This window comes from Streptomyces sp. NPDC005820 (genome assembly GCF_040630255.1).
GTDB lineage: Bacteria > Actinomycetota > Actinomycetes > Streptomycetales > Streptomycetaceae > Streptomyces.
Genome location: NZ_JBEXXE010000023.1, coordinates 88,104 through 143,946 on the forward strand (window position 1 = coordinate 88,104; position 55,843 = coordinate 143,946).

50 protein-coding genes and 5 pseudogenes (2 of these 55 only partly in view) are annotated in these 55,843 nt (G+C 71.3%); 12 read left to right on the forward strand and 43 right to left on the reverse strand.

The features are described from left to right. Positions 1-1,480: the 5' portion of a 5'-nucleotidase C-terminal domain-containing protein gene (locus ABZ464_RS27360; RefSeq protein ID WP_359280611.1), read on the reverse strand. Its footprint begins 308 nt before the window's first position; the window shows 1,480 of its 1,788 coding nt (coding positions 1-1,480); the start codon lies at positions 1,478-1,480; its stop codon lies off the left edge, out of view. 181 nt (positions 1,481-1,661) lie between these two features. On the opposite strand from ABZ464_RS27360, the gene ABZ464_RS27365 reads away from it, so the two are divergent. Then, a complete protein-coding gene (locus ABZ464_RS27365) occupies positions 1,662-3,560 on the forward strand; it encodes a serine/threonine-protein kinase (RefSeq protein ID WP_359280613.1) in 1,899 nt (632 codons plus the stop codon). Between the two features lie 55 nt (positions 3,561-3,615). On the opposite strand, the gene ABZ464_RS27370 is transcribed toward ABZ464_RS27365, so the two are convergent. Then, the gene (locus ABZ464_RS27370; protein WP_359280615.1) at positions 3,616-4,899 is read right to left on the reverse strand and encodes an adenylosuccinate synthase; all 1,284 of its coding nucleotides are present in this window, start codon (positions 4,897-4,899) and stop codon (positions 3,616-3,618) included. 224 nt (positions 4,900-5,123) lie between these two features. Here ABZ464_RS27370 and ABZ464_RS27375 point away from each other — a divergent pair, with 224 nt between their 5' ends. Then, positions 5,124-6,005 carry a diacylglycerol kinase family protein gene (locus ABZ464_RS27375; protein ID WP_359280617.1) on the forward strand — a complete coding sequence of 294 codons (882 nt, stop codon included), beginning with the start codon at positions 5,124-5,126 and terminating at the stop codon, positions 6,003-6,005. A 124-nt stretch (positions 6,006-6,129) separates the two neighbouring features. Here the strand turns inward: ABZ464_RS27375 and ABZ464_RS27380 are convergent, their stop codons facing one another. The 3 genes from ABZ464_RS27380 to ABZ464_RS27390 all read right to left on the reverse strand — a co-directional run bounded on the left by ABZ464_RS27380 (position 6,130) and on the right by ABZ464_RS27390 (position 9,601). Next, positions 6,130-7,338 (reverse strand): S8 family serine peptidase, encoded by a 1,209-nt coding sequence (locus ABZ464_RS27380; RefSeq protein WP_359280618.1) that lies wholly within the window; start codon positions 7,336-7,338, stop codon positions 6,130-6,132. A 98-nt stretch (positions 7,339-7,436) separates the two neighbouring features. Beyond that, the gene (gene eutC / locus ABZ464_RS27385) at positions 7,437-8,195 is read right to left on the reverse strand and encodes an ethanolamine ammonia-lyase subunit EutC (protein ID WP_359280620.1); all 759 of its coding nucleotides are present in this window, start codon (positions 8,193-8,195) and stop codon (positions 7,437-7,439) included. Continuing rightward, positions 8,192-9,601, reverse strand: a complete 1,410-nt coding sequence (locus tag ABZ464_RS27390) for an ethanolamine ammonia-lyase subunit EutB (protein WP_359280622.1) — start codon at positions 9,599-9,601, stop codon at positions 8,192-8,194. Before ABZ464_RS27390 ends, eutC begins: the two co-directional genes overlap by 4 nt. Before the next feature lie 151 nt (positions 9,602-9,752). Between ABZ464_RS27390 and ABZ464_RS27395 the strand changes: the two genes are divergently transcribed. Next, positions 9,753-11,261, forward strand: coding sequence for an APC family permease (locus ABZ464_RS27395; RefSeq protein WP_359280623.1), 1,509 nt, complete (start codon positions 9,753-9,755; stop codon positions 11,259-11,261). A 6-nt stretch (positions 11,262-11,267) separates the two neighbouring features. Here the strand turns inward: ABZ464_RS27395 and ABZ464_RS27400 are convergent, their stop codons facing one another. After that, on the reverse strand, positions 11,268-11,753 hold the full coding sequence (locus tag ABZ464_RS27400) for a MarR family transcriptional regulator (RefSeq protein ID WP_359280625.1): 486 nt from the start codon (positions 11,751-11,753) through the stop codon (positions 11,268-11,270). Between the two features lie 74 nt (positions 11,754-11,827). On the opposite strand from ABZ464_RS27400, the gene ABZ464_RS27405 reads away from it, so the two are divergent. Next, positions 11,828-12,745, forward strand: coding sequence for an ABC transporter ATP-binding protein (locus tag ABZ464_RS27405; protein WP_359280627.1), 918 nt, complete (start codon positions 11,828-11,830; stop codon positions 12,743-12,745). Then, positions 12,742-14,310, forward strand: a complete 1,569-nt coding sequence (locus tag ABZ464_RS27410) for an ABC transporter permease (RefSeq protein WP_359280628.1) — start codon at positions 12,742-12,744, stop codon at positions 14,308-14,310. The genes ABZ464_RS27405 and ABZ464_RS27410 overlap by 4 nt, the downstream gene beginning before the upstream one ends. Before the next feature lie 40 nt (positions 14,311-14,350). Here the strand turns inward: ABZ464_RS27410 and ABZ464_RS27415 are convergent, their stop codons facing one another. The 15 genes and pseudogenes from ABZ464_RS27415 to ABZ464_RS27485 form a co-directional block, all read right to left on the reverse strand. Then, positions 14,351-15,568: a cytochrome P450 gene (locus ABZ464_RS27415; protein WP_359280630.1), complete on the reverse strand. Its 1,218-nt coding sequence runs from the start codon at positions 15,566-15,568 to the stop codon at positions 14,351-14,353. Positions 15,569-15,626: 58 nt separating this feature from the next. Next, complete coding sequence (locus ABZ464_RS27420) at positions 15,627-16,325, reverse strand: leucine-rich repeat domain-containing protein (RefSeq protein WP_359280632.1); 699 nt, start codon at positions 16,323-16,325, stop codon at positions 15,627-15,629. A 95-nt stretch (positions 16,326-16,420) separates the two neighbouring features. Then, positions 16,421-17,761, reverse strand: a complete 1,341-nt coding sequence (locus ABZ464_RS27425) for a DUF3500 domain-containing protein (RefSeq protein WP_359280633.1) — start codon at positions 17,759-17,761, stop codon at positions 16,421-16,423. A 167-nt stretch (positions 17,762-17,928) separates the two neighbouring features. Then, positions 17,929-19,476, reverse strand: coding sequence for an ATP-binding protein (locus ABZ464_RS27430; protein ID WP_359280634.1), 1,548 nt, complete (start codon positions 19,474-19,476; stop codon positions 17,929-17,931). Next, positions 19,473-20,198 (reverse strand): response regulator transcription factor, encoded by a 726-nt coding sequence (locus ABZ464_RS27435; RefSeq protein WP_359280635.1) that lies wholly within the window; start codon positions 20,196-20,198, stop codon positions 19,473-19,475. The genes ABZ464_RS27430 and ABZ464_RS27435 overlap by 4 nt, the downstream gene beginning before the upstream one ends. Before the next feature lie 86 nt (positions 20,199-20,284). Beyond that, positions 20,285-20,950, reverse strand: coding sequence for a response regulator transcription factor (locus ABZ464_RS27440; RefSeq protein ID WP_359280636.1), 666 nt, complete (start codon positions 20,948-20,950; stop codon positions 20,285-20,287). After that, a complete protein-coding gene (locus tag ABZ464_RS27445) occupies positions 20,947-22,299 on the reverse strand; it encodes a histidine kinase (protein ID WP_359280638.1) in 1,353 nt (450 codons plus the stop codon). The genes ABZ464_RS27440 and ABZ464_RS27445 overlap by 4 nt, the downstream gene beginning before the upstream one ends. 101 nt (positions 22,300-22,400) lie before the next feature. Further along, entirely contained in the window at positions 22,401-23,078 is a 678-nt protein-coding gene (locus ABZ464_RS27450) for a response regulator transcription factor (protein WP_359280640.1), read from the reverse strand. Next, on the reverse strand, positions 23,075-24,517 hold the full coding sequence (locus tag ABZ464_RS27455; protein WP_359280641.1) for a sensor histidine kinase: 1,443 nt from the start codon (positions 24,515-24,517) through the stop codon (positions 23,075-23,077). The genes ABZ464_RS27450 and ABZ464_RS27455 overlap by 4 nt, the downstream gene beginning before the upstream one ends. Positions 24,518-24,536: 19 nt before the next feature. Next, positions 24,537-25,760: an acyltransferase gene (locus ABZ464_RS27460; RefSeq protein WP_359280643.1), complete on the reverse strand. Its 1,224-nt coding sequence runs from the start codon at positions 25,758-25,760 to the stop codon at positions 24,537-24,539. Next, complete coding sequence (locus ABZ464_RS27465) at positions 25,753-26,712, reverse strand: alpha/beta hydrolase (protein WP_359280644.1); 960 nt, start codon at positions 26,710-26,712, stop codon at positions 25,753-25,755. Before ABZ464_RS27465 ends, ABZ464_RS27460 begins: the two co-directional genes overlap by 8 nt. A gap of 211 nt (positions 26,713-26,923) precedes the next feature. Next, positions 26,924-27,808, reverse strand: a complete 885-nt coding sequence (locus ABZ464_RS27470) for an alpha/beta hydrolase (RefSeq protein WP_359280646.1) — start codon at positions 27,806-27,808, stop codon at positions 26,924-26,926. A gap of 234 nt (positions 27,809-28,042) precedes the next feature. Beyond that, the gene (gene kynU / locus ABZ464_RS27475; RefSeq protein ID WP_359280648.1) at positions 28,043-29,227 is read right to left on the reverse strand and encodes a kynureninase; all 1,185 of its coding nucleotides are present in this window, start codon (positions 29,225-29,227) and stop codon (positions 28,043-28,045) included. Continuing rightward, positions 29,220-30,059: a tryptophan 2,3-dioxygenase family protein gene (locus ABZ464_RS27480; protein WP_359280649.1), complete on the reverse strand. Its 840-nt coding sequence runs from the start codon at positions 30,057-30,059 to the stop codon at positions 29,220-29,222. The genes kynU and ABZ464_RS27480 overlap by 8 nt, the downstream gene beginning before the upstream one ends. A gap of 267 nt (positions 30,060-30,326) precedes the next feature. Continuing rightward, positions 30,327-30,473 (reverse strand): annotated as a pseudogene (locus tag ABZ464_RS27485) (DUF3151 family protein); the annotation flags it as partial. A 45-nt stretch (positions 30,474-30,518) separates the two neighbouring features. Here ABZ464_RS27485 and ABZ464_RS27490 point away from each other — a divergent pair. Next, complete coding sequence (locus ABZ464_RS27490) at positions 30,519-30,752, forward strand: hypothetical protein (protein WP_359280651.1); 234 nt, start codon at positions 30,519-30,521, stop codon at positions 30,750-30,752. A gap of 678 nt (positions 30,753-31,430) precedes the next feature. Here the strand turns inward: ABZ464_RS27490 and ABZ464_RS27495 are convergent. Together ABZ464_RS27495 and ABZ464_RS27500 are read right to left on the reverse strand one after the other, a co-directional pair. After that, positions 31,431-31,685 carry a hypothetical protein gene (locus ABZ464_RS27495; RefSeq protein WP_359280653.1) on the reverse strand — a complete coding sequence of 85 codons (255 nt, stop codon included), beginning with the start codon at positions 31,683-31,685 and terminating at the stop codon, positions 31,431-31,433. Between the two features lie 2 nt (positions 31,686-31,687). Beyond that, entirely contained in the window at positions 31,688-31,978 is a 291-nt protein-coding gene (locus ABZ464_RS27500) for a hypothetical protein (protein WP_359280654.1), read from the reverse strand. A 500-nt stretch (positions 31,979-32,478) separates the two neighbouring features. Between ABZ464_RS27500 and ABZ464_RS27505 the strand changes: the two genes are divergently transcribed. After that, positions 32,479-33,024, forward strand: coding sequence for a winged helix-turn-helix domain-containing protein (locus ABZ464_RS27505; protein WP_359280655.1), 546 nt, complete (start codon positions 32,479-32,481; stop codon positions 33,022-33,024). Continuing rightward, complete coding sequence (locus tag ABZ464_RS27510; protein ID WP_359280656.1) at positions 32,949-33,554, forward strand: transposase; 606 nt, start codon at positions 32,949-32,951, stop codon at positions 33,552-33,554. The genes ABZ464_RS27505 and ABZ464_RS27510 overlap by 76 nt, the downstream gene beginning before the upstream one ends. Before the next feature lie 149 nt (positions 33,555-33,703). On the opposite strand, the pseudogene ABZ464_RS27515 reads toward ABZ464_RS27510, so the two are convergent. From ABZ464_RS27515 to ABZ464_RS27525, 3 genes and pseudogenes are all read right to left on the reverse strand, one after another. Further along, a pseudogene (locus tag ABZ464_RS27515) lies at positions 33,704-34,198 on the reverse strand (RHS repeat-associated core domain-containing protein); the annotation flags it as partial. A gap of 65 nt (positions 34,199-34,263) precedes the next feature. Further along, positions 34,264-34,344 (reverse strand): annotated as a pseudogene (locus tag ABZ464_RS27520) (hypothetical protein); the annotation flags it as partial. A gap of 356 nt (positions 34,345-34,700) precedes the next feature. After that, positions 34,701-36,149, reverse strand: a complete 1,449-nt coding sequence (locus ABZ464_RS27525; RefSeq protein ID WP_359280658.1) for a recombinase family protein — start codon at positions 36,147-36,149, stop codon at positions 34,701-34,703. A 122-nt stretch (positions 36,150-36,271) separates the two neighbouring features. Here ABZ464_RS27525 and ABZ464_RS27530 point away from each other — a divergent pair, with 122 nt between their 5' ends. After that, the gene (locus ABZ464_RS27530) at positions 36,272-36,691 is read left to right on the forward strand and encodes a DUF3151 domain-containing protein (RefSeq protein WP_359280659.1); all 420 of its coding nucleotides are present in this window, start codon (positions 36,272-36,274) and stop codon (positions 36,689-36,691) included. A gap of 33 nt (positions 36,692-36,724) precedes the next feature. On the opposite strand, the gene ABZ464_RS27535 is transcribed toward ABZ464_RS27530, so the two are convergent. From ABZ464_RS27535 to ABZ464_RS27575, 9 genes are all read right to left on the reverse strand, one after another. Beyond that, positions 36,725-37,054 (reverse strand): DUF3151 domain-containing protein, encoded by a 330-nt coding sequence (locus ABZ464_RS27535; protein WP_359280661.1) that lies wholly within the window; start codon positions 37,052-37,054, stop codon positions 36,725-36,727. Positions 37,055-37,068: 14 nt separating this feature from the next. After that, positions 37,069-38,538 carry an MFS transporter gene (locus tag ABZ464_RS27540; RefSeq protein WP_359280663.1) on the reverse strand — a complete coding sequence of 490 codons (1,470 nt, stop codon included), beginning with the start codon at positions 38,536-38,538 and terminating at the stop codon, positions 37,069-37,071. A gap of 59 nt (positions 38,539-38,597) precedes the next feature. After that, positions 38,598-39,620, reverse strand: a complete 1,023-nt coding sequence (gene fbaA / locus ABZ464_RS27545; protein ID WP_359280666.1) for a class II fructose-bisphosphate aldolase — start codon at positions 39,618-39,620, stop codon at positions 38,598-38,600. A 151-nt stretch (positions 39,621-39,771) separates the two neighbouring features. Beyond that, positions 39,772-40,326, reverse strand: a complete 555-nt coding sequence (pyrE, locus tag ABZ464_RS27550; RefSeq protein WP_359280669.1) for an orotate phosphoribosyltransferase — start codon at positions 40,324-40,326, stop codon at positions 39,772-39,774. Between the two features lie 10 nt (positions 40,327-40,336). Then, entirely contained in the window at positions 40,337-41,125 is a 789-nt protein-coding gene (locus ABZ464_RS27555) for an aldose 1-epimerase (RefSeq protein WP_359280672.1), read from the reverse strand. 59 nt (positions 41,126-41,184) lie between these two features. Then, entirely contained in the window at positions 41,185-41,979 is a 795-nt protein-coding gene (locus ABZ464_RS27560; protein WP_359280675.1) for an SRPBCC domain-containing protein, read from the reverse strand. 58 nt (positions 41,980-42,037) lie between these two features. Further along, complete coding sequence (locus ABZ464_RS27565; protein ID WP_359280678.1) at positions 42,038-43,642, reverse strand: polyamine aminopropyltransferase; 1,605 nt, start codon at positions 43,640-43,642, stop codon at positions 42,038-42,040. A gap of 61 nt (positions 43,643-43,703) precedes the next feature. Next, on the reverse strand, positions 43,704-44,261 hold the full coding sequence (locus tag ABZ464_RS27570; RefSeq protein ID WP_359280681.1) for a DUF2617 family protein: 558 nt from the start codon (positions 44,259-44,261) through the stop codon (positions 43,704-43,706). Between the two features lie 359 nt (positions 44,262-44,620). After that, positions 44,621-45,007 carry a hypothetical protein gene (locus tag ABZ464_RS27575; protein ID WP_359280683.1) on the reverse strand — a complete coding sequence of 129 codons (387 nt, stop codon included), beginning with the start codon at positions 45,005-45,007 and terminating at the stop codon, positions 44,621-44,623. 141 nt (positions 45,008-45,148) lie between these two features. Between ABZ464_RS27575 and ABZ464_RS27580 the strand changes: the two genes are divergently transcribed. Next, positions 45,149-46,348 (forward strand): pyridoxal phosphate-dependent aminotransferase, encoded by a 1,200-nt coding sequence (locus ABZ464_RS27580; protein WP_359280686.1) that lies wholly within the window; start codon positions 45,149-45,151, stop codon positions 46,346-46,348. Positions 46,349-46,364: 16 nt separating this feature from the next. On the opposite strand, the gene ABZ464_RS27585 is transcribed toward ABZ464_RS27580, so the two are convergent. After that, positions 46,365-46,628: a type II toxin-antitoxin system RelE/ParE family toxin gene (locus tag ABZ464_RS27585; protein ID WP_359280688.1), complete on the reverse strand. Its 264-nt coding sequence runs from the start codon at positions 46,626-46,628 to the stop codon at positions 46,365-46,367. Next, positions 46,621-46,890: a type II toxin-antitoxin system Phd/YefM family antitoxin gene (locus ABZ464_RS27590; protein ID WP_005483715.1), complete on the reverse strand. Its 270-nt coding sequence runs from the start codon at positions 46,888-46,890 to the stop codon at positions 46,621-46,623. Before ABZ464_RS27590 ends, ABZ464_RS27585 begins: the two co-directional genes overlap by 8 nt. 100 nt (positions 46,891-46,990) lie before the next feature. Between ABZ464_RS27590 and ABZ464_RS27595 the strand changes: the two are divergent. Next, positions 46,991-47,428: pseudogene (locus tag ABZ464_RS27595) on the forward strand (aminotransferase class I/II-fold pyridoxal phosphate-dependent enzyme); the annotation flags it as partial. On the opposite strand, the gene ABZ464_RS27600 reads toward ABZ464_RS27595, so the two are convergent. From ABZ464_RS27600 to ABZ464_RS27610, 3 genes are all read right to left on the reverse strand, one after another. After that, a complete protein-coding gene (locus ABZ464_RS27600; RefSeq protein WP_359280691.1) occupies positions 47,409-48,173 on the reverse strand; it encodes a UPF0158 family protein in 765 nt (254 codons plus the stop codon). The pseudogene ABZ464_RS27595 and the gene ABZ464_RS27600 sit on opposite strands and share 20 nt — an antisense overlap. Before the next feature lie 118 nt (positions 48,174-48,291). Beyond that, positions 48,292-50,370, reverse strand: coding sequence for a hypothetical protein (locus tag ABZ464_RS27605; RefSeq protein ID WP_359280692.1), 2,079 nt, complete (start codon positions 50,368-50,370; stop codon positions 48,292-48,294). 239 nt (positions 50,371-50,609) lie between these two features. After that, positions 50,610-51,164, reverse strand: a complete 555-nt coding sequence (locus ABZ464_RS27610) for a Uma2 family endonuclease (protein WP_359280694.1) — start codon at positions 51,162-51,164, stop codon at positions 50,610-50,612. A 173-nt stretch (positions 51,165-51,337) separates the two neighbouring features. Here ABZ464_RS27610 and ABZ464_RS27615 point away from each other — a divergent pair. Further along, positions 51,338-51,775, forward strand: a pseudogene (locus ABZ464_RS27615) (aminotransferase class I/II-fold pyridoxal phosphate-dependent enzyme); the annotation flags it as partial. Positions 51,776-51,847: 72 nt separating this feature from the next. Here ABZ464_RS27615 and ABZ464_RS27620 read toward each other — a convergent pair. The 3 genes from ABZ464_RS27620 to ABZ464_RS27630 form a co-directional block, all read right to left on the reverse strand. After that, positions 51,848-52,384, reverse strand: a complete 537-nt coding sequence (locus ABZ464_RS27620) for a YbjN domain-containing protein (RefSeq protein ID WP_359280697.1) — start codon at positions 52,382-52,384, stop codon at positions 51,848-51,850. A gap of 311 nt (positions 52,385-52,695) precedes the next feature. Beyond that, positions 52,696-55,293, reverse strand: coding sequence for an ATP-dependent chaperone ClpB (clpB, locus tag ABZ464_RS27625; protein WP_359280699.1), 2,598 nt, complete (start codon positions 55,291-55,293; stop codon positions 52,696-52,698). A gap of 369 nt (positions 55,294-55,662) precedes the next feature. Beyond that, positions 55,663-55,843, reverse strand: the 3' portion of a protein-coding gene (locus tag ABZ464_RS27630; RefSeq protein WP_359280702.1) for a hypothetical protein. Its footprint extends 158 nt past the window's final position; only the last 181 of its 339 coding nucleotides appear in the window; its start codon lies off the right edge, out of view; the stop codon is at positions 55,663-55,665.

A 55,843-nucleotide genomic window follows, 5' to 3' on the forward strand; every position in this document is an offset into this window, starting at 1 on the left:
ACATGTAGTCCCAGAAGTTGTTGGCGTTGGTGAGGGTGGCGGTGTCCACGGCCGTGCCCGCCGGCACCTGGTGGTAGTACTTCGCCGCGTACTCCAGGTAGTCCTTGAGCTGGGCGCCGGTGAGCTTCTTGCCGTAGAGCGTGTTGTCGTAGATGTAGAGCCCGGCGACGTCCTTGATGGTGACGGCCCCCGCCGGGATGTCGGCCGTGCGGGAGAAGGGCGCGGCGACGGAGATGAGCGGAAGGGCCGCGTCCGCCGTCGAGAGACCCGCCTTCACCGTCTGCATCTGGACCTCGTGGATGAAGTCCATGATCGGGACGTCCTTCCAGCAGGACTCCGCCGCCGAGAGGTCGGCCGTGCAGGTGCCGACGGCGGTGTTGACGTACTTGACGACGAGTTCGTGGTCGGCCTCCAGGAGCTTCTTGATCTCCGGGTCCTCGTCGACGGTGTTGGGGTTGAGGGTCTGCGCGGTCTTGCCGACGACCTTCCAGCGGCCGTGCTCCAGCTCGACCTCGAAGTCGAAGACGCTGAGCCGGTAGCCCCAGCAGTACGGCTCGGACAGCAGCACCTCCTCGCCCGTCTCCGCGTTCTTCACGGTGTACGAGGGGACCTCGACGTGGGTGTGGCCGACGAGGATCGCGTCGATGCCGGGGACCTGCTCGGCGACCAGGTTGGAGGCGTTCTCGACGTACGGGAGCTCGTCGCCGTACGACGACGAACCGTCGAGCCCCGAGTGGTCGGTCAGGAAGACCACGTCACAGCCCAGCGCCCGCAGTCGCGGCACGTACTTCTTCGCCTGCTCGACCAGGCCGGGGAAGACCATCTTCCCGCTGACGTTGTCCTTGTCCCAGATCGCGATGCCGGGGTTGGTGAGGCCGAGGATGCCGACCTTGATGTCGGGGGCGCCGGGGACGCGGATCTTCTTCACGGTGTACGGCGGGAACGCCGGCCGCAGGGTCTTCGCGTCCAGCGCGTTCGCGCCGAGCAGCGGGAAACGGCACTGCTTCTCGAACTTGCGCAGCACCTCGATGCCGTAGTTGAACTCGTGGTTGCCGAGGGCGGCAGCGTCGTAGCGCATGTGGTTCATGGCGACGGCCATCGGGTGCTTGACGCCGTTCGTGATCGGCTCCACCCGGGCGAAGTAGTACGCCAGTGAGGTGCCCTGGATGATGTCGCCGGCGTCGACGAGGAGGACGTGGTCCTCGCCCTTCGCCTGCCGCTGCTGCTTGACGAGCGTGGCGACGCGCGCGACGCCGACGGAGTTGCCCTTGCTGTCGCTGTACGCGGCGTCCTTGTAGTAGTCCCAGTCGAAGACATGGCTGTGCAGGTCGGTGGTGCCCAGGATGGAGAAGGTCCAGGTGCGGGGCGCTTTGGGAGGCTTGCGGTCGGCGGCTTCGGCGCTACCGGCGCCGACCGTCCCGACGACGGCCACCGCCGCACCGGTCACGGCCGACTTCTGCACGAACTCACGACGCTTCATGGAGGCTCCTGAGACAGGTGGGACTGAGGGCACTACCCGCGTAGATGCTTGCCGCCGGCCACGCCGGCACGGAACCAGGAACCGGCCATGTCCGGGTCAAGTTCGGGGCCGCGCATCGGAAAGCTCCGGTCAACACGGATCCCCCACGCCCCGTACGCGGCCTGTGGGAGGATCTCGGGCCATGCAGCCCCTGGCCCTTGACGATCCGTCACACATAGGCCCCTACCGTCTGCTGTCCCGACTGGGTGCCGGAGGCATGGGCCGGGTCTACCTCGCGCGGGTGACGGACGCCGCGCCGGACGCGCCGACCGTGGCCCTCAAGCTGATCCGCCCGGACGCCGCCGAACAGGACGCGTTCCGCCGCCGCTTCACCCGCGAAGTGGCGGCCGCCCGCCGGGTCAACGGCCGGTGGACGGCCCGGGTCCTCGACGCGGACACCGAGTCCGAAGTGCCCTGGGTGGCCACGGAGTACATCCCGGGACCGACGCTGCGTGCGGTCGTCCGGGGCGACTTCGGCCCCCTGCCGTCCGCGTCCGCGCACATCCTCGCCCACCGGCTGGGGCAGGCCCTGGGCGCCATCCACGCGTCGGGCCTCGTGCACCGGGACCTCAAGCCGTCCAACATCCTGCTCACCGTGGGCGGCCCACGCGTGATCGACTTCGGCATCGCGCACACGCTGGACGCGTCCCTGGAATCCACCATCTCCCGGACCGGATCCATTGTCGGGACCCCGGAGTTCATGTCCCCGGAGCAGGTGAGAGGCGAACGGATCACCCCGGCCGGTGATGTGTTCTCCCTCGGGAGCGTGCTGGTGTACGCGGCCACGGGGCGCTCTCCCTTCCGGAAGGCACAGGGGGAGGACACCGGTGCGCACGCGCTGATGTTCCGCATCGCCTACGAGGAACCGGAGCTGAGCGAGGTACCCGAGGCGATCGCCGATCTCGTACGACGGTGTCTGGCGAAGGCCCCGGGACAGCGGCCGACGGTCGCCGAGATCGTGGACCTGACCCGGCGCGCCCCCGACGCCGCGTGGCTGCCGGCCCGCCTCCTGGAACGGCTGGACCGGGTGGCGGCTCGGCCGCTGCCGCGGTCCCCGCAACGGGAGCGGCGGGAGCGGCCGGCCGAACCGGGGATCCCCGACTTCCCGGACTTTCCCGATCCCGCCGAGGTCACCCGGGATCCCCTGGACGCGCCGGAAGCGGGCATCCTGCCACCGCGTGTCGTAGCGGCACCGTCGGCCCCGGCGCCCCGGCACGGCCGAAGGCACGTCACCCTCGCACTCGTCGCGGCGGCCGGCGTGCTGTCGCTGACCGCCTGGGGTACGACCGCCCTGTGGACGGAGGCCATCGGATCCCGGCCGGCGGACACGACGGTCGAGGAGCTGCCCGACGTCGAGCTCGTCGATGACCTGTCCGGTATGTGGCGCGCGACCTTGGACGAGGGGGATCCCCTGCTCAGCTTCGTGCTGGACGTCCCCCCTGGGGCGGCGACCGACACCCACAGCACCGAGATCTTCGTGGCCACGGCCGACGCGATCTGCAAGGGCAGGGCGACGCTGCTGTCCCGGACCGAGAGGACCGCGGTCGTGGGTCGGTTCGACCTCCGCCGGATCGACACGGAGGGAGCCGGGACGAGCGCGTGCGGGCTGCCGTGGACCATCAAGCTCGTGGCGGATCAGGACGGCGACGTCGTGTGGGAACGGAAACCCGGCTACAGCGTGGCGACCGAGCCGGTCTCGGAGCCGTGGCTCAAGGTGTCCTCCGCGTTCGCCCACGACTGGTACGACACCACAGGGCGGCTGTGGGTCGCGATCCGCACAGGGCGCGTGGGCGACCTCGCCGTCCACGGGGTCGACACCCGCCACGGCCGGCACTGCGAATGGGAGGCGTCTCTGCTGGACGTACAGGAGAGGCGGATCGTGACTTCGGGCGCCCGCGTCATCCCCTCCCGGTCGAGCCCCGGCTGCGCCTCGGGCCAGTTCGCCCGTCGCTACGTGCTGGAGGACACCGGTGAGGACGTCACGCTCACCCAGGACTCGGAGACCACGACCGACACGCTGCGACCGCGCCGCCCCGGCTGAGGCGGACCGACGCCCCTGTCCGGCCGTCACCGGAAAGGGGCATCAGTCCGGTGCCCTACAGGAACGAGTTGATCTCGATCGTCTCGTCGCGGCCCGGGCCCACGCCGATCGCGGAGATCGGGGCGCCGGACATCTCCTCCAGGGCCTTGACGTAGGCCTGTGCGTTCTTCGGGAGGTCGGAGAACGACTTGGCCTTGGTGATGTCCTCGGACCAGCCGGGGAGGGTCTCGTAGATGGGCTTCGCGTGGTGGAAGTCCGACTGCGAGTACGGGAGTTCCTCGACGCGCTTGCCGTCGATCTCGTACGCCACGCAGACCGGGATCTGCTCCCAGCCCGTCAGGACGTCGAGCTTGGTGAGGAAGAAGTCGGTCAGGCCGTTCACGCGGGTCGCGTAGCGGGCGATGACCGCGTCGAACCAGCCGCAGCGGCGGTCACGGCCGGTGGTGACGCCCCGCTCGCCGCCGATCCGGCGCAGCGCCTCGCCGTCCTCGTCGAAGAGCTCGGTGGGGAAGGGGCCGGAGCCGACGCGGGTCGTGTACGCCTTGAGGATGCCGATGACCCGGCTGATCTTCGTCGGGCCCACACCGGCGCCGGTGCAGGCGCCGCCCGCGGTCGGGTTGGAGGAGGTGACGAAGGGGTACGTGCCGTGGTCGATGTCGAGGAGGGTGCCCTGACCGCCCTCGAACAGGACGACCTTGTTGTCCTCCAGGGCCTGGTTCAGCACCAGGACCGTGTCGGTGACGTACGGAGCGAGCTTCTCCGCGTAGCCCAGCAGTTCCTCGACGACCTGGTCGACGGCGATCGCGCGGCGGTTGTACAGCTTGGTGAGGAGCTGGTTCTTGGCGTCGAGCGCCGCCTCGACCTTCTGGGTGAGGATCGACTCGTCGTAGAGGTCCTGGACCCGGATGCCCACCCGGTTGATCTTGTCCGCATATGTCGGACCGATCCCGCGCCCGGTCGTGCCGATCTTGCGCTTTCCGAGGAAGCGTTCCGTCACCTTGTCGACAGTGACGTTGTACGGGGTGATGATGTGCGCGTTGCCGCTGATCAGGAGCTTCGACGTGTCGACGCCGCGCTCGTTCAGACCGCTCAGCTCGGAGAGCAGGACCGACGGGTCGACGACGACGCCGTTTCCGATGACCGGCGTACAGCCGGGGGACAGGATTCCGGAAGGGAGGAGGTGGAGTGCGTACTTCTGGTCACCCACGACGACCGTGTGGCCGGCGTTGTTGCCGCCCTGGTAGCGCACTACGTAGTCCACCGAGCCGCCGAGTAGATCGGTGGCCTTTCCCTTGCCTTCGTCACCCCACTGAGCACCGAGCAGCACAAGTGCGGGCACGCGCGTACACCCCTTCCGGGTGGGGCATGTCCAAGGTCAGGGGCGTACGCGGAGGCTTTTTCCACCACCGCGTGCACCGCGACCGTCGTTGGCCGCAGTTCCGCGACCGTCGTAGGTCGCACACCGTCGGACCCGGATGCCCCGGAATAGACGAAGCCCCTGGCGCAATAGCGCAAGGGGCTCTTGCACAAAGATGCTACCCGAGGAAGCGAGGCAGGACCGAGGTGGCGACTTTCGCGACGCCGGACCAGCTGCTGGTGATCATCGATCCGACCGCCCTGAGGGCCGACGGGGAGTCCGTACGGATCGCGAAAGACGTGCTCAGCGCGGGTGCGGCGAGTACGAAGGTGTGTCTTCCGGAGGGCCCGGAGGAATTTGCCCGGGTGCTGGCGCGACGGGGTTCACGGCGGCCGGTTGTGATCGGTGACGACCGTGCGCTGACCCGGACGGTGTCGCTGCTGCACCGGCAGCGGGAGCTGGCCGGATGTGTGCTGTCGATGGTGCCGGTGGGGACGGTGCTGGGCGTGGCGCACGCCCTGGGGATCCCCACGGGGGCCGTCGCGGCGGCGCGGGCGGTGCTCGACGGGGCCGAGCGGCGGCTGGACCTGCTGGTGGACGACAGCGACGGGGTGGTGCTGGGGGCGCTGCGGATCCCGCCGCTCCAGCAGCTCACCCCGCAGGAGGAGACCGCGGAGGCCGCCTCGGGGGCGGCCGCCGGTGGCGCCGGGCGGCCCTGGCTGCAGTCGCTCGTCCGCACGCTGGTGCACTCCCGTCCACCGCGCCCCGTCTCCGCCCCGGTGCCGCCGACCGGTCCGGCCCGGCTGCGGGTCGAGGTGGACGGGGTGACGCTGGTCGACCTCGACCAGCCGGTGGAGGCGGTGTCGGTGATCCCGGGTGCGGTGTCCGGGGCGGCCGAGGTGGTCGTCCGCCCGCTGTCGGTGGGCGCGGAGGCGGCGCCGCTGGAGGCCAGGGGGCGCACGGTGACCGTCTCCGGCTCCGATTTCCGCTACCGCGCGGACGCCTCGGTGACGGGACCGGTGCGCAGGCGGACGTGGACGGTGCGGGAGGGGGCGCTGGGGCTGGTGTTGCCGACGGGGCGGGGGTAGGAGCCCTGCACGGGGTCGACGGCGTCCCGTTGCGCCGACGGGCCCGGCCAGGGCGAACCCCCCGGCCGGGCCCACGTCGTACGGTCAGTGCGGCCGGTCACGGCGAGCGGTCACGGGCGACCGGTCAGGGAACGACTCTGAGGAGCCTGTTGGGCGAGCCGAGGCCGACGCTGTGCAGGACCCCGTTCGTCGCTCCGGCGACGAGGGCGTTCCGGACGTCCGCCGGGCCGGCGGCGGGATGGGCGGTGAGGTAGACGGCTGCGGCGCCCGCGACATGCGGAGCCGCCATCGAGGTGCCGGACAGGGTGGCTGTGGCGGTGTCGCTGGTGTACCAGCCGGCCGTGATCGACGATCCGGGGGCGAACAGGTCCAGGACCGACCCGTAGTTGGAGTAACTGGCCCGGTAGTCGGTGTTGGTGGTGGCGCCGACGGTGATCGCGGCGCTCACGCGGGCGGGTGAGCTCCCGGCGGCGTTCGCGTTCGAGTTGCCGGCGGCGACGGTGTACGTGACGCCGGAGGCGATGGAGTTGTTCACCGCGGTGTCCAGCGCGGTGCTGGCGCCGCCGCCGAGCGACATGTTGGCGACCGCGGGGCGGACACGGTGCGCGGTGACCCAGTCCACGCCCGCGATGACACCCGAAGTCGTACCGGAGCCGTCGTTGCCGAGCACGCGCACCGCCACGATCTTGGTGGCCTTCGCCGCTCCGTACGTGGTGCCGGCGATCGTCGTGGCCACATGGGTGCCGTGGCCGTGGCCGTCGGCGGCGATGCCGTCCCCGTCGACCGCGTCGTAGCCGTAGACTGCGCGCCCGGCGATCTGCTGGTGCGTGATGCGCACCCCGGTGTCGATGACGTACACCGTGGCGCCGTTGCCCGCCGTGTCCGGGTAGGTGTACGTCCTGCTGAGCGGAAGCGCCGCCTGGTCGATCCGGTCCAGCCCCCAGGGCGGGTCGGCCTGGGTCCCGTCGAGGGCGAGTCTCTGGTTCTTCTCGACGAACGCGACGGACGGGTCCTCCGCGAAGCTCCTCGCCCCGGCCGCGCTGACACTGACGGCATAGCCGTTCACCGCCGAGTTGTAGGCCTTGTCCACCCTGGCGCCGTACTTGGCGGCCAGTTGGGTGCCCTTCGGAGAGGCCGCCTTGAACCGGACCGACGGCTTCAGGACGATGAGGTAACTGTTGTCGATGCCGGTGGGAGAGTCCTCTCGCAGAACCCTTCCCTTGACCGGAACCGCTTCGGCGGGGAGGGCGGCACCGCCTCCCACCACGGCAACCGCGACGAACGCGGCGACGGCTGCGCCGAACCGGCGCCGGATCGTGAAGATGTCTCGCATGCCGAAGAACGTTCCTCGGCCGGACCGAAAGGTCCCGTCACACGAAACTGTTCGCCCTTTTGTGGTGACGGGTTGCTGCGTATGACCGCCGTCCCGGCTCAGCGCAGCGCGTGCCCCCTGTCCGCGGAGTCGGTCTCGTCCTTCAGCCCCACCCCCGAGATCCCCAGCTCCCGCGCCCTCCCCAATAGCGCCGCCAGCTTCTCCGCCGCCACCTCGTACGACAGTCCCAGCGGTGGCCGGATGTTGGACAGGCAGTTGCGGTCGGCGTCCGTGGTCGCGCCCGGCACCGGTCGGTGGGTCAGGTACGCGCCCAGGGAGTCGGCCGCCGACATGCCGGGGCGTTCGCCGATGAGGACGACCACCGCCGTCGCGCCCATCGCCGCCGCCAGGTCGTCGCCGAGGGCCACGCGGGCCTGTTCGGCGAGGACGACCGGGGCGACGCTCCAGCCGGGGAGCCGGGCCGTCGTCGCCCGGATCATCGCCGCCGCGTGCTCGTGCACCGCCCGGCTGGAGAGCCCGTCCGCGACGACGAAGACGACGTCCCAGTCGCCGACCGGGAGATGCGCGCGGTCCACGGCCTCCAGCCGGCGGCCCAGGTCGGGGCGCTGGAGGTAGGTGAGCCGGTCGGGGGCGGTGCTGCGGACCCGTACCGTCGGCAGACCCGGCAGCGCGGCGGCCACCGTGTCCGGGACGAACGGCGAGTGCACCGCGTCCCGGGCGGCGGCGTGCGCGGCCTGGAGTTCCAGCCGGTGCCGGGTGGGCAGCGCGGTGCCGACCCGGCCGAGGCCGATACGGGCCTGGGTGCGGCGGCGCAGGGCGGACCACAGCTCACCGTCGACCGGGGATACGTCCGTCATGCCGCGAGCTCCCGTCCGATCGCCGTCGATCCGATCGCCGTCAGGGGGTGGGCCGTACCGGAGATCTCGCGGATGCCGCCGCGGTCGTCCAGCAGCCCGATCGAGTCCAGCCAGGTCTCGAACTCCGGCGCCGGGCGCAGCCCCAGCACCTCCCGCAGGTAGAGCGCGTCGTGATACGAGGCCGACTGGTAGTTGAGCATGATGTCGTCGCCGCCGGGCGTGCAGATCACGAAGGACGCCCCGGCCACGCCGAGCATCGTGAGCATGGTGGCGATGTCGTCGTCATCCGCGTCGGCGTGGTTGGTGTAACAGATGTCCAGGCCCATGGGCAGGCCGAGGAGCTTGCCGCAGAAGTGGTCCTCCAGGGCGGCGCGGAGGATCTGCCGGCCGTCGTAGAGGTACTCGGGGCCGATGAAGCCGACGACCGTGTTCACCAGGAGCGGGTCGTAGCGGCGGGCGACCGCGTACGCCCGTGCTTCGACCGTCTGCTGGTCGACCGCGTGGTGCGCGTCGGCGGAGAGGGCGCTGCCCTGGCCGGTCTCGAAGTACATGACGTTGCGGCCCACCGTGCCCCGGCCCAGGGCGAGGGCGGCCTCGTACGCCTCGTCGAGCAGGCCCAGGGTGACACCGAAGGAGGCGTTGGCGGCCTGGGTGCCCGCGATGGACTGGAAGACGAGGTCGACGGGCGCCCCGCGCTCCATCAGCTCGACGGTCGTCGTGACATGGCTCAGGACGCAGGACTGGGTGGGGATGGCGTAGCGGCCGATCACCCCGTCGAGCAGCTCCAGCAGGTCGCGTACGGCCTTCGGGCTGTCGGTCGCCGGGTTGACGCCGATCACCGCGTCGCCGGAACCCAGCAGCAGACCGTCCAGGAGCGCGGCCGCGACGCCCGCGGGGTCGTCCGTCGGGTGGTTGGGCTGGAGGCGGGTCGCGAGACGGCCCGGCAGCCCGATCGTGGAGCGGAAGGCGGTCACCACCCGCACCTTCCGCGCGACCGCGACCAGGTCCGCGTTCCCCATCAGCTTCGACACCGCGGCGGCCATCTCCGGGGTGAGACCGGGCGCCAGCGCGGTGAGCGCGGCCGTGTCCGCGGCCTCGGACAGCAGCCATTCCCGCAGTTCCCCGACGGTCATGGACGCGACCGGCGTGAAGGCGGCCCGCTGGTGGGTGTCGAGGATGAGCCGGGTGACGTCGTCGTCCTCGTACGGGATCAGGGGCTCGGTGAGGAAGTCGGTCAGGGGGACGTCCGCGAGCGCCCAGCGCGCCGCGACCCGCTCCCTGGCCGTACGGGCCGCGAGGCCGGCCAGACGGTCGCCGGAGCGTTCGGGGCTCGCGGCGGCGAGGAGGCGGGCGAGGGAGCCGAAGCGGTGCCGCTCGCCGCCGAGGACGGTCGTGTAGACGCTCATGGCGGCGACCGTACGAGCCCGGTGTTTCCCTCAGATTTCTAAAGGTCTGGTTGACATATATTTAACGCCCCGACTCCCCTACTCGACTCATTCGGACTGAAGAGTTCCGGTCCAGCACACCTAGGCACGACTTCAGGAGAGGGGCCACCCGATGGCAGTGGACGAGGGCGTCGCCCCGGCGGCGCAGACGAGTGACACGGGCACCGTTCACCGGCTCAAGCCCAACGCCGTGGGCCTGCTGGGCGTGGTCTTCATGGCCGTCGCGACAGCCGCGCCGATCACCGCGATGACGGGCAACGTGCCCTTCATGGTGTCCGCCGGGAACGGCATCGGCGCCCCGGCGAGCTATCTCGTCGCAATGGTCGTCCTGGCAATCTTTTCCGTCGGCTTCACCTCGATGGCGAAGCACATCACCTCCACAGGCGCCTTCTACGGCTTCATCTCCTACGGTCTCGGCCGCACGGTCGGCCTCGCCTCCGGGCTGCTCGCGACCTTCGCGTACGTCGTGTTCGAGCCGGCGCTGATCGGCATCTTCTCGACCTTCGCCACCACGACCCTGAAGGACCAGACGGGACTGCACATCCCGTGGTGGGCGTTCGCGGTCCTGATGCTCGCCATCAACGCGACCGGCACCTGGTTCGGCGTCTCGGTCGCCGAGAAGCTGCTGGTCGTGCTGCTGGCCACCGAGGTGACGATCCTCGCCGCGATGGCGGTCTCGGTCGCCCTGCACGGCGGCGGCCCCGACGGCTTCAGCGTCGACCCGGTCAACCCGGTGAACGCCTTCAAGGGCACCTCGGCCGGCCTCGGACTGTTCTTCGCCTTCTGGTCGTGGGTCGGCTTCGAGTCGACCGCGATGTACGGCGAGGAGTCCCGCAACCCGAAGAGGATCATCCCCAAGGCGACGATGATCTCCGTGCTCGGCGTCGGCGTCTTCTACGTCTTCGTCTCCTGGATGGCGATCACCGGCACGGGTGAGTCGCAGGCCGTGAAGGTCGCCACCGCCGACCCGCTGGCCCTGTTCTTCGGCCCCACCGAGCAGTACGTCGGCCACTGGGCTGTCGTCGTCATGCAGTGGCTGATGATCACCGGCTCGCTCGCCTGCGGCATGGCCTTCCACAACTGCGCCGCCCGCTACATGTACGCCCTGGGCCGGGAGGGCGTCCTGCCCTCGCTCCAGCGCACGGTGGGCCGCACCCACGCCCGGCACGGCTCCCCGCACATCGCGGGCCTCGTCCAGACGATCGTCTCGGCGGTCCTGATCGGCGCGTTCTGGGCCGCCGGCAAGGACCCGTACACCGGGACGTACGTCCTGCTCGCGATCCTCGGCACCATGGCGATCCTGGTCGTCCAGGCGGTGTGCTCGTTCGCCGTGCTGGTGTACTTCCGCTCCCACCACCCGGAGAGCCGGCACTGGTTCAAGACCTTCGCCGCCCCGCTGACCGGCGGGGTCGCCATGCTCGCGGTGGTGGCGCTGCTGGTGTCCAACATGAGCGTCGCGGCCGGTACGGAGTCGGGTTCCCTGGTGCTGAGGGCGACCCCGTGGCTGGTCGCCCTGATCGCGGCGGCGGGCATCGGCTACGCGCAGTACCTCAAGCGACGCTCACCCGAGCGCTACCTGCTGCTGGGCCGAACGGTCCTGGAGGAGACCAAGGAGCGCTGACCCCGGTCAGTCGCCGAAGCGCTGCTCGCGGTGGACCCGCCAGCGCTCCATCATCGCCGACAGCTCGCCCTCGATGAACTCGAAGAAGGCGAGCGTCTCGGCCATGCGCAGGCCGGCCGGTGTGTCGGGGCCGAGGCTCCCGACGCCCTCGCGCAGGGCGCCCTCCCAGCGCCTGATGACGGCGTCCCGGTTGGTCAGGGCCGCGTACCACTGGTCGCCGTGGACCCGGTAGCGCTCCCGGCGCGAGCCGGGCTCCCGCTCGCGGGCCACCATGTGCGCCTGGGAGAGGTAGCGCACGGCGCCGGAGACCCCGGCGGGGCTGATCCGCAGCTGTTCGGCGAGTTCGGCGGAGGACATCGCCCCCTCGTCGGAGGAGAGGAGCGCGGCGAAGACCCGGGCGGCCATGCGCTGCATCCCGGCCTCGACCAGCTGGGCCGCGAAGGTCTCCACGAACTTCGACACGGCCTCCGCGTCCCGGGGTGTTTCGCTCATGCGCCCCATCGTAACTTCATTTCACTCCCTTCCTTAACTTCACAAATTTCTGAAGGAAGCGTACGTTCAGAAGCATGACGAAGGCCATCACGGTGTCCGGACTCCACAAGTCCTTCGGCCGTACCCACGCGCTCGACGGCCTCGACCTGGAGGTCGAGCGGGGCGAGGTGCACGGCTTCCTCGGCCCCAACGGCGCCGGCAAGTCCACCGCCATCCGCGTCCTGCTCGGCCTGCTGCGCGCCGACTCCGGCGCCGCGCGGATCCTCGGCCGCGACCCGTGGTCGGACGCCGTCGAGGTGCACCGCCGGATCGCGTACGTCCCCGGGGACGTCACCCTCTGGCGCAACCTCTCCGGCGGCGAGGTCATCGACCTCTACGGCCGGCTGCGCGGAGGCCTGGACCCCGCCCGCCGCGCCGCCCTGACCGACCGCTTCGAGCTGGACCCCACCAAGAAGGGCCGGACCTACTCCAAGGGCAACCGGCAGAAGGTCGCCCTGGTCGCCGCGTTCGCCTCGGACGTCGACCTGCTCATCCTGGACGAGCCGACCTCGGGCCTGGACCCGCTGATGGAGGAGGTCTTCCAGCGCTGTGTGGAGGAGGAACGGGACCGGGGCCGGACGGTCCTGCTGTCGTCCCACATCCTCAGCGAGGTCGAGGAGCTGTGCGACCGGGTCAGCATCATCCGCAAGGGCCGCACGGTGGAGACCGGCTCGCTCGCCGACCTGCGCCATCTGACCCGCACCAGCGTGACGGCCGAACTCGCCGGGCCCCCGAACGGGTTGGCGCGTCTCCCGGGCGTCCACGACCTCGACGTCCAGGACAGGCGCGTACGCCTCCAGGTCGACACGGACAAACTCGACGCCGTCCTGCGGTCGCTGACGGACTCGGGCGTACGGTCGCTGACCTCGACCCCGCCGACCCTGGAGGAGCTCTTCCTGCGCCACTACCAGGAAGACCGGGGAGACACGGCCGACGAGGTGGCGGCCCGATGAGCACGCTCGCCCGCACCGGCGTCCTGACCCGCTTCGCGCTGCGCCGCGACCGGGTGCTGATCCCCGTCTGGGTGGCCGTGAACACCCTGATGGTGCTCACCATGCCGAACACCCTGAAGAGCCTGTACGGCACCCCCGCCGACCGGGCCGACCTGCTCCACCAGTTGGACACGAACGCCTCCCTGCGCGCGCTGATCGGCCCCGTCTTCGACGACTCCCTCGGCGCGCTCACCGCCTGGCGGGTCGGCGTGTACGCGGGCGCGCTCGCCGCCGTGACCAGCCTGCTGATCGTCGTACGGCACACCCGGGACGAGGAGGAGAGCGGCCGGCAGGAGCTGATCGCGTCCGGTGCGGTGGGCCGACGTGCCTCGCTGACGGCGGCGCTGCTCGCGGCGGGCGTCGCGAACGGCGTACTCGCCCTGCTGGTGACGGCGGGTCTGGCCGGGCAGGGGGCCGCCGGCGCGCTGGCCTTCGGGCTGGGGCTCGCGGCCGTGGGCATGGTCTTCGCGACGATGGCGGCGATCGTCGCCCAGCTCACCGAGAGCGCCCGGCTGGCCCGGGGCCTGACGGCGGCCGTGCTGGGCGCGGCCTTCGTCCTGCGGGCGGCGGGCGACTCGGCGAGGGACGACGGCTCCTCGGTGCTGACCTGGCTGTCCCCGCTGGGCTGGCTGGAGAACCTGCGGGCGTTCGCCGGCGAACGGTGGTGGGTGCTGGGCCTGTTCACGGGAGCGGTGGCGGTCCAGGCCGCCGTGGCCTACGGGCTGGCCGGCCGCCGGGACGTCGGCATGAGCTTCCTGCCGACCCGGCCGGGGCCCGCCGCCGGACGACTGGCCTCGGCGGGCGCGCTCGCCTGGCGCCTGCAGCGGGGCGGGGTGCTCGGCTGGAGCGTCGGCTTCTTCCTCGCCGGAGTCGTCTACGGCGGACTGACGGACGGCGCGGCCGACCTCGTCGCCGACAACGACAAGGCCCGCGAGATCTTCGAACGGATGGGCGGCCAGTCGGGCCTGACGGACGCCTTCCTCGCGGCGATGGTCGGCATGCTGGGCCTGATCGCCTCCCTGTACGTGGTCGCCTCGGTGCTGCGGCTGCACGGCGAGGAGACCTCGGGCCGGGCGGAACCGGTCCTGGCGAACGCGGTGGGCCGGCTGCGCTGGGCCGGCGGCCATCTGCTGATCGCCTTCGGCGGCTCGGCCCTGATCATGCTGCTCGCCGGGCTCGGTTTCGTCGTGGGCCACGGCAAGGAGGCGGGCCCCATCCTGGCCGCCTGCCTGGTGCAGCTCCCGGCGGTGTGGGTGATCGGCGGGCTCGCGGTCCTGCTGTACGGCACGGCCCCCCGGCTGGCGCCCGCCGCCTGGGGTGTGGCGGGCGCGGCCCTGCTCATCGGCTGGATCGGCCCGGCCCTGGACGCCCCCCGGTTCGTCCTGGACCTCTCCCCCTTCGGTCATCTGCCCAAGCTGCCCGGCGGGGAGATGGGCTGGGGGCCGGTGGGGGTACTGCTGCTCCTGGCGGGGGTGCTGGTGGCCGGGGGGCTCATGGGGCTGCGGCGGCGGGACATGACGACGTGAGACGCCGGTCCCACGGGGTGACGGCTCACACCGTGACAGCTCACACCGTGACGGCGAGCCCCTCCAGCCCCCGGATCACGAAGTTCGGCTTCCGCTTCGGCTCCTCGGCGAGGGCCAGTGTCGGGGCCTTCTCCAGGAGGGCCGTCATCGAGGCGGCCAGTTCGATCCGGGCCAGGGGCGCGCCGATGCAGTAGTGGATGCCGGCGGAGAACGAGATGTGCGGGTTCTCCGCGCGGGCGAGGTCCAGCCGCTCGGGGTGCGCGAACACCTCGGGGTCGTGGTTGGCGGACCCGAAGAGCAGGGCGACCTCGGCGCCCCTCGGGATCGTCGTCCCGTCGACCTCGATGTCGTCCAGCACCCACCGCTCGAACAGCTGGAGCGGGGTGTCGTACCGCATGAGCTCCTCGACGGCGGCGGGCACGAGCGAGTGGTCGGCGCGGAGCGCGGCGAGCTGCCCGGGGTTGCGGAAGAGGGCCGACCAGCCGTTGACGGTGGCGTTGACGGTCGCCTCGTGCCCGGCGTTGAGCAGCAGCACGGCGGTGGAGATCATCTCCTGCTCGGTGAGCCGGTCACCGTCGTCGTGCGCGGCGATGAGCCCGGATATGAGGTCGTCGCCGGGTTCCTCGCGGCGGGCGGCGATCAGCTCGCGCAGATAGGCGGAGAACTCCACGGAGGCCCGCACCGCCCTCGCGGCGGCGTCCTCGGACGGGTTGAGCTCGTACATCCCGCAGATGTCCGCCGACCAGGGCCGCAGCGGCGCGCGGTCGGCCTCCGGGATCCCGAGCATCTCGGCGATCACGGCGACGGGCAGCGGTTCGGCGACCTCGCTCAGCAGATCGCCCCCGCCCGCCTCCACAAGCCGGTCCACCAGTTCCCCGGCGAGCTGGGTGACGTACGGCTTGAGCTGCTCGACCGTGCGCGGCGTGAACGCCTTCGACACCAGCCGCCGGATCCGGGTGTGGTCCGGCGGTTCCAGGTCCAGCATCCCGTGGTCGTTGAGGGTGTGGAACGGCTCGTGCTCGGCCGGGGGCGCCGTCCGCCCGAAGTCCTCGTGCGTGAACCGGTGCTGATACGTCCGCCCCAGCCGCCGGTCCCGCAGCAGCGCCGACACGTCCGCGTGATGCGGTACGAGCCACTGGTCGGTCGGCGCGTAGTGGATCACCCGCCCCCGCTCCCGCAGCTCTGCGTAGGCGGGGTAGGGGTCGGCGAGGAACGCCGGGTCCCACGGGTCGAAACGAAGGTCGTCAGCTGCTGCCATGCACGGACGCTAACCGCTGACCGGGCAGCTGACCAGGGGGGTCTCGCTCCGCTGCGGGTCAGCGGGCGGGGGGCTGCGCCACGCCCGGCCCGCCCCGGTGGACCGTGGGGACGTGGTGGGCGGCCGGAGCGGGAAGCGCGTCGACGCACGTCTGCGAGCAGGCGTTGACCAGGAGGGGAAGGACGTCCGTGGCGACGCCGAGGGAGATCCAGACCTGCCGGGGGCCCGTCGGGGGCAGCGGGCCGGCGCAGACACTGCACTCCTGGCCGGCCGGGACCGGTGCGGGCAGCGAGGGGAACGGCATCCGGTTCTTGAAGTTGCCGTACAGGGCGCGCGTGCTGACCGTGCTGCCGCGCAACTTGCGGCAGCGGGTCAGTTCGTACGGGAACCAGTGCAGCCGGTAGGAGGTGTACGGGGTGAACACCTCCAGGTTCTCCATCGCGCCGATCTCCGGCGGGATCCGGACGAGGCTGCTGCCGTAGAGCATCAGGTGCCGTACGGCCGTCAGCCGGGCGATGCCCGGCGGGAGGGTGACGATCTGCTGCCGTTCCGCCGGGGGCATCTCCCGCAGCGGCGCGAACTCCTCACGGCCGTCGGCGGCCGCCTCCTCGACCAGGTCCAACAGCCGCAGCCAGCCCGGCGCGGAGGTGTCCTGCTCCTCGATGTGGATCCGGGTCGCGGCCGGCGGCGGCACGTCCGTCCGCGCCCACGCGCACCCGCACCACTGCCGCGCCCGCTCTTCCCCGCCCTCGGTCATGCCGCACAACCTATCGAGCGGCGGGGGCCGGGACCATGAGAAAAACCGGGCCGGGATGATGACGGGAGCCCGGCCCGGTGGTCATGCGGGAGAGGTCACCGGTGGTGCGGCGACGTCAGGTAGTGCTGGCGGAGCAGTTCCTTGCCGTAGTCGTTGCCGTTGGGCGTGCGGATGATCGAGTGGACGTGCTTCTGGGTGGCGCCGCTGCCCTGGGTGGCGCCGTACGCCCCCGCGAGCGGACCGGGGGCCTGGCAGTCGACCTCGATCCAGACGACGGGGCTGTGGACGCGGACGTAGAAGGCGTCGTCGTCGCCGGTGCCGCCGGCCCAGGTGACATAGGTGTCGTCGAGGTGCTTGCGGATCTCCGTCATGCGCACCTTCGCGGCATCGGCCTTGGCGCGGCCCACGAACGCCTCGGCGATGCCGAGCAGCTTCTTCTTCTGGGCGGCGGTCAGGGCGTTGCCCCGGATGCCGGTGTACGCCTGGACGGTGTTGTCGGAGAACGCCCCCGCCTTCATCGACTCGTTCGACTTGGTCGTCGACTCGATGGCGACGGCCTGCTGGGCCGTGGTGAGGGTGTTGATGAACGCGAGCGAGGCCACGACCTCCTCGTGGCAGACGGTCACCGTCTCGCCGTCGATCTCCATCGAGGTCGGCTCCGAACCCCAGAAACAGGGGCTCATGACGACCTGGTCGCCGAGCACGAAGTAGTTGATCACCAGGTGGTGGCCGTCGAACTGGAAGCCCCAGGGCTCGCTGTCCGACGGGGTGCCCATCACGGTCCAGTAGTAGGCGTCCTCGTTGAAGGAGTTGGTGTTGCCGATCGCCTCGCCGGCCGCCTGGTTGATCTTCCGGATCTTCTCCGTCGTCTCCAGACCGTCCGCGCTCAGGGCCGCCTTCAGCAGGGCCGTGCCCAGGGCCTTCTGGTCGTCGCTCAGATCGGCGAGGGAGACACCCTGGCGCTCGTAGGAGTCGATGTTGCTCCACAGCCGCCACTCGGTGGAGTGGATCGTGAACTGCGTCGAGGTCTTCTGGGTGTCGGTCAGGCCGGCCAGGAAGGCGTTCGCCGCGGAGATCACCGGGGCGGTGGCCACCTTGGTGGAGTGGATCGTGAACAGGTCGTCGATCCGGTTGCCGTCGGTGGTGAGACCGAAGAAGTCCTCGGTGATCGACTGGTTGCCGGGGCCGCCGGCGCCACCGCCCGGGCCACCGCTGGGCGCCCCGCTCGGGGCGGCGGAGGCGTCGGCGGTCGGGGTGGCGGTGGCGTCGTCGGCCATCGCGGCCCACGCTCCGGCGCCGCCCATGGTCGCGACGGCCGTGGCGCCGGACGCGAAGAACACCTTGCGCATGAAGTTGCGGCGGCTCGCGTGAGCACGGCCGCCGGTTTCGGACTGCGGCTCGGGGGCCGTCGGCTCACCGGTGTCGAGCTCGGTCATCGTCCCTGATCCTCTTCGTCATGAGCCCGTCCCCGCTGGACCGGCGGCCTGCCGAAGACTCTGGAGCAGCCAACTTAGCCAGGCCTTAAGCACCGGGGACAAGCCCGTCGAATAGGACCTGCGGGAGGTGACGGGACAGGACCTGACCTGGGGTTCTGTGAGAGTCCTTAGACTCCGGGCAGGGGGCTGGGCGAGGGTCCGGGAGAGGGTCCGATCGGCAGCGTCACCGAGAACTCGGTGCGGCCCGGCTCGCTCACCACCTCGAGCCGGCCGCCGTGCGCCTCGGTGATCGCCGCGGCGATGGCCAGCCCCAGCCCGGAACCGCCCTCCGAACCGGCCGCCCGGGAGCGCGAGGCGTCGGCGCGGGTGAAGCGCTCGAAGACGGTGGGGAGGAGGTCGGCCGGGATGCCGGGGCCGTCGTCCCGGACCCGGACGACACAGTGCGGCCCCTGCGGCCCTGCCTCCGTCGCCTCCGTCGCCTCCGTCGCCTCCGTCGCCTCCACGATCACCGTGATCTTCGTGCCCGCCGGTGTGTGCACCCGGGCGTTGGCCAGCAGGTTGGCGATCACCTGGTGCAGCCGGGACGGATCGGCGACGACCGTCACCGGGGTGTCCACCCGCAGCGCGAGCTGCCAGTCGTGGTCGCCGCCCGCGGCCTGCGCGTCCCACACCGCCTCGGCCACCAGCGTCGCGATGTTCACCTCGGCCCGCCTGAGCGGCCGCCCCTCGTCGAGCCGGGCGAGCAGCAGCAGATCCTCGACGAGGTCGGTCATCCGCGCCGACTGCGCCGAGACCCGGTGCCAGGCGAGCTCCGGCTCGATGGTCGTGCTGCCGCCGTTCATGAACTCGGCGTAGCCCGCGATCGAGGCGAGCGGTGTGCGCAGCTCATGGCTGGCGTCGGTGAGGAACCGGCGCATGCGCTGCTCGGTGCGCTGGCGTTCGGCCAGCGAGGCCTCGACATGGTCGATCAGCCGGTTGAGCACGGCACCCACCTGGCCGGCCTCGGTGCCGGGGTCGGTGTCCCGGCCGGCGACCCGGGCGAGGTCCGCGACCTCCCCGCGGTTCAACGGCACCCGGGCCACCTCGGCGGCGGTGGCCGCCACCCGGCCGAGCGGACGCAGCTGGCGCCGGATGACCACCGCGCAGGCACAGGCCGCGGCCGCCAGACCGACCCCCGCGATCACCGCCTCCAGCACCACCAGCCGGTCGATCACCTGCTGGATCCCGTCCATCGGCAGCCCGGCCAGGACGGGGACCCCGTCGCCGCCGAGCGCGGTCACCCGGTAGGTGCCCAGACCGGGGATCGTGCGGGTGTGCAGCGAACCGTCCGGGGTGATCCCCTTCAGCGCGGCCCGCTGGGCCGCACCGAGCACGTCCTGCCTGCCGTCCTCGGTCACCACCTCGGCTGCGTTGATCTTCCCGTCGGCGAACCGCGCCGCCAGGGTGCCGGTCGGCTGCCCCCGCTCGTTGAGGAACCCCAGGTCCGTCGCCCCGCCCGGCCGGCGCTGCAACCCGCCCTGGCTGCGCTCCGCCGCGTTCGTGACCCGCTGGTCCAGGTCCCCCAGCAGATACACGCGCTGTACGTACACGGTGGTGAGCGCCATCGCCGCGCACACCACCGCCAGCGTCACGGACACGAACAGCACCAGCCGGACCCTGAGCGAGCGCCAGCCCGGACGGGCCCCGGCGCCCGCCTCCCGCCTGAAGGGCCTCATGCCCCGTCGTCCGCGGCCCGGATCGCGTATCCGACCCCGCGGACCGTGCGGATCATCGGGACCCGCCCCTTGTCGATCTTCGCCCGCAGGCCGTGGATGTAGACCTCGACCAGGTTCCCCTCGCCGTCGAACGACGCGTTCCACACATGGTCCAGGATCTGCGCCTTGCTCAGCACCTGATGGGGGTGGCTCATGAGGAACAGCAGCAGATCGAACTCCTTGGTCGTCAGCGCGATCGGCGTCCCGCGGCGCTGCACCTCACGGGTCCGCTCGGCCAGCACCAGATCCCCCAGCGTCCGCACCGACCCGTCGGGCGCCTCGTGGGGCAGCCCGGCCCGGCGCAACAGCCCGCGCAGCCGCAGCATGACCTCCTCCAGCGAGAACGGCTTGGTGATGTAGTCGTCCGCGCCGGACGACAGCCCGTCCAGCCGGTGCTCCAGCGCGTCCCGGGCGGTGAGCATCAGCACCGGCAGCCGCGGGTTCTCGCTCCTGAGCCGCCGCAGCACCTGGATCCCGTCCAGGTCCGGCAGCATCCCGTCGAGGACGACGACATGCGGGGCGCAGTCCCGCGCCAGCCGCAGCGCGCCGCGCCCGTCGCCCGCCGCGAAGGGCCGCCAGCCCGCCTCCGTCACGGCCGCGGACAGCAGCTCGGTGAGCTCGGGCTCGTCGTCGACGATCAGTACCCGCACCGCGCCGCCACGCGTCTCGGAAGCGCCGGACATGCGTTGCCCTTCTCTCGGTCGGTCGACCCGGGTCATCGTAACGAGCGATCCCGTGCGTCCTCCGGGACGAGCACCCGGCCCCCGCCTCAGCCCGGCGTCACCAGCCTCGCCTCGTACGCGAACACCGCCGCCTGGGTCCGGTCCCGCAGCCCCAGCTTGACCAGGATCCTGCTCACATGGGTCTTGATGGTGGACTCCGCGACCACCAGCCGGCCGGCTATCTCGACGTTGGACAGGCCCTGTGCGATCAGGACCAGGACCTCCGTCTCCCGCTCGGTCAGATCGCCGTAGGCGGCCTGGGCGGCGCGGGGCAGCGCGGGGCCGCTCGACAGCTTCGAGAACTCGGTGATCAGCCGCCGGGTGACGGAGGGCGCGAGCAGCGCCTCGCCGGCCGCCACCACCCGGACCCCGTCGGCCAGCTGGCGGGCCGAGGCGTCCTTGAGGAGGAAGCCGGAGGCTCCCGCGCGCAGGGCCTGGTACACGTACTCGTCGAGGTCGAAGGTGGTCAGCACCAGGACCTTCGCCGTGCCGTCCGCCGCCACGATCTCCCGGGTCGCCTCGATGCCGTTCAGCTCGGGCATCCGGATGTCCATCAGGACCACGTCGGGGGACAGTTCACGGACCCGGTCCACCGCCTCCCGGCCGTTGACCGCCTCGCCGACGACCTCGATGTCCGGCATCGCGTTCAGCAGGACCGAGAAGCCCTCGCGCACCATCATCTGGTCGTCCGCTATCAGTACCCGGATCGTCATGCTCCACTCTCGCTCGCTGCCGGTACGGGAAGGAACACCGTCACCTCGTAGCCCCCGGCCGGCGTCGGCTCCGCCGTCATCTCACCGTTCAGCATGGTCACCCTCTCGCGCATCCCGGTGATGCCGTGCCCCGCGCCGGGCGAGGGCTTGATCAGGGCGGGGTTCGGCGGCGGGTCGTTGACTATGCGCAGCCCCAGTCCGCCCAGGACGTAGCCGATCTCCACCCGGGCGCCCGCCCCGGGGGCGTGCCGCAGGGTGTTGCTCAGGGCCTCCTGGACGATGCGGTACGCCGACAGCTCCACGCCTTGCGGGAGTTCGCGGGCCGCGCCCGTGACCACCTTCTCGACGTCCAGGCCCGTCTCCCGCACGTTGGCGAGGAGCGCCTCCAGGTCGGCGAGGGTGGGCTGGGGGGCGTCCGGCGCCTCGTAGTCCTCGGCGCGGACCACGCCCAGCACCCGGCGCAGCTCGGTGAGGGCCGCCACCGCGTTCTCCCGGATGGTGACGAAGGCCTTCTCCAGCTCCTCCGGCGGGTTCTCCACCCGGTAGGGGGCGGCCTCCGCCTGGATGGCTACCACCGACATGTGGTGGGCGACCACGTCGTGCAGCTCGCGGGCGATCGTGGTGCGCTCCTCCAGGAGGGTGCGCCGGGAGCGCTCGTGGGCGGTCACGGTCTGCTGGGCCGTCACCTCCTGCTCGGCCTGCCGGCGTATGTGCCGGACGGTGACGCCGAGCAGGATCAGGGCGGAGGTGACCAGCATGGGGCCGACGTTCGTGGCGTAGTGGCCCCAGCCGAAGACGGTCTCGGCGAGGAAGCCGTAGGCCGCCGTGAACAGCCACATCCAGGCCGCCGTGCGCGGGCGGGTGCGGACCGCGACGACCGTCAGCACCACCAGGTGGGAGATGAAACTGGGCGGCAGCCAGGGCCAGTTGCCGTAGCTCTCCCCGAGCAGGGCGACCACCGTGGTCGAGACGAGCGACGCCCAGAACGCGGCGCCCGGCCGGACCAGCGTCAGGAGCACAGGCGCGAGGACCAGCAGGCCGCTCAGCACGGACACCGAGTCGCCTCCGGCGGGCATCACGGAGGACAGCACCGCGATCGCGCCGGCCGCCCCGACCAGGATGTGCCGCGAGTAGGTCGCGTACTCCCGCCTGCGGCCCCGCAGTCCCCGGGTGAAGCGGCCCGTGGGCTCCTTCGGGGGCAGCGGGCGATAGACCAGCGCGTCGTCGAACAGGTCTTTCCTCATCCCGCGCAGGGCGTCCATGGCCGCCCGGACCTCCGGGCTCTTCGGCTGATAGGCGCCGTGCGGGTCGTCCTGGGGCGGCAGGTGCGTCTGCGTCGTCTCGGTCACGTTCAAAACGGTAGGCGGGACGAGGGGTCGCGGTCGTCACCATGGAGGGGGGTTCCGGCGGATCCCTCTCAAGTACTACGGGTCCGTCAGGGACTCCGGCTTCAGTACCCGGAGGGCCGCACCAGCCCCGACTCGTAGGCGAACACCGCCGCCTGGGTGCGGTCCCGCAGACCCAGTTTCACCAGGATGCGGCCCACGTGCGTCTTCACGGTCTGCTCGGCGACGACGAGGTGGCGGGCGATCTCCGCGTTGGACAGGCCCTGCGCGATCAGGGCGAGCACCTCCGTCTCGCGTTCGGTGAGATCGCCGACGCGCTCCTTCAGCGGGGTTCTCGGGGTGCCGTTCAGCCGGGAGAACTCGGCGATCAGCTTGCGGGTGATGCCGGGCGCGAGCAGGGCGTCGCCGGCCGCCACGACCCGGACGGCCTCCGCGAGCTGGTCCGCCGAGGCGTCCTTCAGCAGAAAGCCGGACGCCCCGGCGCGCAGCGCCTCGTACACGTAGTCGTCGAGGTCGAAGGTGGTGAGCACCAGCACCTTGACGGCGGGGTACGTGAGGGTGATGCGGCGGGTGGCCTCGACACCGCCGAGCTCCGGCATCCGGATGTCCATCAGGACGACGTCCGGGACGAGTTCGGCGACCTGGGCGACGGCGTCCAGGCCGTTCACCGCCTGCCCGATCACCTCGATGCCGGGGTGGGTGTTGAGCAGCACGGTGAAGCCCTGCCGGACCATCTGCTGGTCGTCGGCGATCAGTACGCGGATGGTGCCGCCGCTCGTCATCGTCTCTCTTCTCCTGTCGGGGACGGGTCGTCCGGGAAGACGAGTTCCAGGTCCTCCGGGGTCCCGGGATCCCGCTCGGGGAGCGCGACGCCGTCCCTCGGGAGGAACGCCACGACCGAGAACCCGCCGTGCAGTGTCGGATGGGCCACGACATGGCCGCCGAGCATCGCCGCCCGCTCCCGCATGCCGAGCAGACCGTGCCCCGCGCCCGGCGAGGGCCGTACGGGGCCGCTCGGGCGGCTGTTCGTGACCTCCAGTGACAGGCCCCGGGTCTCGTGGGCGACCTGCACCCGGACATGGGAACCCGGCGCGTGCCGCAGGGCGTTGCTCAGCGCCTCCTGGACTATCCGGTACGCCGACAGCTGCACGCCCGGCGAGTAGGCGGGCGGCTCGCCGTCGACGGTGGCGGTGACGTCCAGCCCGGCCGCCCGGGTGTTCGCCAGGAGGGCGTCCAGGCGGTCGAGCGTGGGCTGCGGGGTGTCCGGGGCGCTGCCGGTGCCGGCCGCGCCGAGGCCGTAGGGGTCCTCGGGGTTCTCCGAACGCAGCACGCCGAGCACCCGGCGCAGTTCGGTGAGCGCCTCCAGCGCGTTCTGCCGGATGCCGGCGAGGTTCTCCTTGAGTTCCTCGGACGGGTTCTCCACCAGGTGCGGGGCCACCTGGGCCTGGATGGAGATGACCGACATGTGGTGGGCGACCACGTCGTGCAGCTCGCGCGCGATGCGGTTGCGTTCCTCGAGGAGGGTGCGGCGGGCGCGTTCCTCGGCGGTGATACCGGTCTGCTCGACGAGTTGGGTGCGGGCCACGCGGCGGCCGCGCAGTGCGGTGCCGACGAGGACGACGACGGTGAACAGGGTCAGCGCCAGCGGGCCGGTCGGTGTGTAGCTCACGCCGCCGAGCACCCCCTGGACGAGGTAGGTGGCCAGGGCCGTCAGGGTCAGTGCCCCGACGGCGGCTCTGGTGGGCACCCGGAGCGCGAGCAGCAGCAGCACCAGGCAGTGCGCGACCAGACCGGGCGGGCCCCACGGCCAGCCGGGGAGGTCCGGGACGGGTTCCGGACGGGGCGAACCCAACGGCCATTGCCGGGCGTCGAAGTGGAGGTCGGCGAGCATCTCGCCCCGGGCGCCGAGCGCGGCCACCACCGTGACGACGAGGGACAGCCACCAGGCCGGCACCGGCCGCCACAGCGCCAGCACCACCGCCGCTCCCTCCAGCAGCGCGCACACCGTGCCGTACAGCACGCCGAGCTGGTAGCGGTCGATCATCTGGTCGAGGTCGGCGACCGTGGTGCCGAACGCGACCAGCCAGACCAGTCCGTGCGGCAGCCAGCGCAGCCAGACGGAGGCCGGAAGCGGGTCCGCCCGGGTCGTCCACAGGTCGTCACGCAGCGTCCGCAGACCGCGGATCACCCACTTCTGCACCCTGGTCGGCAACCTCTCCACCCCGTTCGTCCGCACCACCCTAGACACGGCGGGCTTCGCGCAGGGCCGAAGGCTCCGGCAGCCCTCCGACCCGCACCACACGCGTCCGCCCCCGGTCGGGTGCGCGCCCGCGCCCGCGCCGCCCGCCGGCGGCCTCGAAGCCGTGGAACGCCGCCCAGCACACCCCCAGCACCAGGGCGAACACCGGCAGCCACAGCAGCCGGGCCGCGACCCAGTCCAGGCCGTCGGGCCGGGTGTGCAGACCGGGGAGGCGGCCGGCCAGGAGGCCCGTCGCGGTGGTCGCCATCATCGCCGTCTGATGCCACAGGAACACCGTCATCGCGGAGAGGTTGACCAGCGCGACCGCCGCCCACGCCACCGGACGCTCCATGACGCGGCGCAGTCGCTCGCGCAGCAGCAGGGCCAGTCCGCACTGGGCGAGGCCGAAGGTGACGGCGGCCAGTGTCGGCGGGTTGAGGTTGGAGACCGCCGCGCCGGGCACGCCGACCATCGACGCCGGGTAGCCGGCGAAGCCCACCAGGACCGCCGTCGCCGCGGCGCCCCCGACGAACAGGGTCCAGCCCGCGCGCGGGCGCTCCAGCTCGCCCCGGGACCAGGCGGCGCCCAGGGTGAACGGGACCAGCCAGCCGGCCGCCAGGTTCACCCAGCCGAGCCAGGACGGGCCGCCCAGGCCGAACCGCACCAGGTCCACATGGAGGACGACCGCGAGCGGCCACAGCGGGCTGAGCCGGGCCAGCAGCGGCGTCGCGGCCGTCAGCGCGGCGAACACCAGCAGGAACCACAGCGGGGACAGCGCCAGCTTCACCACGGTGTGCACGGTGACGAACGAGGCGCCGCCCAGCAGCAGGCCCACCGTGGCCACCGCCCACACCGCCAGTACGGCCGAGACCGGCAGGAACAGCCGGGACAGACGCGCCCGCAGCCAGGTCCGGTAGGCGGTGCCCCGGGCGCGGGCCGAGGCGAGGCCCCGGGTCGCCACATGGCCGCCCACCATGAAGAACACCGCGAGCGTCTGGAACACCCAGGAGACGGGCGCGAGCCAGGGCAGGGTGCCGAGCGGGCTCGCCGCACGCAGGGTGTCGCCGTCGGCGACCAGGGCGGTCACCAGCCAGTGGCCGAGGACCACACCGAGGATGGCCAGCGCCCGCAGGGCGTCGACGGCACGGTCGCGGTGCGGGGGTGTGCCGTCGTGGATCCGGGCGGCAGCACGCCGTATGCCCGAGGTCGCGCGGATGTCAGACACGGGTCACCTCCGTCGTCTCGCCGAGCACGATCCGGGCGAGGTTGGCCAGGGAGGCCGAGCCCGGGGAGAAGTAGTCGCTGTGGCCGCCGTCGCCGGCGGTGAAGACGCGGGCGCCGAAGGCCGGGGAGACCGGGTCGGTGCCGAAGCCGACCGTCGTGCCGAACAGGTCGGCGCTGACATGCGGGACGTTCGCCACCCAGTCGTCGGCGCCCCGGGCCGCCCAGACCCGCGCGCGGGTGTGGAGGCCGGCCGCGGTGTCCGCGCCGGTGCCGGGGCTGCCGAGCAGGACGATGTCGTCCACGTCGAGGCGGGCGGCGGAACGGCCGCACACGACCGAGCCGTACGAGTGACACAGGAGGGAGACGTGGGCGTCCGGGCCGGTGACGGCGCGCAGTTCGCGCAGGAACTCCCGCAGCCGGGGGGCGGCTTCCTCGGCGCGGGTCGGGGTGAGGACCGTCGTGCTGACCGTGGCCGGGGTGGTGTAGCCGAGCCAGGCCACCACCGCCGTACGGCTGCCGCCGCGCTCGTGGGAGAGCCGCTCGTGCAGTGCGGACGCGCCCGCGCGGAAGCGGCCGTAGGTGTCCAGGGTGGTGTCGGAGCCCGGTATCAGGACCGCGATCCGGTCGGCGTGGGCGAGGTCCCCGAACACCTCGGTGGCCCGGCCCTCGCCCCGGCCGTCGAAGGCGAGCAGTGTGCGCGAGGGGGCGGCCATGTCCCGGTCGGCCGCAGCGCGGTGGCTGTCGCCGTGGGCCTCGGCCATCTGCGACGCGAGGACGGCGTTGGCCCGGTTCGCGGCGTACGTCTCGTCGAGGGTCGCCGCCGTCAGCGGGGCGAGGTGTGCCGGAGCCGGCGCGGGAATACCGGGCCGGGCCGCCGCGGTGAGCGGAACGACCACGGCGGCGGTGACCAGAACGGCCGACAGCACCCGCAGCCGACGCCGCCCGCGCCCCACTGCCCGCTCACGCGGCCGTGCACTCCCCGCACTCCGTCGCCCCCACCCGCGCATACCCGAGTCCCGCCCTCCGCGCCCGTCGGCCCGTCATCGGGCCGTCCAGGCTTGGAAGTTACGGATCGGCGCGCGTCGTCCGCGTCCCGCTGAGGAGCTGTCCTCCGCCGTAGCTCTCAAGTACTACGGGTACGACAGGTACGCCCCCTCGGGCGCCTCACCAGGCCAGTTGCGCGATCTCCTCCGCCACCACAGCACACGCGTCCGCCACCGGATCGATCAGCGGGAAGTGGCCCACGTCCTCCAGCAGGGTCAGCCCCACCACCTCGCCCGCCTTGGCCGCCGCGTCCGCGTACGCCTCGGCGACCGGCTCGGGTACGACCAGGTCCGTGCGGCCCTGGACCAGGGCCGTCGCGATGCCGGTCGGCAGCAGGAGGGCCGGGTCGGCGTACGGCAGGCGCTCGGTGAACAGCTCCTCGCCGCCGAGGAGTTGCCGTGCGGCGCCCCCGCACACGTCCAGCTTCTCGGCGACCGTGAAGTCCGCGATCGGGGCGAGCGCGACGACCCCGCGCAGTGCGGCGGGACCGGCGGTGCGCCAGCCGGAGTCGGCGGGCAGCACATGCCGGGCCGCGGCCCAGAGCGCGAGGTGGCCGCCCGCGGAGTGGCCGGTGAGCACGGTCCGGCGGGCGTCGGCCTGCGGCAGCACCCGCCCGACGAGCGCGGGGAGCGCGTCGAGGGCCGCGGCGACGTCGTCGAAGGTGTCGGGCCAGCGCCCCGCGACCGGGGGCGTCCCGGCACCGGCCGGCCCCTCCGCGCCCCGCCGGTACTCCACGTTGGCCACGGCGAACCCGCGGCGCGCCAGGAAGTCGGCGAACGGCGTGATGTGCCGCCGGTCGTACGGCGCGCGCCACGCACCTCCGTGCAGCACCACGACCAGGGGCACGGAGCCGCCCGGACCGGCCTCGCCCTTCGGGGCGTAGAAGTCGATCACCTGGTCGGGGTGGTCGCCGTACGCGGCGGTGGCGTCGGGGTCGACGGGCGGGTGCGAGAAGGCCGACTTCTCCTCGGCAACGGCCCGGGCAGCGACGACGTCGTCCGGCATGCTCCAACCTCTCAGCGACGAAACGGTTTTGGACGGTACGGGATGGCGGACCAGGTGAGAATTTCGGCCGTTGGCGGGGACGGTATCAGGCCCGTGACGTGCGCGGACACACGGATGTCACGCTCGGTGAGGGAAAACGGCTCCGTCCTGGTCGCGCAGCACCCCACCCCCATACGCAGCCGACCACCGGCTTCACTCAGCTCACCGGTGGTCGGGACGCGGGTGCGAGGACCGTCAGTCCAGGACCTCCCCCAGCACCCGGGCCGCCCGCTCGACGTCCGCGAAGCCGACGTACAGCGGGGTGAACCCGAATCGCAGCACGTCAGGACGGCGGAAGTCGCCGACGACCCCGCGCGCGATCAGCTGCCGCATGACCTCGCCGGCCTCCGCACAGCGCAGCGCCACCTGGCTGCCCCGCTCCTCGTGGCGCACCGGGGTCAGCGACTCGAGGCGCCCCTCGGGGACGTACGCCCCGACGCACTCCAGGAAGAAGTCGGTCAGGGAAAGGGACTTGGCCCGGACCGCCTGGATCGAGACGCCCTCCCACACCTCGAGTGCCGCCTCCAGCGCGAGCATGGACAGGATGTCGGGTGTGCCGACCCGGCCGCGCGCCGCGCCCGTCGCCGGCTCGTAGTCGCCGCGCATCCCGAACGGCTCGACGTGCGAGTTCCAGCCGGGCAGCGGGGAGTCGAAGCGGTCCTGGAGGCCGTGGCGCACATACAGGTACGCCGGTGAACCCGGGCCGCCGTTCAGGTACTTGTAGGTGCAGCCGACCGCGAGGTCCACGCCGTGCTCGTCGAGGCCGACGGGCAGGGCCCCCGCGCTGTGGCACAGGTCCCAGACGGAGACCGCGCCCGCCGCCCGTACGGCGGCGGTGAGCGCGGGCAGGTCGTGCAGCCGGCCGGTGCGGTAGTCGACGTGGTTGAGCAGGACGGCCGCCGTACGGTCCGACAGCGCGTCCGGCACCTGCGCCGGAAGGACCGGCCGCAGCGTACGGCCGGTCAGCCGGGCCGCCGACTCGGCGAGATAGCCGTCCGTGGGGAAGGTGGTCGCGTCGACGAGGATCTCGTCCCGGCCCTCCCCCGCGATCCGTACCGCGCCGACAAGTGCCTTGAATACGTTGACGCTTGTCGAGTCGCCGACGACGATCTGCCCGGCCGCCGCGCCCACCAGCGGGGCGATCCGGTCGCCGATCCGCTCGGGCGCGGTCCACCAGCCGCTCTCGTCCCAGGAACGGATGCGCAGCTCGCCCCATTGCCGGCGGACCACGTCCGCGACGCGCCCGGGGACGGCGGCGGGCAGCGCGCCCAGCGAGTTGCCGTCGAGATAGACCACCTCGTCGAGGACGAACTCGGCGCGCTTGTCGGCCAGTTGGTCACCGGAGTCCAGCTCCCGTGCCTTGAGGGCGAGGTCAGACATACGACCTCGCCGTCCACAGCTCGGGGAAGACGTTCTTCTGGGCACGCCGCTCCAGCCAGGCCACACCGGCCGAGCCGCCGGTGCCCGCCTTGGCGCCCATCGCGCGCCGGGTGGCGACCAGATGGTCATTGCGCCAGCGCCACACCAGCTCCGCGACATCCGTCAACGCCTCGCCGAGACGGGCGAGTTCGTCGGAGCCGTCACCGGCGTACAGCGCGGTCCACACGGCCTCGACCTCGGCGGAGGGCTCGTAGCGCTGCGAGACGTCACGCGTCAGGACGGCGTCCGGGACCGGGTGCCCCCGGCGGGCCAGCAGCCGCAGCACCTCGTCGTAGAGGCTGGGCTCGTGCAGCGCCTTCTCCAGCTCGGCGTGGACGCGGGGCGCGCCGCGGTGCGGGACCAGCATGGACGCCGACTTCTCGGCGAGCAGGAACTCCATCCGCCGGTACATCGCCGACTGGAAGCCGGAGCCCTCGCCGAGGGCGCCCCGGTAGGAGTTGAACTGGGCGGGCGTGAGCTGGCCGAGCGGCCGCCAGGAGGCGTTCAGCGCCTCCAGCTCCCGTACGGAACGCTTCAGCGCGTCGATCGCGACCTGCACGTCGTCCGCGCGCAGCGCACGGGCCGCCGTCTCCCACTCGTGGACGATGACCGTGAACCACAGCTCCATGACCTGGGTCGTGACCAGGAAGACCATCTCTCCGGGATCGTCGGAGAGGGTGTGCTGGAGGTGGGTGAGAACGTCTGCCTTGACGTAGTCCTCGTACGGCGTGGTGCCGTCGAAGTCGAGATGCGGGGTCTCGGGCTCCTGCGTTTCGTGAGCCTCGTGGGACATCGCTGTCTCCTGCTGTACTCCGGGTAGCGGTCCGCCCCTGCCGATGCCGACACGGGGGCCCCGGTCCCCACCCGCATCTTCCGCATCGGGAGCGGATCCCGCAAGGCCCGCCCGGATCACGGACGGGCCCACGTCACAGGACGGGACCGCTAGGCCCTGTCGTTTGGATCATGCCGCGCGTCGCGGGGTGTGGCACGCGCGTCACACCCCGCTCAGGTCGGCCGAGAGGCTACGCCGGCTCAGCCGACCTGATCCAAACGACAGGTCCTAGCCCAGGGTCTGGGCCGCCGTCGGGGAGGAGTCCTTCAGGAACTGCGAGCAGCGCTCGTACTCCTCCTGCTCGCCGATCGCCTGCGCGGCGCGGGCGAGGGCGTGCAGGGCGCGCAGGAAGCCGCGGTTCGGCTCGTGTTCCCAGGAGAATGGTGAAAGATGTATACAAGAGACATGAGGGGGCACGGCATGACCGAGCAGGAGTGGCTGGACAGCCTCGCGGCGCAGTTGCCGGAGCGGGACCTGGAGTGGGTGGTGGAGCTGGCCAGGATCTGCTCCACGGAGTGTGTGGGGGACAAGCCGCCGACGGGGGAGGCTCGTCGGCCCGCCGGACCAGGTACTGCTCTCGATAACGGCGACGATTCCAAGCAGTGCGACGCGTCGGCAGGGTTCCAGACCCCCTCACAAACGGACGGGGTCTGAACCGGCGGCCTCATCGCCGCGAGACCTGCGCATTACGAGGGCCTGCATGATCGTCCTGGATGGTCCTGGTCTATGCCGCGGTCTCTCATTTCCCCTGTTCAGAAGCGTGCGGCCGAGACCTGCGTGCCACCGGGTACATCCCGTGCCACCCCATCCGCTCACGCAGCGCTCACGCAGACCCTTGTGACGCGCTGCGAGCTGAGGTGCCTGTAGTAGTGGGAGGGACACCTGTCCCACCACAGGGGGCGTGACCGGGCTTCTCCCCTGGAGTGAACGTCACATGGCGCCAGACGTCCGCCTACTCGAAGGAGATATTGGCACCCAGGGCCTCGGAGCGTTTGCGCCCACACTTGACCTTCCCGGCTCCTCAGGTGGGCAAGGCTTCGGCGTTCATGCAGGCCCGGTTCGTGGCGGTCTGTCAGCTCGGCGGCGCCCCCGAGACGCGCGGCAGGCACAGCCCCGTGCTTCGAACGCTCTCTGTCAGCCTTGGGCGAGGCTCCCCGCACTATCGGGTCAGTCTGAGAGGGCACGATAGAGGCTGGCCAGGGCAGCCGGGTCACCTCAATCGATTTCGACCCGCAGGTGCACGTAACACGGACATGTGAGGGACATCTCCCGAACCGCTCTCCGACTCCGGCCATGTTTCGGCCAGAGTCGGAGAGCGAGCGTTGCTTCAGCTCATTCGTATACGCGAGCCGCCATGACCATGGTCGCCAGGAGGTTCCACTCGGGCTGGTCGGGAATCCGCTCACTGCGGTTCTTGTACCACCCGGGCATGTCCACCACCCAGGCGACCCACGCTTCGAGGAACCTTTCGAGCGTGCCGTTCTCCCAATCCTGAGGTCGATTCTGGAGATCAGCCAGAGCATCGGTGAGGAATCGGGCGAAGTCATCGCGCGTTCTCACAAGGTCTGCTTTTTCATGCAATCCCATATTCACTTCCCCCTAACCACGATAGATGAACCATCATTCTTCGTCGTGAACTTCCAGGACTCATTCTGTACATCCGCAGGGCTTGCCCGAACGAATCGAACATTCACGCCGGCCTCTTGAGCAGCATGGAGCCTGCGGTTGTCGAGACTGTAGATCTTTCCGTCCTTTTGGAAAATTCGAATCGGCGGAAGGTCCCCGGCAGTCACTTTTCCGGTCTTCAGATCATCTACAAGGCTCTGGACGGACTTCCCGTTCTTGAAGTTGGCACCGATGCTGTCCTGCGTGAATCGCACCGCCCCCGGCGCGATCGTACCCTGGGCGGGAAGCCCGCCTCCCATTCCGGGGCCGGGCCTGGGTCCTCTAAGGCCACCGCCTCCAGCCCCCATGGCCATGGCGGTTGCGGCACCGAGAGCCTCGGCGAGCGAGGAAACACCCTTCGAGCAGGAGGCTTCAATGCGCCCGCACGCACGCCACTTCGCCAGCGCCAGAGTCTAGTAACCGCCAGCAAGTTGCTCAGTATCCGCAGGGTTGGTGATCCATCCGGCTACGCATTCCAACCCGCAGTAGGTCGTGCCGAGGTCCGCCTGAAGTGCCTGCTTGAATTCCCCGGCACCGGTCCAGTCCTCGGGTACGACGACACCTGGAAAGACCGTCATCAGACCGGGGCTGAGCACCGGCCCTTCAGGCGCCGAACTCCACCCGCTTGTGGTCCACCAGCCGTCGTCGTAGCTGTTGCCGCTGAGGTTGAAAGGGTGGGGTGACAGCGGGGCGTTGGCGGTGCTACATCCTCGTCATGAGGTACGCGGATGGCGGCGGCCTGACTGCTGCGGGGCGGGCGAAGCGTGAAGCAGTGCGCTTCGAGGCCGCGGAGATGTTCGAGCGAGGCGTCCGGCCGCCGGAGGCGGCCCGCAGGTTACGGGTGTCGCGAAAGTCGGCGTACGCCTGGCACGCCACCTGGCGCGAGGGCGGCAGCGCGGCTCTGGCCTCCAAGGGGCCCGGCGGCTTCCCGTGTCAGCTCAGCGATGTGCAAGCGGAACGACTGCAGGCCGAGCTGGAGGCGGGGCCGGCGGCGCATGGCTGGACGGAGGACCAGCGGTGGACCCTGGCGAGGGTCGCGGAACTGATCCATAGCCTGTCCGGCTACCGGTACACCCCGCGTGGGGTGTCGTATCTGCTGCACCGGCTGGGCTGGTCACCGCAGGTTCCCGCTCACAGGGCCGTCGAGCGCGATGAGCAGGCGGTGGCCAGGTGGCGGACGGAGCAGTGGTCACGGGTAAGAGGACGGCCCAGCTCCTGGGCGCGTGGATCCTCTTCGAGGACGAAGCCGGGCAGGACCTGAAGCCCGGCAAGGGCCGCACCTGGTCAAGGCGAGGCAGGACGCCGCTGGTCAAAGTCGTGGGCAAGGGGTCGGGCCGGGTCCTGATGGCCGGGATGATCTGCGTCCGGCCAGGCCACGAGACCCGTCTGATCTACCGGACCCAAACGTACCGGGGCCGCACCGGCGAGAAGAAGGGCTTCCGGGCCCGAGAGTTCGCGGACCTGTTGACCTCTGCCCGTCGGCAGCTCGGCGATGTCCCGCTGATCGTCGTGTGGGACAACGCCAGCACCCATCACGCCAAGCCCTTGCGGGAGTTCTGCGAGCGCAACAGCGACTGGCTGACCATCGTCAAGCTCCCGCCCTACGCGCCCGACCTCAACCCCGTCGAAGGCGTCTGGGCTCACGTGAAGAAGTCCCTGGCCAACCTCGCACCTCGCGCGATCGAAGACCTCACCCCGCTCGTGAAGAACCGCTTACGCGGCATCCAACGCCGACCCGAATTACTCGACGGCTTCATCACCGGGACCGGACTGGCACTGGAACCTCCGTAACGCTGTCACCCCACCCTTTCAACCTCAGCGTCACAACCGTTGCACCCCCAGGACGGGTCGTTGAGCGACTTGCCCCCGCTGTTCTTCGTCGGGGTGTTGTTGCCGTACTGAGCGCCACCCCCGCACTCATCAGGTGTCGCGCAGGCCATGAGGCCGCTCGGGTCGCTCAGCGTCACAGGGTTGTTCTGGGCATAGACGTACCCGCTGAACTGCTGCGGGTCGGCAAGGTCCAGAAGGGCGTCGACGCTGATGAACTGGCCGGTGGAAGCGTCGTACTCTCCCGCCCCGATGTGGGTGAGGCCGGTGCCGGCATCCGCCGACTGACCCAGGAATGCCTTGTCATCGGGCCAGACGCCGGTCGTCGCTCCCCGGCTCGCACCAAAGGGCGTGCTATAGCGCTTCGTCAGGGCTTGGGTCGAATCAGCGGTGATCGCGACGGAACTCGTGCCCTGGTGGTCCGTAGCAAGGAAGCTCAACTTCTCCGTGCCGGACTGGTTGGTGCGTAGGGCGATGGTCGCACCGGTCGCGCTGTAGTAGCGGTTGGCCCACTTCTTGCCCGACTTGAGGTGGACCTCGGTGCTGCCGAGGTAGAGGACGGTCTCGCCGTCGGTGGCGTTGTCCCGACGGATGAGAAGAGAGCCGTCGGTGCCCGCGACCGCGCGACCCACTGGCGCAGCGACTCCGGGTTGACACCCAGCTCGCGTGCCACCGACGAGATGCGTCGCCCGCTCGACTCCACCAGCGCGACCACGTCCCGCTTGAACTCCCCCGAGTACCTCGCAGTACCCATGAGGACACCCTCTCCACGGACCCGTAGATCCGCTTCTCAGAAGCGTCCACTGTTCGGGGTGAAGCCCACTCGACCCTTGCACCAACCCGCAATACACCCTGCACCCACCCCGCGCCCGAACGCCGCCCTCCCTCCCCGTGTCCCACCGCCGTGTTCCCGCCCACCCGGCGGTCACGGTGGCGCGGTACGGGAGGTGCGGCTCTTTGACTGAGGACGAGTGGCTGCGCCGCGTAGAGGCGCAACTCCCCGACCGCGACGAGGAGTGGATCGACGATCTGCTCCGCATCTTCGGCATAGACCGGTCATGAACCAACGAAGCCGGGTCCCCGACAGGCAGGGGACCCGGCTTCCATCTGTCACCTGAGCACCGGCTCGATGTCCGCCGGATCGAAGATCGGCCCATTGGACGCGGGCTTGATGATGACCGCACGGAAGACCTTGAGGACCGCGGCGCGCTGCTGCTCGATCGCCAAATTCTCCCAGCGCCCCCGTATGTCGATCGGACCCGCCGCGAAAGTCGCGACCTCGGCCCGATGCAGCGCTCGCTCCCGATGCAGCTCCGCGATCTGCTTCTCCAGGTCCTCGGTGAGCGCGATGTAGCGGGAGGCCGACATGCGCTTCTCCTGCCACGCCTGCTTGAACTCGGCCATGTCCCGTTCCAGGGAGGCCAGTTGCTCCTCCCTGGTCCATTCCGGCGCACGCTCCCGGACGCTCGCAAGCGCCTTGTCCGAGCTGATGAACACGGCGTTCCTGATAAGGCGGTCGACCGGTTCGCCCGCTCTGGCTACTCCCCCGCATCCCCCGTCGTTCTTACCAGGGCACGCGTACTTGAACTGCGATGACGTCTTCGACTTCCGGTACGACGGGAAGGCCCGCATCTTCGTACCGCACCGCCCGCACCGCGCGATGCCGGAGAGCAGGTACTTGGTGGCGTTGTCCCGTGGGACACGTCCCTCCGACTCCCGCTTGACCTTCTCCGTCAGCAGATACCAGTCGTCGGGGGTGATGATCGGCTCCCAGTCACCGACGACGGGCTCACCGCTCTCGTCCAGGAACAGCTCCCCTTGGTGCATCCGGTAGCCACAGATCCGCGGATTCATCAGCATCCGCTTGATCTTGGAGTCGTCGAAGACGCCTCCGCTGTGCGACCTGATCCCCTTGTCCCGCCACTCACGCGCGATCGAGGCCCACCGGATGCCTCCCAGGAAGTCCTTCACCGCCTTGCGGAGGTTCTCGGCCTCTTCCGGCACCAGCGTCCTGCGGTCCTCGCGGTTCCATCCGTACGGCGCCCGACCACCAGGGAGCTTGCCCTTCGACGCCAGTTCCAGGTGCTTGCGCTTCGTCCGCTTCGACGTGTCCGCCGAGGACTTGTTGGCGATGGTGACCTTGATCCGCGCGATGAACCGACCGTTCTCCGTGGACAGGTCGATGTCCGACGCCGACACGGAGTCGAAGACGAGGTGGCGCTTCCGGCGCTCGGCGTCCTCGTACTCGTCGATCCACGCCTCCAGTTCACGCGGCTGACGCGTGAAGCGGTCGATGTCCCAGGCGACGACCCCATCGATCCGCCCGGCCTTCAGGTCCTCCAGCATCTGCCGGAACTCGGGCCGTACCGTCTTGCGCTTGTACGCGGAGAGGTCGTTGTCCTCGTAGACCTTGGCGACCTCCCACCCCCGGGCAGCACAGTGCAGTCGGCAGTCCTCCTCCTGCCGTGCGACGCCGAGCCCCTCGGCCTCGTCGTCCTTGCTGATCCGGGTGTAGATGCCCACCTGAACGGCCCCGGAGGACCCCCGTCGTGCTGCCATGCGCCGGATCGTCGCATATCGCGATCAGGTACATCAAGCGCCATTCTCATATCCACCCGATCCACGGCCGATACCCCATGAAGGCGTCCCGAACGCCCGTCACCAAGTGGCAGACTGATTGCATGACGACGCACAAGAACCTGCTCGGCGGCCCGGACCCGACCTACCTGCCGGAGAACGAAGAGGCGTACCGCCTGCTGGGCGAGGAGTCCCAGGCGCCCGCCGAGGTCGCGGCGAAGCATCCGACGTTCTCGCTCGCCTGGGCGATGCTCGCGGACGACGCCTTCGAGGCGGGGCGAGTGGTCGAGTCGTACGCATACGCGCGCACCGGCTATCACCGGGGTCTCGACTCGCTGCGCCGGGCCGGGTGGAAGGGGCACGGCCCCATCCCTTGGGACCACCGGGCCAATCGCGGGTTCCTGCGCTGCCTCGCGGCCCTCGCCCGCGCCGCCGGCGCGATCGACGAGAAGGAAGAAACGGAGCGTTGCTGGCAGTTCCTGAAGGACAGCAGCGCCGATGCGTACGCCGAACTGAAGCGGTAGTCACCGCAGTTGAGACGTCTGTGCCGCCGTTACTCAGGCAGCGACGGCGGCACAGGATGCAGAAAATGAACGATTACATGTAGCGCCCTTCTCCCAGGGGACCGGGCCGTGACCCTTCCAGCCGCTGCGGCGCAGGGCGTCCAGACCGCGGTGGTACCCCGTACGGGCGTACGCGTACGACTCCACCACAGCGCCCCGCTCGAAGGCGTCGTCCGCGAGCTGGGCCCAGGCCAGCGAGGACGTCGGGTACTTCGCGGCGACGTCGGCGGGCGCGGCGCCGGTGGCGAGGAGGTCGCGGGGCTCCGGGTCGTCGGGGAGATGGGTCGGGGGCGGGCCCCCGAGGAGGTTTTCGTGAAGGGACATGGGTCCAGTCTCGCTCACCCGAGCTCGCGGGGCGCCCGCCTCTCCCCCTCCAACGGCGGAGCCGTCACACAGCAGTGGGTCCGGCACTCCGGGTGGTCGCAGTCCGGGGGCGGGCGGCGGACCGTGGTGAAGGCGACGGCCGAGCCCACGACCAGGACGGCCGCGCACCACACCATCGAGCGCCGGAACGGTCCCTCGAAGGCGTCCGCCGAGCGGTAGGACTCCGCACCCATACCGGTCAGCAGGGGCAGGGCGGCGACCGCGATGAGGCCCGCCGCCCGGGCCGCCGCGTTGTTGATGCCGCTGGCCAGCCCGGCCCGGGTGACGTCCACCGAGGCCAGGACGGTCGCGGTCAGCGGGGCGACCAGGGTGACCAGGCCGACGCCGAGCACCAGGACGGCGGGCAGCACGTCGGCGGCGTACGAGGCGTCCTCGCCGACCCGTAGCATCAGCAGCATCCCCGCCGCGCACAGCAGCGGCCCCACCGTGAGCGGGATGCGCGGCCCGATCCGCTCCCCCAGCTCACCGGAGCGGGAGGAGAACAGCAGCATCAGCACGGTCGTCGGCAGCAGGGCCGTACCGGCGGCGAGCGCGGAGTACCCGGCGACGACCTGGAGCTGGACCACCGAGAGGAAGAAGAAACCGCCGAGGGCCGCGTACACGCACAGGGTGACCAGGTTGACGGCGGTGAACTGGCGGGAGGCGAAGATGTCCGGCGGCATCATCGGATCGGACCGGCGCCGCTCCACCACCACGAACGCCACCCCGGCCGCGATCCCCACGACGGCCGCCAGGCCGACCAGCAGCGAGCCCTCGTTCGCCTCGATCAGCGCGTACGTCACCAGCCCCAGCGACAGCGCGCCCAGCGCCGCGCCCAGGACGTCGAACCGGCCGTGGGCGAGCGTGTCCCGCGACTCCGGAACGTGCCGCAGCGCCACCGGGACGCACACCACCGCCAGCGGCACGTTCAGCAGGAAGACCCACCGCCAGCCCGGCCCGTCCACCAGCCAGCCGCCGACGAAGGGCCCCACGGCCGCCCCGATACCGCCGAAACCGGACCACAGGCCGACGGCCCGCCCCCGGTCGTCGTGGTGGAAGGAGGCCTGGATCAGGGCCAGGGAGCCGGGGGTCAGCAGGGCTCCCCCGACCCCTTGCAGGGCACGGGCCGCCACCAGCACCCCCGCGTTCGGCGCGAGCCCGCACAGCAGCGAGGCGGTGGCGAACCACACCACCCCGACGACGAAGACCTTCCGGCGCCCGTAGCGGTCCCCCAGGGAACCGCCCAGCAGGATCAGACCGGCCAGGGTCAGCATGTACGCGTTGACGGTCCACTGGAGCGCGGCGAGGTCGGCGTCCAGGTCCTCCCCGATCCGGGGCAGGGCCACATTGACGACGGTCGAGTCCAGCAGGGCCATGCTGGATCCGAGGACCGTGGTGAACACGATCCACCTGCCCTGGGGCGAGGCCATCCGGACATCGGGCATGCCCCCAGGTATACAGCGAGCCCGGCGCCGTGGCACCGGGCTCGACCGCGAAAGCGGGCTTACTTGATCTTCTGGCCCGCCGAGCGCAGGTTCTGCGTGGCCTCGACGACACGCGCGGCCATGCTCGCCTCGGCCAGCTTGCCCCAGGTGCGCGGGTCGTAGGTCGACTTGGAGCCGACCTCGCCGTCGACCTTGAGGACACCGTCGTAGTTCTTGAACATGTGGGCGGCCACCGGACGCGTGAAGGCGTACTGGGTGTCCGTGTCGATGTTCATCTTGACGACGCCGTTCTCCAGGGCCGTCGCGATCTCCTCCTCCGTGGAGCCGGAGCCGCCGTGGAAGACGAAGTCGAACGGGGACTGCTTGCCGAACTTGGCGGCGACGCCGTCGTTCAGCTCCTTCAGCAGCTCGGGACGGAGGACGACGTTGCCCGGCTTGTACACGCCGTGCACGTTGCCGAAGGACGCGGCCAGCAGGTAGCGGCCCTTCTCGCCCAGGCCCAGCGCCTCGACGGTGCGGATCGCGTCCTCGACCGTGGTGTACAGCGAGTCGTTGATCTCGTGGGAGACGCCGTCCTCCTCACCGCCGGTCGGGGTGATCTCCACCTCGAGGATGATCTTCGCGGCGGCGGCGCGGGCCAGCAGCTCCTGCGCGATCGCGAGGTTGTCGGCGAGGGTCTCGGCGGAGCCGTCCCACATGTGCGACTGGAACAGCGGGTTGCGGCCGGCCTTCACGCGCTCCTCGGAGACCGCGAGCAGCGGACGTACGTACCCGTCGAGCTTGTCCTTCGGGCAGTGGTCGGTGTGCAGGGCGACGGTGACCGGGTACTTCTCGGCGACGATGTGCGCGAACTCGGCGAGGGCCACCGAGCCCGTCACCATCTCCTTGCTGTACTGGCCGCCCAGGAACTCGGCGCCACCCGTGGAGATCTGGACGATGCCGTCGCTCTCCGCCTCGGCGAAGCCGCGCAGCGCCGCGTGCAGGGTCTGGGTCGAGGTGACGTTGATGGCCGGGTAGGCGAACTTGCCTGCCTTCGCCCGGTCGAGCATCTCGTTGTAGACCTCGGGGGTTGCGATGGGCATCTGTCCGCTCCTTGGTATGTGCGGGTTGGCGATGTGCGTACACGCGTACGCGCAGTACTTACGGCCCTGACCTAGACCTTGGGTGCGACGTCATCGTCGTCCCCATCTTTCCAGAGATGCGCGGATGGTCCATGCCTGGTCCACGCGCTGGTCAGTCCAGCCCGAGTTCGTCCTTCGAGAAGGCGAACAGGTACGGCACACCCGCGCCCTCGCGGATCTTCTCGTCGGCGCCGGTCGCCCGGTCCACGATCGTCGCGACGGCGACGACCTCGGCGCCCGCCTCGCGCACGGCCTCCACGGCCGCCAGCGGCGAGCCGCCGGTGGTGGAGGTGTCCTCGACGACCAGGACCCGGCGGCCCTTGATCTCGGGGCCCTCGACGCGCCGCTGGAGGCCGTGCGCCTTCGCCGCCTTCCGTACGACGAAGGCGTCCAGCCTGCGGCCCCGCGCGGCGGCCGCGTGCAGCATGCTCGCGGCGACCGGGTCGGCGCCCATGGTGAGCCCGCCGACGGCGTCGAACTCCAGACCTGCGGTGAGGTCGAGCAGCACCTGCCCGACCAGCGGGGCCGCCTCGCCGTCCAGGGTGATGCGCCGGAGGTCGACGTAGTAGTCCGCCTCCAGACCCGACGACAGGGTCACCTTGCCGTGCACCACGGCCTTGTCCTTGATCTGCTGCAGCAGCGCGCCGCGTACATCCACGTCCGTCATGCCGAACAGCTTAGAGGCGGGTCCAGGACCAGGTGGTGGTGGCCTCCAGCGGCTCCAGGGGCGTGACCAGGCGCGGGAGGGTGTTCAGCCCGTTCGGCGGACCGGTCTGCGGCTCCACGCACACGGCCGCCTCCTGCTCGTCGTAGACGACGACCCACTCCTCGGGGCTGGTCACCTTCACCGCGAGCTGCCCCGGCCAGGTCAGGGTGACGTCGACGCCGCCGGGCATCCCGAAGCAGTCGTCCCAGGGGCCGGGCTTCGGCTCGACGCGGTTCCCGGTCGGCAGGTGGTCCTCGCCGCGCTCCTCCTGCCAGGCGGGGTCGAAGGCGACCTGGACGTCCGGGCCGCCCAGGGTGCGGTTGAACCAGGGGTGCCAGCCGATCTGCGCCGGGAAGGACGAGCCGTGCGTCTCCACGCCCATGGTGAGCGTCAGGGACTCCTCGGTCAGCTTCACCACCTGGGTGATCCGGCCGGGGTGGGGCCAGGGCTCCACCAGGTCGTACGTCAGGACGGCCTCGTCCGCCGTGCGCCGCGCGACCTTCCAGGCGCCGTCGCGGGCGGTGCCGTGGATGGCGTGGGGCGGGGCGTTCAGCGGCATCCGGCGTTCGGTCGCGCCGTCGAGGAACCGGCCGTCGCGGATCCGGCCGCACCAGGGGACCATCGGGAAGCAGCCGAACCGCTCGCCCTGCCGCAGCAGCTCCAGCCCGCCGACGCGCAGCCCACCGACCCGGCCGCCGTTGCCCGGCTGCACGGTCGCCTCCGCGTCGCCCGCGGTCAGCGTGATGTCTTCGTTACTCACGGGACGACCCTACTGGGCCGATCAAGGGGGCGGTTCCGCTCCCGGCCCACGCCGTACGGCTACCTGCGGCGCCGCAGCGCCCGCCCCACGACGATCGCCGAGGCCACGACCAGCGCGGCGGCGGGGGCCGCCCAGCGCAGGGTGCTGTTGGGGGCGACCGTCTGCGGCGCGGGCACCGGCGCGTACCGCCCGCGCGGCGGCGCGTGGTCGACCTCCTCCGCACTCCGCCCGATCATCGTGCGGCGCGCGTGCGCGGCTTCGGCGGGGGGCTCGGCGGAATCGCCGGGCTCGGCGGCATCGGTCGGCTCGGTGAGGTCGTCGAGGCCTTCACTCTCGAACACGGGCATCAACGACCCCTCGGCAGACACGGTGGGGGCCTGGGGCGCTTCCGGCTCCTCGGGCTCTTCTGCCCCCTCCTCCACGGCACCCTCAGCCGCCCCCGCCCCCAAGTTCTCCGCGAAGCGGGTCAGCAGGCGGGTGATCGCGCCCCGTACCTGTTCCTCGGGCAGTTCGGTGACGCGGCCGTCCGCCGTCGCCGCGCCCTCGATGTGGAGGGTCGTGCCGGTGTCGGTGTCCCGGAGCCGCAGCAGGAGGGTGAGTTTCACGGTGCCGCCGCCGCGGGCCTCGGTGGCGTCGCCCTCCACGGCGTACGCCCCGTCCTCGCGCGCGGAGAGCCGTACCGCCCCCCGGTAGGTGATGGTGTGGCCGCCGATCCGGACCTTCAGCCGGCCCGCGACGGGCTCGGTACCGGCGTCCTGCTGGAGGCCGGGCACCGCGCGGGCCACCCGGGCGGGGTCGGCGAGGGCCGCCCTGAGCCGCTCGGCGGGAACGGGAACGAACACCTCTTGCTCCATAGGGCCGGAGCCTACCCAGCGGTCGCCGGTACGCACCCGGCGAAACAGCGATTGGCGGTCAGTACCGCGGATGCACCAGCGTCGAGGGCGGCACCCCCGCCACCCGCGTCCGCTGCGCCGCCCTGGCGTCCGCGAGGAGGCCCGCCTGGGTGAGGGTGTGCAGCCGGTCGTCGGGGTCGACGCGCAGGGTCGGGCGGGCGCCGGGCGAGGCCAGGACGAAACCCCAGTCGTCGGGGGCGCGCTCGCGGCGGCCGGGGGCGCGGACGTCGACGCGGTAGGGGACGGTGTGCAGTCCGGCCGCCCGCAGGGTCGCCTCCACCGTCCAGAACGCCCGGTGCCGGCCGGTGACCTGCCCGGCGTGCACGGCGAGCCGTCCGCCGGGGGCCAGGGCGCGCCGGGCGAGGCCGTAGAACTCCTGGGAGTACAGCTTGCTGCTCGCGGTGACATCGGGGTCGGGCAGGTCCGCGAGCACGACGTCGTACGCCGCCGGGGGCGCCCCGCGCAGCCAGTGGAAGGCGTCGGCCGTGACGACACGGACGCGGGGGTCGTCGTAGACATGGGCGTTGAGGCGGGTCAGGGCCGGGTCGGTGCGGGCGAGGCGGACCAGGTCGGCGTCGAGTTCGACGACGTCGACCCTGTGCACGCCGGGAAGGGTGAGTGCCTCGCGGGCGGCCAGGCCGTCACCGCCGCCGAGGACGAGCACGCGCGCGTGGCGGCCGTGCATCGCGGGGTGGACGAGGGCCTCGTGGTAGCGGCGCTCGTCGCCGCCGACCCGGAGCCGGCCGTCGAGGTAGAGGTCGAGGGGGCGGCCGTGGCGGCCGCCGGTCAGGACGACCTCCTGGACGCCGGTCCGCACGGCGACCCGCACGTCGCCGCCGTAGACGGCCTGTCGCGCGGCCCGCTCGAAGTCGTCGACGAGGACGGCGGCGGAGCCGAGGACGACGATCGCGGTGACGCCGGCGGCCGGCAGCAGCCAGCGCGCGCGGCGGCCGAGGTCGCGGCGGAACAGACCGAGGACCAGGGCGCCCCCGGCGACGACGTTGACCGCGCCGGTCAGCAGGGAGCTGGTCAGCTGGCCGCAGAACGGCAGCAGCAGGAAGGGGAAGGCGAGGCCGCCGACGAGCCCGCCCACGTAGTCCGCGGCGAACAGGTCGGCGACGGCGCCGCCCGCGTCCTGGCGGCGGACGCGCTGGATGAGCTCCATGAGGAGGGGGACCTCGGCGCCGATGAGCAGGCCGATGGCGAGGGAGAAGGCGACCAGGAGGATGCGCGGGCCGTCGGCCCACAGCCCGCCCCAGTCGCCGGTCCAGGCGAACACCGCGTACAGCACCATCGCGCTGCACCCGCCGACCAGCGCCAGGGCCACCTCCAGGGCGCCGAAGCCGGCCGCGGCGAACCGGCGGAGCCGTTTGGCCGCGAGGGAGCCGATGCCCATCGCGAAGACCATCACGGACAGCACCACGGAGGCCTGGGTGACCGAGTCGCCCATCAGGTAGGAGGCGAGGGCGACCAGTTCCAGCTCGTAGACGAGACCGCAGGCCGCGCAGACGAACACGCACGTGAGGACCAGGAACCGTCCGACGTCCGGCCGGACGGGCAGCCGCGCGGGGCCGCGCCAGGGCGGTGGGGCGCCGGGCGGAGCCGGGGCGTGCGGTTCGATCACGGTGCGACGTTACGTCACGGGCCGAGGACGCAACGTCACCCACACGTGTGGAAGATGGCCCTCAAACCTCACGACCGACACCGCATGACTCGACGGGCCGGGAGCTTCCCGGCCGCGACCGCGCCCCGACCCTCGTTCTCGTCGCGACCAGTTGCCCGTCCTGCGGGTACGCGTGCCAGGTGCGCCAGTGGACGTGGCCCTCGTGGCGCTGGGCGAGGAGGGCGGTGAAGGCGTGCGGGCTGCCCGGGAAGACGCCCGCGAGGCCGTGGGGGTGGTCGGAGACCAGGGCGAGGAGTTCCTGGGCGCGGCCCGCGAACTGGCCCGGCGTCAGCACCTCGACGCGCGCGGCGAATTCGTACTCCCAGTCGCCGACGCGTTTGGCCACCCCCAGCGGGAGCGGGGTGCTGCTGCCGGGGATGCAGGCCACCGTCTCCGAACAACAGCCCTGCTCCTCCTCCAGCAGCACCTGGTGCGAGGCACCCAGCAGTCTCAACTGGAGCTTGGCGCCGGACAGTTCGAGGTCGAGCGTGGCGAGGGCGGGCAGCGGCTCACGCCCCAGGGCCCAGGCGAGGTCGGCCGCGCGCGTGTCGGTGTAGGAGGTGTTCAGGGTCGTGAGCATGGATCGGCTCCGCGAAGACGCGAGGAGGGAGAGATCGGCCCCGGCCGGCCAGGTCCGGGAAGGACGTCCGCAGGGGACGTCCGCACGGGACGTCCGTAGGGGTCCGAGGGGCTGCGTTGGTGATTTAGAGGGAATCATGAACGGTGGCGACGCCACAGCGTTTTTACCCAACTTCGTGGGGTTTCCATCCCTCAGGGGGCTCCACAGCTCAACTGTTCAACCACGGCGTGCGCCGCAAGGGCCCGGCGCACGCCCCCGAGCCCCCTTCCGGAACCTGGTGCGACCGCGGGGCGCCCTGGTCAGGGGCGGGCCCCGCGGTCCGGATGCGGCTCCCCCTCGGGGAGCTCAGCTGCCCCGTGTCAGCTGCCTCCACCGCATCCGCCGCCTCCGCCGCACCCGCCGCCGCCACCGCAGGACGACCCGCCGCCGCACGACGAACCGCCACCGCAGGAGTGGCCCGAGTGGCCGCCGGAGTCACCCGAGTGGCCGTGGTGGCCCGAGTGGCCGTGATGGCCCGACGAACCGCTGTCGCTGCCGAACACCCACCAGCTCGCGGCGGCCGTGTCGGCACCGCTGCCCGAGCCGCTGGAGTAGGTCCTGCCGCCGGAGTGGCCGCGGCTCGCCGAGCCGCTGTACGACCGCACCGGACGGCCGTAGGGGTGCCTGAGGCTCCTGCGGCGTGCGTTGATGACGAGCACCGCCACGAAGAACACTGCGATCACCGCCAGGATGATGCCCACGATCATGGCGTCACCCTCCTTCCGAATCCCCCGAAGCGGCCCCCCGTGGGCGCCTCGCGCAGCGCCCGAGCGCTTGCGTGCACGGGGGATGCCCGCCCGTCTCACCTGCCAAAGCACACTTGAGGAAGTCCAGAGCTTCGGCGCAGGATGACCGGCATGACCTCCAGCTCACGTCCCTTCCTCAACCGCCGTCTCGCCGAGTTCGGGACGACGATCTTCGCCGAGATGTCCGCCCTGGCGGTGGCGACCGGGTCCATCAACCTCGGGCAGGGCTTCCCCGACCAGGACGGCCCGGAGGAGGTCCGGGAGGCGGCGGTGCGGGCACTGCGGGACGGGCGCGGCAACCAGTACCCGCCGGGCCCGGGCGTCCCCGAGCTGCGCACGGCGATCGTCGCGCACCAGGCCCGCCGCTACGGCCTGTCCCACGACCCCGACACCGAGGTCCTGGTCACGGCGGGCGCCACGGAGGCCATCGCGGCCACCCTGCTGGCCCTGCTGGAGCCCGGCGACGAGGTGGTGGCCCTGGAGCCGTACTACGACTCCTACGCGGCCTGCATCGCGATGGCGGGCGCCACGCGCGTGCCGGTCACCCTGCGCCCCGACCCCGCGCAGGCCCGCTTCCGCCTGGACCTGGACGAGCTGCGCGACGCGGTCACGGACCGCACCCGGCTGCTGCTGATCAACACCCCGCACAACCCGACCGGCACGGTCCTCACCCGCGAGGAGCTGACCGCGATCGCCGGGCTGGCGGTGGAGCGGGACCTGCTGGTCGTCACGGACGAGGTGTACGAGCACCTGGTGTTCGACGAGGCGGAACACATCCCGCTGGCCACCCTGCCCGGGATGCGCGAGCGCACGGTGACGATCGGCTCCGCCGGCAAGACCTTCTCCTTCACGGGCTGGAAGGTCGGCTGGGTGACGGCCGCGCCCGAGCTCGTGACGGCGGTGCGCTCGGCGAAGCAGTACCTCACCTATGTGGCGTCCGGGCCGTTCCAGTACGCCGTCGCCGAGGCCCTCGCGCTGCCGGACACCTACTTCGAGGGCTTCCGCGCGGACATGCGCGCCAAGCGGAACGTCCTGGCCACGGGCCTGGCGGACGCCGGGTTCGACGTGTTCCGGACGGCGGGCACGTACTTCATCACCACCGACATCCGCCCCCTCGGCGAGACCGACGGCTTCGCCTTCTGCCGGGCCCTGCCCGAGCGGGCGGGCGTGGTCGCCATCCCGAACGCGGTCTTCTACGACCACCGCGAGGCCGGCGCCCCGTTCGTACGGTTCGCCTTCTGCAAACGCACCGAGATGCTGGCGGACGCGACGGAACGGCTCCGCAAGGCGTTCGCCCGCTGACCGATGTCAGGAGCGCTCAGGTGTCATAGACAGTGGAGCGATGCCCGACGTGTACGACCCACACCACCAGTTCGCCGTTGCCGATTGTATAGATCACGCGGTAGTCGCCCACCCGGAGGCGGCGGCGGTCGGGCTGGGAGACGAGGGCCGTGGTGTTGAACCCCGTCGGGTCGCTCTCCAGCTCAGTCAGCTTGGCCAAAATGCGGAGGGCCATGTCTCGCGGGACCTTGCGGAGTTCGGCCTGAGCCTCGGCTCGGAAGACGGTGCGGTACTCACTCACTGCGCGCCAGCGTCTCCCTCATGATGTCCTCGATCGGGATGCCGGGTGCCGGGTTGGTCATGCGCTCGTCGATGATCCGGTTGATCTCGCGCTCTTCCCACTCCTGGTACTTGCGCAGCACCTCGATGGACACCACGGCGGCGACCTGCTTGCCGCGCCGGGTGATGACAGTAGGTACGTCGTCCCGGTCGGCCCGCTCCACGACCTCGGCCAGATGTGCCCGGACATCGCGGATGGACTCTATCGGCATGGGCTGTGTCATGCGCCCAAGAGTACCGAGTGTCCTATGTGTACGCAACGGCTCACTGTCGCTCGGGGGTGTAGCCCTCGGACCCGCATAAGGATGAGTTCACGAACGCGGAGTCGGCTGGGTGACCGGCGCCCCCGATCTCGTCGCCGCCGTCCGGTCGGCGAAGCAGTACCTGATGTATGTCGCCTCCGGGCCCTTCCAATTCGCCGTGGCCGAGGCCCTGCGTCTGCCCGACTCGCACGTCGAGGAGTTCCGCGCGGACATGCTGACCAAGCGGGACCTGCTCGCGGGCGGCCTGGAGCGGGCGGGTTTCACGGTCTTCCGCCCGGCCGGCACGTACTTCATCACCACCGACATCCGCCCCCTCGGCGAGAGGGACGGCTTCACCTTCTGCCGTTCACTGCCGGAGCGCTGTGGGGTGGTCGCGATCCCCAACGCGGTCTTCTACGACCACCGCGAGCAGGGTGCGCCCTTCGTTCGCTTCGCGTTCTGCAAGCGGACAGGTGTGCTGGAGGAGGCGGCCTCCCGACTCAAGACGCCGGCCGCCTGACAGCCACAGACGTACCAGCATCTGTACCGGCCACACGGCCTGGTTGCCACGAGCCGGAAAGCGGGCAGTAGCCCTCCTCGGCCAGCCAGGCGCGGGCCCTGCCGCGCTGTCGCTCATCGCGGAACCGGTGGTACCGGCGCCAGGAGTGCTCGTCACCGGCGAGGACGTCCTTGAAGCGCCGGAAGGCACCCCGCCCGCCGATGGCAATCCGCAGCCGGTTGGCAAGGGTGGCGTCCCCGACCTCTTCGATGAACAGCTCCATGTCCCGGTAACCGGCCCGGGACCCCAGAGCCGGAACGTACAGCCATCGCTCGGGATCGTCGTCCTCGTCGGCCTCGGGCCCAGGCCCCAGCTCATCGGTGAACGCAGGCCAGCACTCCCCGGTGGACAGATCGATCCGGCCACCGGACTCGGCCGGGTCCCCCTCCAGCAGCATGGCGAGCATCTCCAGATCGACCGCGAGCGGGCGCAGGAGGAGGATCGCCGCAACTCCCGCGCGCAACCGGTCCACCAGCTCCTCGTCGCCCCGGAAGCCGCGCTCCTGGAGCACGCCGAGAAACAAGGCCGCCATCTCCGCAGCCCCCGGCAGGCCCTGCGCCGCAGCCCCGGCCACACCATCGCCGGCCAGCTGCAGCACCTCACGCACGGGTCCACGACGCAGCGCCGCAAGCAACGCCACCCCGTCCTGCGCGTGGAGCGCGCCACGCAGGGCCCGCAGCCCGTCCTCGTCCCATCCCTCAACCACGACCCCGACGGTAACGCGCCACCGAGGAGTACGACGCCGGGACCCGTCGGTTTCCCTGCGCCCGGCTCCGTGCCAGTGCCGGCGCACCCGGAGCCTGGGGGCAGGCGGTGTTGCCCGGTCAGCGGCGCCGCTTGCGGCCGCTCTTCCCCGGGGAGCGCCGAGCCTGCGGGGCGCGGACGCCTCGGGTACCCAGTGCCCGGGCCGCCAGCTGCCTGAGCTCGTCGAGTCCGGCCCGGTCCGGGTGCGCGGAGTCCAACGCGGCGGCAACCGCGTCCCTGGCCTGGGAGCCCTGAGCGCGCAGCGTCTCCTCGGCGCCGTCCCCTGCACCCGCCAACTCCATGAGCTGAAGCAGGCTCTCGGCGAGCACCAGCAGAGACTCTGCATCGGTCATGTCCTCTGGGGACAGCAACTCACGGTGCGCCAGCGCGTTCAGCGCCAGCGGCGCCAGCTGTGTGTCTCGCCGCAGCGTGCGCAGCAGCCGCTCGCCCTCACCGTCCGGCAACGCCGCCAGCAGCACGTCGAGCATCGCCTGCGCACGCGTGCGGAAGGTCATGGTCCTTACGGCGTCGGTCAGTTGCCGCAGGGCGCCTTCCCGCTCGCCGCGGGCCGTGATCCAGCCGGCCAGCTCCGTGCGCGCGGCGTCCGGGTCGTAGTCCTCGGCCAGCACCCCCAGCAGGCCGGCCGCCGGTGCCTGGGCCAGTTCACCGACCAACGGTGCGTCCCTGCCGGCCGCCAGCAACCGCTGTCGTACGGCCCGGGTACCGAGCTCGGTGAGACGGATGAGCTCGACCGGCCCGGCGGTCAGCTCCTCCCGCCGGGCATCGGCACGCTCCTGCGCCGCCGGGTCCGTTGCCGCCCCCGCGACGCCCAGCAGCTCCGCGAGCTCCGGCGGCATGTCCGCGAGCAGCTCGGGACCGGCATCGAAGAGGTCGATGTCGAGGAACACCGGATCGGCCATCCCACGATCACGCTCGATCGCGCCCAGGTCGTCCAGCAGGTCGAGCACCGCGCGCAGGTCCCGGTCGGCGTGCTCGAACCACATCCGGTGCTGAGGGTCCGACCCGGCGTCGAGCTGGAAGGAGGTCCGATAGGCCAGGTGTACCGTGTCACGCAGCCGCGGCCAGGGCATCGGGTACGGCAGGCTGTAGAGCGTGTTCAACACGTCGTCCAGGACGGGCTCGTAGACGTCGAAGAGCATCGACTCGACGTGCCAGCCGCTGCGTGCCCCGATCAGGGCCTGCCGCAGCTCGAAGCACGCGTCGAAGGCACGCAGCCACAGCCGGAGCAGGTCGGCCAGCACCGGCCGGGCCTTGGCCACCGCGTACAACCGCCCCTTGACCACCCGGACCAGCCGTGCCTTCTTCGCCCACTCCATCAGCAGTCCCAGCCGCGGCAGGTCGGCCGAAGAGCGCACGCCCTCGATCCTGTCGCCGGTGCCGAGTACGTCCACCAGCTCGCGGGCCTCCGCCATCCGCAGTCGTCCCGTCGCCGTCACCGGGCGGCCGTCCTGCCCCGCCCATTCGGCGAGTCCGCGCAACTGCGCCACGGTCGTCGACGCCTCGGCCCGTCGGCGCAGTTCGTCGTCCGGGGGAAGCATCACGGGCAGTTGCGGCTCGGCCCGGGCCCCGTCGGACAGCGCGCGGCCGGTCAGCCGCCGTTCCATGATCGCGGCGAGAGCCTGCTGATCGTAGGCGACCTCCCCGCGCTGCGCTCGGTCCGCGAAGCGCTGGAACGCCGCCCCGTCCTGGACGTCCACGCCCTGCTCCGCGGCCGTCATCGCCCAGAACTTCGCCAATCCCCAGCGAGTGCGGTCCGTCATCGCCGCCGGATGCTGTTCCGCGACCCTGTCGACCGCGGCAAGGGAATCCTGGAGTGAGGGGCCGCGCGGGTCCGCCAACTGCGCGGCGTGCAGATAGCGCAGTAGCGTGCGCAGTGCGCCCGGGGCGTCGGCGCGTTCCTCCCCGGGAAGCTCGGTGACCTGCTGGGGAAGCCAGGAGAGCAGTAGCTCCTCTACGTGGCACAACTCCCACAGCCCCAGTCGGCCGTCGGCAGTCGCCAGGTGCCGGTAGTCCAGCGCCGTCTCGGCCATGTACCCGTCCACCGGCAGCCCCTGCTCCCCGGCCCACCGAACCAGGCGGTCGACCAGCAGCCCACGCGCCGCCTCGAACTCCTCCTCGGCCTCGGGTTCGAACCGCATCCGCATGAAATCTCGTCCGCCTGTCTGCAGCAGTCGTTGCCGTGCCACGCTATCGCCGAAGCGGGCCCGGCGACTCGGCCGAGGACGAGCGGGCCCACTACCTCAGGGCAGTACGAGGTGGTTGTCGCCCGCAGCCAACGCGGCTTCGAACCTCCTTGCGGCGAACCGGACTTCGTCGCACGGACTCACGGCAGAGAACGGCACGCCCCCTGGCCGATCCCGATCGACGGAGTCCCTCGTCAGCGGGCGTCCGCCTCGGGATCCGGGCGCGGGAGTTCGTCGAGGTCGAGGGTGAAAGTGCGGCCGTCGGCCAGGGAGATGGGGAGCTTGCCCGTGCCGTACTTGTGGGTGTGTGCGGCGATGTAACCGGTGGCGGTCGGCTGGGTGTGAAGGACGACTTCCTGGGCGTAGGGGTCCACGACCAGGTAGATCGGGATTCCGTAGCGGCCGTACTTCGCGGTGCAGTCGTCGTAGTCCTTGCGTGCGGAAGAGGTCGAGACGACCTCGGAGATCAGCAGAAGGTCCTCGAAGCTGTAGCGCTTGCCTTCCTTGCGTGCGTCCTCGCGAAGGATCGCGAGGTCGGGGGCGGAGTTCTCGTCGGCGGGGAAGTCGATGTAGACATCGGAGGTGACCTTCGCGTGACGGCCGAGGGCAAGAGCGGAGTCGATCTGCATCGACCTGATGGTGCTGGAGCGCTCTTCGCTCTGCGGGGTCATGATCACCTTTCCGTCGGCCCCGAACAGGACCGTGTACCCCTTGGGGAACTCCGTGTGCACGATCGCGTCGACGCTCATGGACGGCTCCTTCCCGTGTGTGGTCAGGATACGACGGACAGTGCCGCGTCACCGAGCCCGTCGGTACGGCAGGCAGACGGGTGCCGACAGGTTGTGCAGCCTGCTCACCGCCGGTGCCGGAGATCCGCAGCGGGGCCTGTCGCACGAAATTGGAATAGGCAGGCCAACGAGGAGTCGGCTGGGTGACGGGCACCGCGGAACTCGTGACCGCCGTCCGTTCCGCCAAGCAGTTCCTGACGTACGTGGCGTCGGGGCCCTTCCAGTACGCGGTCGCCGAGGCCCTCGCCCTCCCCGACGCCTACTTCGACGCCTTCCGGGCGGACATGCTGGCCAAGCGGGACCTGCTGGCGACGGGGCTGGCGGAGGCGGGCTTCTCGGTCTTCCGCCCGGCCGGCACCTACTTCGTCACCACCGACATCCGTCCGCTCGGCGAGAGCGACGGCTTCGCCTTCTGCCGCTCCCTGCCGGAGCGCGCGGGTGTGGTCGCCATCCCCAACGCCGTCTTCTACGACCACCGCGAGGAGGGCGCCCCGTTCGTGCGGTTCGCGTTCTGCAAGCAGGTGGGCGTGCTGGAGGAGGCGGTGACCCGGCTGAAGGCGCTCGCGGGCTGAAAACGGCAGGCGGGGCACCGTCCACAGCCTGTGGACGGTGCCCCGCCATGACGGACGGGCCGGTCGCGGGACCTACTCGTCGCCCTCCTCGGGCTCGCCGTCCGTGCCGTCGACGTCCTTCTCCAGGCCCAGCTGCTCCACCAGCCACTTGTCGAACTCGATGGCCGCGCGCACCCAGCTCACCGTGGAGGAGACGAACAGCTCGATGTTCACCCCGGCGCCGATCAGCAGCTGCGCCTCGCCGATGAGGCGGACGGTGCCGTCGTCGTGGGTGTGCGTGTAGACCTTGGGCCACAGGGTGCGCCGGTTCCAGTCGTCGATCGCCTCCAGCAGCGCCTGCTTGTCGTCGATCTGGTGGGGCCGGTCGAAGAACGTCCGCACCGAGTAGACCGCCTGGTCACCCTCGCCGCGGAACATGAAGTACGTACGGAACTCCTCCCACGGCGCCGCGAGGTCACCCTCGTCGTCGACGACGTACTTCAGCTCCATCTGGTCGAGGAGCTGCTTCACGAGGTCCTGATCCGGGACTACGGGGCCCGCCGGTCCCTGGGGCTGCGGCTCGGGCTGCTGGCCCCCGAAGTTCGGAATCGAGGACGGGTCGATGCTCACCGAAATTTCCCTTCGTACGGATCCCGCCATCCTCCCCCATCCGGGGAGGGGGGTGGCAAGCCCCGCCCCCCAGGGTTCACCTCCGGTTGGCGCAATTCCGCTGAGAGCGTGCGGGCGCCGGTCGCGGTGCGATGATCTGCCCATGGCTGTGAGAAGAGAGATCCGCTGGCTGCTGTGGACTCTGTGGTGGGGGTGCCTGGTCTTCTCGCTGTGGTTCTTCTGGATGGTGTACGTCGTCTTCACGACCGACACCTGAGCGCGCCGGCCCCGGGGGAACAGGGGCCGGCGCGCTCTTCAGCTGCTCGGCGGGCCTACAGCGTCTTGTCGGTCCTCGGGCCCACGAGCAGGCCCTCGCCGAAGGCGTCCACGCGGACCGTGTCACCGTCCTTGACCTCGCCGGAGAGGATCTCCTTGGCGAGGCGGTCGCCGATGGCCGTCTGGACCAGGCGGCGCAGCGGGCGGGCGCCGTAGGCGGGGTCGTTGCCCTCGTCGGCGAGCCAGGCGAGGGCCGCGTCGGTGACCTCCAGGGTGAGGCGGCGGTCGGCCAGGCGGCGGGCGAGGCGGTCGATCTGGAGGCGGGCGATCCGGCCGAGCTCGTCCTTGGACAGGGCCGAGAAGACGACCAGGTCGTCGAGGCGGTTGAGGAACTCCGGCTTGAAGGACGCCCGGACCACCTCCAGGACCTGCTCCTTCTTCTCCGCCTCCGTCGTGACCGGGTCGACCAGGTACTGGCTGCCCAGGTTGGAGGTCAGGACGAGGATCGCGTTGCGGAAGTCGACCGTGCGGCCCTGGCCGTCGGTGAGGCGGCCGTCGTCGAGGACCTGGAGGAGGACGTCGAAGACCTCGGGGTGGGCCTTCTCGACCTCGTCCAGGAGGACCACGCTGTACGGGCGGCGGCGGACGGCCTCGGTGAGCTGGCCGCCCTCCTCGTAGCCGACGTAGCCGGGGGGCGCGCCGACGAGCCGGGCGACGCTGTGCTTCTCGCCGTACTCCGACATGTCGATGCGGATCATGGCCCGCTCGTCGTCGAACAGGAAGTCGGCGAGGGCCTTGGCGAGCTCGGTCTTGCCGACGCCGGTGGGGCCGAGGAAGAGGAAGGAGCCGGTCGGGCGGTCGGGGTCGGAGATGCCGGCGCGGGAGCGGCGTACGGCGTCCGAGACGGCCTGGACGGCTTCGGACTGGCCGATCAGCCGGCGGCCCAGTTCGTGCTCCATACGGAGCAGCTTCTGCGTCTCGCCCTCCAGGAGGCGGCCCGCCGGGATGCCGGTCCAGGCGGCGACGACGTCGGCGATGTCGTCGGAGCCGACCTCGTCCTTGACCATGGTGCCCTTGGAGGCCTCCTCCTCGGCCTCGGTGGCGGCCTCCAGGTCGCGCTCCAGGGCCGGGATCTCGCCGTACAGCAGCTTTCCGGCGGTGTCGAAGTCGGCCTCGCGCTGGGCGCGCTCGGCCTGGCCGCGCAGTTCGTCGAGCTTCTCCTTGAGCTCGCCGACGCGGTTGAGGGACTGCTTCTCCTTCTCCCAGCGGGCGGTCAGGCCCCGCAGCTCCTCCTCCTTGTCGGCGAGGTCGCGGCGCAGCTTCTCCAGGCGTTCGCGGGAGGCGGCGTCGGTCTCCTTGCCGATGGCCAGCTCCTCCATCTTGAGCCGGTCCACGGACCGCTGGAGCTCGTCGATCTCGACGGGCGAGGAGTCGATCTCCATCCGGAGGCGGGAGGCGGCCTCGTCGACCAGGTCGATGGCCTTGTCGGGCAGGAAGCGGGAGGTGATGTACCGGTCGGAGAGGGTCGCGGCCGCGACCAGCGCGCTGTCGGCGATCTGGACCTTGTGGTGGGCCTCGTAGCGGCCCTTGAGCCCGCGCAGGATCGCGATGGTGTCCTCGACGGTCGGCTCCGCGACCAGCACCTGCTGGAAGCGGCGCTCGAGGGCGGGGTCCTTCTCGATGCGCTCGCGGTACTCGTCGAGCGTGGTCGCGCCGACCATGCGCAGCTCACCGCGGGCGAGCATCGGCTTGAGCATGTTGCCGGCGTCCATGGCGGAGTCGCCGCCGGCGCCCGCGCCGACGACCGTGTGCAGCTCGTCGATGAAGGTGATGATCTGGCCGTCGCTCTCCTTGATCTCGGCGAGGACGGTCTTCAGGCGCTCCTCGAACTCGCCCCGGTACTTCGCGCCGGCGACCATCGCGCCGAGGTCCAGCGCGACCAGCCGCTTGTCCTTGAGGGACTCGGGCACGTCCCCCTTGACGATCCGCTGGGCGAGTCCCTCGACGACGGCGGTCTTGCCGACGCCGGGCTCGCCGATGAGGACGGGGTTGTTCTTGGTCCGGCGGGAGAGGACCTGGACGACGCGGCGGATCTCCTGGTCCCGGCCGATGACCGGGTCGAGCTTGCCGTCGCGGGCGGCTGCGGTGAAGTCGGTGCCGAACTTCTCCAGGGCCTTGTACTGGCCCTCGGGGTCGGCGGTGGTGACCCGGCGGCCGCCGCGGGCCTTGCGGAAGGCGTCCTGCAGCTGGTCCGGGCCGGCGCCGTGCCGGCCGAGCACGTCGGCGGCCTGGCCGCCCTTCGCGGCGGTGCCGATCAGCAGGTGCTCGGTGGAGAGGAACTCGTCGCCCAGCTCCTTGGCCCGCGCCTGCGCGTCGGCGAGCACGGCGAGCAGCTCGCGGTTGGGCTGCGGGGGCGCCACGGTGGAGCCGGTCACGCTGGGCAGACCGGCGAGCACATGTTCGGCTCCCGCGCGTACGGCGGCCTGGTCGGCGCCGACCGCGGCGAGGAGGTCGACGATGTTCTCGTTGTCCTGGCCCTGGAGCAGCGCGAGCAGCAGATGGGCGGGGGTGAGGTCGGGGTGTCCTCCCGACACGGCACGGCTGCCGGCCGCGTTGATCGCGTCCCGGCTCCGGTTGGTCAGCTCGGCGTCCACGTTCGCTGTCTCCTCCTTGGCGTCAGCCCACTCCCTTGTCTGACTGTGCCAGCGTACACAAAGTTGAGTCTATTCCGCTCAAGGTGAGAGAGACGGGTGTGCGATGCGGGGCCGCACGGGAGAGAGGGGGCGGGGGCGCACATGCCGGCGGTACGGCGGGAGGGCGCCGGGTCACGGCTGATCCAAACCCGGGACCTGTGGCGTACGTCGTTTTCCGGCCACGGCACAAGCGTTCCGACACTTGACCGATACTCGCCGATAAAGGGAAATGTCCCCGGAAAACTGCAGCGGCGTCACCGTGTTCAGGTCACGGTGACGCCGCTGCGGGGGGAAGCACCTGAGGCGATCTGTTACGACGGGGGAATCGCGTCAGGCACTGCGGGGGGTGGCTGAGATGGTGTGCGGAGCGGCCTGGGGAGCCGGTTCCGCCAGCTGGTGATCGCGCCGGTCCAGGTTCACGAAGATCATTCCGTACCGGATCGCGCACCGTACGGGCTGCGGCGCCCCCCGGGGCCGCCGCAGGCACCGATAGGCCCGGACGTCGTCCTCC

Excerpts from the sequence above, each read along its gene's own strand:
- ABZ464_RS27365 (WP_359280613.1), top strand. The coding sequence starts at position 1,662 with ATGCAGCCCCTGGCCCTTGACGATCCGTCACACATAGGCCCCTACCGT.
- ABZ464_RS27380 (WP_359280618.1), bottom strand. The coding sequence starts at position 7,338 with ATGCGAGACATCTTCACGATCCGGCGCCGGTTCGGCGCAGCCGTCGCC.
- eutC (WP_359280620.1), bottom strand. The coding sequence starts at position 8,195 with ATGACGGACGTATCCCCGGTCGACGGTGAGCTGTGGTCCGCCCTGCGC.
- ABZ464_RS27390 (WP_359280622.1), bottom strand. The coding sequence starts at position 9,601 with ATGAGCGTCTACACGACCGTCCTCGGCGGCGAGCGGCACCGCTTCGGC.
- ABZ464_RS27395 (WP_359280623.1), top strand. The coding sequence starts at position 9,753 with ATGGCAGTGGACGAGGGCGTCGCCCCGGCGGCGCAGACGAGTGACACG.
- ABZ464_RS27400 (WP_359280625.1), bottom strand. The coding sequence starts at position 11,753 with ATGAGCGAAACACCCCGGGACGCGGAGGCCGTGTCGAAGTTCGTGGAG.
- ABZ464_RS27405 (WP_359280627.1), top strand. The coding sequence starts at position 11,828 with ATGACGAAGGCCATCACGGTGTCCGGACTCCACAAGTCCTTCGGCCGT.
- ABZ464_RS27410 (WP_359280628.1), top strand. The coding sequence starts at position 12,742 with ATGAGCACGCTCGCCCGCACCGGCGTCCTGACCCGCTTCGCGCTGCGC.
- ABZ464_RS27415 (WP_359280630.1), bottom strand. The coding sequence starts at position 15,568 with ATGGCAGCAGCTGACGACCTTCGTTTCGACCCGTGGGACCCGGCGTTC.
- ABZ464_RS27420 (WP_359280632.1), bottom strand. The coding sequence starts at position 16,325 with ATGACCGAGGGCGGGGAAGAGCGGGCGCGGCAGTGGTGCGGGTGCGCG.
- ABZ464_RS27425 (WP_359280633.1), bottom strand. The coding sequence starts at position 17,761 with ATGACCGAGCTCGACACCGGTGAGCCGACGGCCCCCGAGCCGCAGTCC.
- ABZ464_RS27430 (WP_359280634.1), bottom strand. The coding sequence starts at position 19,476 with ATGAGGCCCTTCAGGCGGGAGGCGGGCGCCGGGGCCCGTCCGGGCTGG.
- ABZ464_RS27435 (WP_359280635.1), bottom strand. The coding sequence starts at position 20,198 with ATGTCCGGCGCTTCCGAGACGCGTGGCGGCGCGGTGCGGGTACTGATC.
- ABZ464_RS27440 (WP_359280636.1), bottom strand. The coding sequence starts at position 20,950 with ATGACGATCCGGGTACTGATAGCGGACGACCAGATGATGGTGCGCGAG.
- ABZ464_RS27450 (WP_359280640.1), bottom strand. The coding sequence starts at position 23,078 with ATGACGAGCGGCGGCACCATCCGCGTACTGATCGCCGACGACCAGCAG.
- ABZ464_RS27470 (WP_359280646.1), bottom strand. The coding sequence starts at position 27,808 with ATGCCGGACGACGTCGTCGCTGCCCGGGCCGTTGCCGAGGAGAAGTCG.
- kynU (WP_359280648.1), bottom strand. The coding sequence starts at position 29,227 with ATGTCTGACCTCGCCCTCAAGGCACGGGAGCTGGACTCCGGTGACCAA.
- ABZ464_RS27480 (WP_359280649.1), bottom strand. The coding sequence starts at position 30,059 with ATGTCCCACGAGGCTCACGAAACGCAGGAGCCCGAGACCCCGCATCTC.
- ABZ464_RS27490 (WP_359280651.1), top strand. The coding sequence starts at position 30,519 with ATGACCGAGCAGGAGTGGCTGGACAGCCTCGCGGCGCAGTTGCCGGAG.
- ABZ464_RS27495 (WP_359280653.1), bottom strand. The coding sequence starts at position 31,685 with ATGGGATTGCATGAAAAAGCAGACCTTGTGAGAACGCGCGATGACTTC.
- ABZ464_RS27505 (WP_359280655.1), top strand. The coding sequence starts at position 32,479 with ATGAGGTACGCGGATGGCGGCGGCCTGACTGCTGCGGGGCGGGCGAAG.
- ABZ464_RS27525 (WP_359280658.1), bottom strand. The coding sequence starts at position 36,149 with ATGGCAGCACGACGGGGGTCCTCCGGGGCCGTTCAGGTGGGCATCTAC.
- ABZ464_RS27530 (WP_359280659.1), top strand. The coding sequence starts at position 36,272 with ATGACGACGCACAAGAACCTGCTCGGCGGCCCGGACCCGACCTACCTG.
- ABZ464_RS27535 (WP_359280661.1), bottom strand. The coding sequence starts at position 37,054 with ATGTCCCTTCACGAAAACCTCCTCGGGGGCCCGCCCCCGACCCATCTC.
- ABZ464_RS27540 (WP_359280663.1), bottom strand. The coding sequence starts at position 38,538 with ATGCCCGATGTCCGGATGGCCTCGCCCCAGGGCAGGTGGATCGTGTTC.
- fbaA (WP_359280666.1), bottom strand. The coding sequence starts at position 39,620 with ATGCCCATCGCAACCCCCGAGGTCTACAACGAGATGCTCGACCGGGCG.
- pyrE (WP_359280669.1), bottom strand. The coding sequence starts at position 40,326 with ATGACGGACGTGGATGTACGCGGCGCGCTGCTGCAGCAGATCAAGGAC.
- ABZ464_RS27560 (WP_359280675.1), bottom strand. The coding sequence starts at position 41,979 with ATGGAGCAAGAGGTGTTCGTTCCCGTTCCCGCCGAGCGGCTCAGGGCG.
- ABZ464_RS27570 (WP_359280681.1), bottom strand. The coding sequence starts at position 44,261 with ATGCTCACGACCCTGAACACCTCCTACACCGACACGCGCGCGGCCGAC.
- ABZ464_RS27575 (WP_359280683.1), bottom strand. The coding sequence starts at position 45,007 with ATGATCGTGGGCATCATCCTGGCGGTGATCGCAGTGTTCTTCGTGGCG.
- ABZ464_RS27580 (WP_359280686.1), top strand. The coding sequence starts at position 45,149 with ATGACCGGCATGACCTCCAGCTCACGTCCCTTCCTCAACCGCCGTCTC.
- ABZ464_RS27590 (WP_005483715.1), bottom strand. The coding sequence starts at position 46,890 with ATGACACAGCCCATGCCGATAGAGTCCATCCGCGATGTCCGGGCACAT.
- ABZ464_RS27605 (WP_359280692.1), bottom strand. The coding sequence starts at position 50,370 with ATGCGGTTCGAACCCGAGGCCGAGGAGGAGTTCGAGGCGGCGCGTGGG.
- ABZ464_RS27610 (WP_359280694.1), bottom strand. The coding sequence starts at position 51,164 with ATGAGCGTCGACGCGATCGTGCACACGGAGTTCCCCAAGGGGTACACG.